We start from the raw sequence: 56,581 nt of genomic DNA, 5'->3' as shown, positions 1-56,581 counted from the left end.
TAGCGGTCGTGGTCGCTGCCGGGGTGGCGCTCCTCCATCTCGACGGGGCGGTTGCCGTACCGGATGGCGGGGACGACGGCGAGCGGCTCGTCCCAGGCCGGGCTGTCGTCCATGCCCGACTCCCAGGGGTGCACGATCGCGGCCAGGCCCGCGCCGCCGAGGTCGCGGGTGGCGGCGAGGTAGTCGTGCTGGGCGGCGATCGCCGGGTACGCCGCCCGGACGAACGCGGCGTCGCCGGTGTGCCGGTAGAGCCACCACAGCGCCAGCCCGTGCAGGGGCGGCGCGGTGAGCCCCGAGGTGAGCACGCCGGGCGCGGCGTCGTGCTCCTGGGAGCGCCAGACGGAGGGCCCGGGAAAGTACGCCTCGCGGGTGTGGAACACGATGTGCGGCACCATGCCGGTCGCCCACTGCCCGCGCAGCAGGCTGAGCAGCTCGTCGCGGGCGCGGTCCGGCCGGTATCTGGCCAGACCGATCACGATGAACGCGGAGTCCCAGCTCCACTGGTGGGGATAGAGCCCCGGCGCGGGCACGGTGCCGGTGCCCGTCCAGTTCGCCTCGAGCACGCCCAGGGCCTCGCGCCCGAGCGCGGCGTCGTCGACTGCCGGCCGCGCCTCCATCATCCAACTATGACCGCGGAAGCCCGCCGACGCTATGTCCTCTTGAGCACCTTCGACAGGAAGGCGACGCCGAAGAGGACGGCGGCGATGAGGAGCGCCCACTTGAGCAGGGTGAAGACGAAGCCCACGAGGGGGCCGAGCAGCAGGAGCGCGGCGACGACGGCCGCGATGATCAGAAGTACACGTCCCATGGCTGAAACGCTAAGAGATCGTTAAGTCAATTGCAGGCGACATGGGGTTAGATCAGGGACAAGTCAGGGGTCCCCCTAGCTAAACGAACTAAAGCCGTCGAACCCGCCGTTGTGGCGGTATAAACGGGGCATCGGGGGGCCTCCTCACGGGGAGCGTGATGAGCCTGGGACCACCAATGAGCCGCGAGGGCGCCGATCATGCCCTGCGTGCCCGCGCGGACGAACGCGACCGCATCTCCGGCGACCTGCTCGACCTCGAATCCCACACCACCTACCGGCTGCTCAAGGACGCGTCGTTACGCGGCGCCACCGAGCGGCGCTGGGCCGCGGCGCGGGAGTCGCTGGCCGGTCTGTGGTCCCTGTACGACGCCTACCGCGCGGTGCTGCGCGAGGCGGAGCAGGTCAGGGCGAGCCGCGGCCGGCTGGGAACGGACCAGCTCGCGCGCCTCACCGAGCTGCTGGCGGGCGAGTCGGTGGTGCTGCGCGCGGCGGCCAAGCCGGTCGAGCGGCGCTCGCTGCGTCCCGAGGCCGACGAGCGGCTGACGCTCGACGCGACCGTGAGCCGGATGGACGCCGCCTTCCAGGAGGTCACGGGCGCGCTCAACGACATCGACGCGGTGTGGAACGCGTTACTCCCCCGGCTCGACGAGGCCGCCGCGGACCTGCGCCGGGTCAGGGAGCTGGCCCGCGAGCTGGGCGAGAGCGCGGACCCCGAGACGGTGTTCGCCGCCGAGGAGGCGGAGCTGGCGCGGCTGCGGGCGGCGGCCGTCGAGGACCCGCTGGGCTCCGCCGCCGGGCCTGAGCTCGACCGGGTGGCGGGCCTGCTGGCCGCCGGCCGGGCGGAGCACGAGCAGGCGATCGTGGTCAAGGCCGAGTACGCCGTGCGCCGCGAGACCCTGGTGGCCGCGCTCGACCACGTACGCGCGGCGGAGAGCGAGGAGCGGCTGGCCCACGGCGCGGTCGTCGTGAAGATCGCCCTGCCGCCGCAGGCGCAGCCGCGCAGCAGGGTCGAGGCGCTGGCGGCTGAGCTGGCCGCGCTGGACGTCTCGGCCGACCCCTGGGTGCTGCGAGCCAAGCGGCTGACGGCCCTGGAGAGCGACGTCCGTGCCGCCGAGGAGCGGGCGCGGACCACTGCCAAGGCCCTGTACGGCCTGGTGGGCCGGCGTGACGAGCTGCGCGGGCGGCTCGGCGCGTGCCAGGCGATGGCCGTACGGAAGGGGCTGGCCGAGGACCCCGCGGCGGCACAGCGGTACGAGCGGGCGCGCGCCCTGCTCTGGAGCGCCCCGTGCGATCTCACGAGGGCGGCCGCGGCCGTCGACGACTACCAGCGCGCGATCCACGGAGGTAAGTGATGAGCCGCTGCGCGCAGCCCGGCTGCACTGGAACGATCGAGGAGGGCTACTGCGACCTCTGCGGCACCGCGGAGAGCCCGTCTCCCATTCCCGCCGGCCCCGCGTCCGTCCCCTTACAGACCAGGCCGGTGAGCAGGTCGGTCAGCTCGCCGTCGAGCAGCGGCAGGTCGCGGGCGGGCGTGCTGGCCACGATCGCGGACCTGCCGTCGATCCCCTACCGCGACCCCGCGACGGCGGTGATGGCCGACCCGCAGGTGCCGGAGGAGAAGCGGTATTGCGCGAACCCGGCGTGCGGCAAGCCGGTGGGCCGCTCCCGCGAGGGACGTCCAGGGCTGACCGACGGATTCTGCCCGCACTGCCGCACGCAGTTCTCCTTCACCCCGAAGCTGGCCAAGGGCGACCTGGTGGCGGGCCAGTACCGCGTGCTGGGCTGCCTGGCGCACGGCGGGCTCGGCTGGATCTACCTCGCCTCCGACGAGAACCTGGACGGCCGCTGGGTGGTGCTCAAGGGCCTGCTCAACACCATGGACGCGGAGGCGCTGGCGGCGGCGGAGGCCGAGCGGAAGTTCCTCACCACGGTCGACCACCCGAACATCGTCAAGATCTTCAACTTCCAGCGCTCGGCCGGCCTCGGCTACATCGTCATGGAGTACGTCGGCGGCCAGTCCCTGCACGAGTTGCGCCGCCAGGGGCCGCTGCCGCTGCGCGAGGTCCTCATGTACGGCAGGGAGATCCTGCACGCGTTCGGCTACCTGCACGAGCAGGGATTGGTCTACTGCGACCTGAAGCCGGCGAACGTGATCAGGGCCGGCAAGCGGCTCAAGCTCATCGACCTGGGCGCGGTGCAGCCGTTCGGCTCGCCGGTGGGCTCGTCGTGGGTGACGCCCGGCTACCACGCGCCCGAGCTGGAGTCTCGGCCGTCGTCGGTGGCCTCCGACCTCTACACGGTGGCGCGGACGCTGGCGGTGCTGGCGATCTCGGGGTTCAGCCCGGCGTCGGGCGGCGTGCCGAACTCGCTGCCCGAGGACTGCGGGCATCCGTCGTTCACCCGGCTGCTGCGGCGGGCGACGGCGGCGGATCCGGCGGCCAGGTTCCAGAGCGCGTGGGAGATGGAGGAGCAGCTCGTCGGCGTGCTGCGGGAGGTCAGCGCGCTGGAGGACGGGGTGCCGTACCCGGCGCCTTCCACGCTGTTCGGGCCTGAGCGCACGGCGGTCGGCACGGCGCTGTCGGAGTCGGATGAGCGGGTGTTCGGGCCGCTCGACCCGGTGGCGGCCACGGCGGCGCTGCCGGTGCCGCTGACGGACCCCGGCGACCCGGCGGCGGGCGCGCTGGCCGGCCTGCTCGGCAGCGAGGGGCCTGAGCTGATCGCGCAGCTCGCCGGCATGCCGCAGACGCCGGAGACGAAGCTGATGCGGGTGCGGCTGCTGGCCGAGGAAGCGTCCGCCGAGGCCCCCGCGGCGCTGGACGAGCTGGAGCGCGAACTGCCCGGCGACTGGCGGGTCACCTGGTACCGCGGGGTGCTGGCGCTGGCCGCCGGCCAGGCGGACCTGGCGGTGGCGTGCTTCGACGCGTGCCTGTCCGCGCTGCCCGGCGAGCTCGCGCCGAAACTGGCGCTGGCCTTCGCGCTGGAGTGCGCGGGCCGGCCGGCGGCCACCTGGTACGACGTCGTCTGGCGCACCGACCGCGCCTACGTCAGCGCGGCCTTCGGGCTGGCCAGGTCGGGCCGGATGGAGGTGCTGGACGAGGTGCCCGCGACGTCGGTCTACCGGGTGGCGGCCCAGGTGGCGCTGGCGGCCTCGGTCGTACGGCGGCCGGACCTGACCGGGCTGCAGCCCTCCGATCTGGTGGCCGCGGTCGATCGGGTGAGCAACCAGAAGGGCCTGGACGCGCGGCACCGCGACGTGCTCACCGCCGAGCTGCTGGGCGGCGCGCTGGCCTGGCTGGAGACCGATCCGCCGGCACCGCCGAAGGACATGCAACTCGGCGGGGCGCCGTTCACCGCGCAGGGGCTGCGCAGGCGGCTGGAGTCGATCTACCGCAGGCTGGCCGTGCAGGCCGACTCCCGGCAGGAGCGGCACGCGTTCATCGACCTGGCCAACTCCGTGCGGCCGAGGACGTGGTGGTGATGGGCGTGATGTGTCCGGTCTGCGAGCGGCCCGTGGTGGCCGGTGACACGTACTGCGAGGCGTGCGGGCATCCGCTGGGCGCGCCCGCCTGCGCGGCGTGCGGGGCGGCGGCGGTGGACGCCGACGGCTACTGCGAGCGGTGCGGGGTGCGCCAGCCGACCGGCCGCGACCACGCCGAGCTGGTGCTGCCCGGCGGCGCGGCGGCGGTGACCGACCGGGGGCTGCGGCGGGCCCGCAACGAGGACGCGATGGCGCTGCGCGAAGCCGGCGCTTCGATCGTGAGCGTGGTGTGCGACGGCGTCGGCAGCTCGCCCAGGGCCGACGAGGCGTCCGCGGTGGCCGTCGAGACCGCGGCGGCGGCCCTGGCCAGGGGGCTGCAGGACGAGGAGGCGTTCGCGCTGGCCGGCCGGGCGGTGACCAAGCTCGCGACCTCGCTGGACGACGCCCCGGCCTGTACGTACGTCTCGGTCGTGGCCGAGCCCGGCGGCAGGGTGCGGCTGGCGTGGGCCGGGGACACGCGGGCGTACCTGCTGCCCGGCGGCGAGCTGCTGACCGAGGACGACGTGGTGCCGACCGGCGAGATCACCGCCTGGCTCGGAGCCGACGCCGACACGGCGGCGCCGCACGTGCGCACGTTCACCCTCCAGGGCACCCCCCAGGGGCCCGGCCTGCTGCTGGTGTGCAGCGACGGCCTGTGGCGCTATCTGGACGGCTACGCCTTCCCCACGTCCGGCACCCCGGTCGAGATGGCGCGCGAGATGCTGCGCCACGCGCTCGACTCCGGCGGCCAGGACAACGTGACCATTGTCGTGATCCCCCTAGGAGACCCCCATGAGTGACCAGCCGGCCTTCACGCTGACCATCGACCAGAACAAGTACCTGTCCCTTGACGGCCGCGAGGTGCACGCGATCCTGACCGTCGGGGCGACCGGCACGGCGACCGTGCAGACGTCGGCGACGGAGGCGGCCGAGGTCATCATCGTGGACACGTCGGGTTCGATGAGCGGCAGCAAGATCCGCGAGGCCAGGATGGCGGCGGTGACGGCGGTGCAGACGCTGCGCGACGGGGTGCACTTCGCCGTGGTGTCCGGGACGAACCGGGCCAAGGTCGTCTATCCCCCGTCCGGTGACCACCTGGCCATGGCGAGCCCGGCGACCAGGGCCGAGGCGGAGCGGGCCATCGCCCGGCTGAGCGCCCACGGCGGCACCGCGATCGGCGAGTGGATCAAGCTGGCCGGTCACCTGCTGACCGCGCACCCCTCGGCGATCAAGCACGCGCTGCTGATGACCGACGGGCAGAACAACCAGAGCGACGACACGTTCGCCGACGTGCTGGCGGCGTGGAGCGGCAAGTTCGTGGTCGACAGCCTGGGCGTCGGCGACGACTGGGTGCCCGCCGAGCTGCGCAAGGTGGCCGAGGCGATGCTGGGCACCTTCGACTTCGTGCGCAACCAGGGGGACCTGCCGGAGTACTTCCGCAGGCTCACGCAGACCTCGATGAGCAAGACCGTGCCCGACCTGGCGCTGCGCGTGTGGGTGCCGCAGGCGGCGCGGCTGAAGTTCGTCAAACAGGTCTCGCCCACGCTGCTCGACCTGACCGGCAAGCGCACCGACGTCAACCCGCTGACCGGCGACTACCCGACCGGCTCGTGGGGGCGGGAGGAGCGCGAGTACCACATCTGCGTCGAGGTGCCGCAGGGCCAGGTCGGCCAGGAGATCAGGGCGGGCTGGGTCAAGCTGGTACGCCCCGACACGCAGGAGGTCGTGGCCAGCGGCAACGTGCTGGCGCAGTGGACGGACGACCTGGCGCAGTCCACCCGCATCAACGGCAAGGTCGCCCACTACACCGGCCAGGCCGAGCTGCATGACCTGATCCAGGACGGGCTGAGCGCCCGCGCGATGGGCGACACCGACACCGCCACCGCGCGGCTGGCCAAGGCGCACCGGCTGGCCGCCGAGTCGGGCCGCGAGGACACCGCCCGGCTGCTGGAGAAGGTGGTGGAGGTCGATCCGGCCACCGGCACCGCGCGGCTGCGGCGGGCCGTGGACAAGGCGGACGAGATCGAGCTGGACACCGGGTCGGTGCGGACGAGCCGGCTGCGCAAGGAAGGAAGCTGATGGCGACCTGCCCGCAGGGGCACCCGTCGGGGGCCGACGACTACTGCGACGTCTGCGGCATCCAGATGGCAGGACCGGCCCGGCCGGCGTCCCGACCGGCCCCTCAGCCGCAACCCCAGCCCCAGCCCTCGTCCCAGCCCCCGTCCCAGCCCCCGTCCCAGCCTCCGTCCCAGCCTGCTGAGGGCTGCCCGATCTGCCGGACGCCGCGTGCCGGGCAGTTCTGCGAGGTGTGCGGCCACGACTTCACCGGCGCCGCGCCCGCCGCCGCGCCGGTGACCGGGGTCAGGTGGGAGGCCGTGACCGCCGCCGACCGCACGTACTACGAGAAGGTGGTCGCCGAGGGCGGGCCTGACGCCGCCGCGATGGCGTTCCCGCCGTACTGTCCCGAGCGCTCGTTCCCGCTGCACGGCGAGCAGGTACGCATCGGGCGGCGCAGCCGCGCCAGGAATCTCGTGCCCGAGATCGACCTGACCGGGCCGCCCGAGGACCCCGGCGTCTCCCACCTGCACGCGGTGCTGCTGGCGCAGCCCGACGGCTCGTGGCTGCTGGTGGACCCGGGCTCGTCCAACGGCACCCAGGTCAACGGCCGCACGCTCCAGGTCAACGTGCCGACCAGGATCGGTCCCGGCGACCGGATCCACCTGGGCGCGTGGACGGTGATCACCATCAGGGAGGGCACGCCATGACGATGACGCAGGCCCCGCCGGGCGCGCTCGCGCCGGTCACCGTGTCGAAGCCCGTACGGCGGCGCAGCGTGCCCGGCCGCATCCGCGTCATCTCCGGCGTCACGGTCGCCTCGCTGGCGCTGCTGTTCGTCGCGCTCGCCGTCGGCAGCTCCACCGCCCGCGAGGGCCTGCGGGTGATCGGCCGCGACGCCGGCCCGCAGGTCGTCGCCACCGCCGGGCTCTACCTGGCGCTCAGCGACATGGACGCGCAGGTCGCGAACGTGCTGGTGATGGGCAAGGAGTATCCCGAACAACGCCGGGCGGCGCTGGCCCGCTACGACGCGCGGCGGGCCGAGGCGGGGCAGGCGCTGCTGAAGGCGTTCGAGCTGTCGGGCGACAACGCGGCCGAGCGCACCACCGTGCAGTCGGTGCTGGACGGGCTCGGCCGCTACGAGCGGCTCGCCGGGCAGGCGCTGCTGCTCGACCAGCAGGCCGGGCACGCTCCAGGGGCGCCGCCCGAGAACGTGGTGCGGACCTACCGGCAGGCCACCGACCTCATGCGGCAGGTGCTGCTGCCGCAGGCGTACAACCTGACCTTGGAGAGCGGCACGATCGTGCGCGCCACCTACGACGACAAGGCCGTCATGGTGCCGCTCCTGCGCGTCGCGGTCGTGGTGGCCGGGCTGGTCGCGCTGGGCTGCCTGATCTGGATGCAGGTGTTCCTTGCGCGGCGCTTCCGCCGGGTGTTCGGTCCCGCGCTCGTGGTGGCGACCGTGACGACCGCGGTGGCGCTGGGGTTCGGGGTGCACGTGCTCGGCCAGGACGAGCAGGCGCTGCGGACCGCCAAGTCGGCCGGGTTCGACTCGGTGCTGACGCTCGCCAAGGCGCGCGCGATCAGCAACAGCATGCAGGGCGACCAGAGCCGCTTCCTGCTGGACAAGGAGCGGGCCGACACCTACGAGCACACGTATCTGGACAAGTCGCTGACCGTCCTCTACTACGACGTCGGCAACCTGACCGGCTACCACAGCGAGCTGCGCAGCGGCTCGAAGGACTTCCTCGGCCTGCTGGGGCCCGAGCTGGTCGGCTCCCAGGGGTCGGCGGTCTTCGCGGCGTACCGGGCCTTCCAGGCGCAGGACGACAGGTTCCGCACGCTGGCCCGGCACGCCACGCCCAGCGAGGCCGTCGAGGCCCGCATCGGGCCCGTCACGGACGCGTTCAACGCCTACGACAAGGCGCTGCTCGGCCTGGCAGAGACCCATCAGAAGGTGTTCAGGCAGACCATCGCGGCGGGCGAGGGCGCGCTCGACAACCTGTGGCGGCTGCTCCCCTACGCCATCGGCGCGATCGGGCTGCTGGTGATCGCCGGGGTGTGGCCACGACTCAAGGAGTACCGGTGAAGCGGGCGCTCGCGGTGGTGCTGCTCCTGGCCGCGGTGGCGGTCACGGGCTGCGGGATGAACGGGCAGGAGTCGATCCTCGACAAGGACAAGCTGGTCATCGGGGTGCGCTCCGACCTGCCGTCGGTCGGGTTCAAGACGTCGGAAGGCGGATACGACGGCTTCGACGTGGACGTGGCCCGCTACGTCGCGGGCAAGCTGGGCAAGGAGTTCTCCTTCGTCGGCGTGCTGGCCGCCGACCGGGAGAAGGTGCTGCGCAGCGGGCGGGCCGACATGGTGCTGGCCACGTTCACGATCGACCAGGACCGCAAGCAGCGGGTGCTGTTCGCCGGGCCGTACCACATCTCCTACCAGGACATCCTGAGCAGGAAGGACGAGCGGATCGCGAACGTGCGCGACCTCGAGGGCCGGCGCATCTGCGAGGTGCAGGGCTCGAACGCGGCCCAGCGGGTCGTGACCGAGCGCGGCGTGGCCGCGCGGGTCGTGCCGGTACGCGACTACGCGCAGTGCCTGACGGCGCTCAAGGGCGGCCAGGTGGACGCGGTCACCACCAATGACGTGATTCTCGCCGGGCTGGCCGAGCAGGACGGCTCGGGGCTGCGGCTGAACAACGCGCAGTTCAACGAGCAGCGCACCGGAGTGGGCCTGCCGAAGGGCGACGTGCCGGGCTGCGAGGCGGTCAACCGGGCGATCACCGCGATGTACCAGGACGGGACCGCCGCGAAGCTGCTGAAGAAGTGGTTCGGCAAGTCCGGGCTCCAGCTGGGCACGGTGGCGGTGCCGCAGTTCGAGGGCTGCTCCTGAGCAGGGGAAAGGGGACGGCCGTGGCCGTCCCCTTTGACCCGTGATCAATCCAGGTAATCCCGCAGCATCTGCGCGCGCGTCGGGTGGCGGAGCTTGGCCAGCGTCTTCGACTCGATCTGGCGGATGCGCTCCCGCGTGACGCCGAACTCCCTGCCCACCTCCTCCAGCGTGCGCGGATGGCCGTCGGCCAGGCCGAAGCGGAGCTGGATGATGCGCTGCTCCCGGTCGGAGAGCGTGGCCAGGATGTCGTCGAGCTGGTCCTGCAGCATGATGAAGGCCGCGGCCTCCATCGGCACGACCGCGTCGGCGTCCTCGATGAAGTCACCGAGGTCGGAGTCCTCCTCGCCGATCGGCGACTGCAGCGACACGGGCTCCTGGGCGATGCGCTGGATCTCGACCACCCGGTCGACCGGGAGGTCCATCTCCTTGGCGATCTCCTCGGGGATCGGCTCGCGGCCGAGATCCTGGTGGAGCTGCCGCTGCACCCTGACGAGCTTGTTGATGGTCTCCACCATGTGCACGGGGATGCGGATGGTCCGCGCCTGGTCGGCGATGGCCCGCGTGATCGCCTGGCGAATCCACCAGGTGGCGTAGGTGGAGAACTTGTAACCCTTGGTGTAGTCGAACTTCTCGACCGCCCGGATGAGGCCGAGGTTTCCCTCCTGGATCAGGTCCAGGAACAACATGCCGCGGCCCACGTACCGCTTGGCGATGGACACCACGAGCCTGAGGTTGGCTTCGATGAGCCGCTGTTTGGCCCGCGTGCCCTGCCAGACGAGCTCCCTGAACTCAGGGAAGGCCAGACGCGAGACCCCGTTGGCCAGCTTGTCCTCGGCGAACAGACCGGCTTCGATCGACTTGGCGAGCTCCACCTCCTCCTCAGCGGTCAGCAGGGGCACCCGGCCGATCTCCCTCAGGTAGATACGGACGAGATCGCTGGTCGGCGCCCGCTTGCCTACGTCCTCCTCATCGGCGCGGGTGGATTCCTCGTCGCCCTGCGGCTCGAGGACCTCCACGCCGTTCTCGGCGAGCATGCGTACGACGCGTTCCAGCGCGTCGGACGGCAACTCGGATCGGTCAAGCGCGGCTGCGACGTCATCGACGGTTACGCTCCCGCGCTCCCTTCCCTTCGCGACGAGGTCCGCCACCTGATCTACGGATGGCGGTCCACTTGGCAGCACCGATGCACCCACGAAGGACAGTCTGCAGTATTGGTTCCATCAAATGGCAGACCCATTTTTGTCACCGAAGGTAAGGCCCTCGTCTTTGCCGAATTGAGATCGCTATATGGTTTGGCCCGAGTTTGATCAGGAAAGTAAAGTCAATTACGCGGTCTGGAATCTCGCGCCCGGCGTCGCCGTCTGGCCGGACGCATCTCTTTCGCTGCCTTCGTCACGTTGTCCATCTGCTTTATCCGGCATTGGACCGCGCCACATTCCCTGGTCAACCACCCTGTTTCAACGTGTTGATCGCAGCCGAACTGTTACCTGAGCGAGCCGGGCTCAGCCGCCCGCGAGGCGGTCGCGCAGCACCCGGCGCTGCTGCTCCAGCGCCACCAGCTCGCCGAACAGCTTGTTGTACTCCTGCTGCTCCTCGACCGGGTTGAGCCGCTGGATGCGGGACTTGACCTGGGCGATCGCCCGATCGACCGGCATCGCCTCGGCCGCGGCCATGATGTCGTTGGCGTAGCGCTGCTCGGCGTGGGCGTCGGCGTGGATGGGCTCGACCGCGAACCTGGTCACCAGCGCGCGCGTGCTCTCCTCGTGGGCCTGCTCCATCAGCCGGTCGACCCACTCGCGCCCGCCGTGACCGGCCGAGACGACCCCGCCCGCGGCCACGACGACCTGGTGCAGCGCCGAATGCTCAGGCGTGGTGAACGCCTGCGCGTCGAGCGCGTCGAAGCGCGGCCCGAGCAGCGCGGGCCGCTGCACGGCGAGCTTGAGCAGCTCGCCCTCGACCCGGATGCTCGGATCGACCGGAGCCGCCTGGGGGGCGCGCTGACGGCGGCCCTGCTGGGCGCCGGAGACCTCGGAGATGCGCTGCATGACGAACCGCTCGTCCATGAACCCGAGCCAGCGGTCGAGGTCGATGGCGTAGCGCTTGCGCAGCCCCGGGTCCTTGATGCCGGCCACGATGGGCGCCGCGGCGTCGAGCGCGGCGATCTTGCCTTCGTTGCTGCGCAGGTCGTAGCGGGAGATCGTGCTCCTGATCGCGAACTGGAACAGCGGCTCGCGGCTCGCGATCAGGTCGCGCACGGCCGCGTCGCCCTGCTTGACGCGCAGGTCGCACGGGTCGAGCCCGTCGCCCTGCACGGCGACGTAGGTCTGCGTGACGAACTTCTGCTCGTCGGCGAACGCCCGCAGCGCCGCCTTCTGGCCCGCCGCGTCGCCGTCGAAGGTGAAGATGACCTCGCCGCGGAACTCGGCCTGGTCGAGCAGGAAACGCCGCAGGATCTTGATGTGCTCCTCGCCGAACGAGGTGCCGCAGGTGGCCACGGCGGTGGGCACGCCGGCGAGATGGCAGGCCATCACGTCGGTGTAGCCCTCGACGATCACGGCCTGCGCGCGCTTGGAGATCTCGCGCTTCGCAAGATCGATTCCATAAAGGACCTGGCTCTTCTTGTAAAGCGGCGAGTCAGGCGTATTCAGATATTTCGGCCCGTCATCGGAATCAAGCAACTTCCGCGCGCCGAATCCGATCACATCGCCGGTGGCGTCCCTGATCGGCCAGATCAGCCGGCCCCTGAACCGGTCGATGGGGCCGCGCCTGCCCTCTCTGGACAGGCCGCCCTTGACCAGCTCGTCGACGGTGAAGCCGCGCCCGAGGAGGTGGCGGGTCAGCGCCTCCCACTCGGCCGGCGCGTAGCCCACCCCGAACGTCTCGGCGTCGGCCCGCTCGAACCCGCGCTCTGACAGGAAGCGCCGCCCTGGCGCCGCGTCGGGGCTCATGAGCTTGTCGGCGTAGAACTCGGCCGCCGCCTTGTGCGCCTCGATCAGCCTGGCCCGCTCGCCGTGGTCGCGGCGCGGGGCGTAGCCGCCCTGCTCGTATTGGAGCTGGATGCCGGCCCGCTGGGCGAGCCGCTCGACCGCCTCGCTGAAGGAGAGGTGCTCGATCTTCTCGACGAACGTGATCACGTCGCCGCCCTCGGAGCAGCCGAAGCAGAAGAACATGCCGCGCTCGGGGGTGACGTTGAACGACGGCGTCTTCTCGTCGTGGAACGGGCACAGCCCCTTGAGGTTGCCGCCTCCGGCGTTGCGCAACTGGATGTGCTCGCCGATCACATCGGCGATGGGGGAACGCTCGCGCACGAGCGCGATGTCGACGTCACGGATCCGGCCAGCCACGCCGGTGAGTCTATGCCGCCCCACCGACGGTTCGGCTCACCGCGGGTGTCCCGGCATGGGTGCACGGCATGGATACACGACATGGGAAACGGGGAGGTAGCGGAGGGTATCCGCGCGGCTGCTAAAGGAGGAAAGCGGCAATGCGGGGGCTCCCGGTCGGCTACAAAGGTAAAGGTTGTCGGTGGAAACGGTGACACGGGTGGAGAACATGCGATCGGGGCATATCGGACGATGGGCGGCCGTCACGGGCGCCGTGCTGCTGACCGGCGCCTGCAGCCAGGCCGGCCTGGCGGGAGTCGGCGCGAACCGGCCGGTCGCACCCGCACCCCTGTCCGCCACCGGGCCCGCGTCGGGCCCCGCGGGCGGCGGCGCGGCCGAGCCGACGCCGACCCCCTCACCCTCGCTCTCGCCTGGCCAGGCGGCCGGGAAGCCCGAGGGCGACGACCCGGTCAAGGTGCCGCCGCCGAAGCTGTCGAAGTACACCTACACCTTCCCGGTGAAGGGCTGTAAGACCACCTACCAGCGCAAGCTGCTGGTGCTGCCCAAGACGACGATCTGGGCCAAGCAGGGCTGCTCGTTCGTGGCGCCCGTGGACGGCGTCGTGGACGAGGTGAACACCTCCGACACGTGGTCGCCCGCCACGGACGCGGGAGCGGCGCGCGAGGGCAGGTTCGTCACCATCATCGGCGCCGACGGCGTGCGCTACCTCGGCGGCCACCTCGACTCCGTCGCCGGCGGGATCAAACCCGGCACGAAGGTCAAGGGCGGCCAGGTGCTGGGGAAAGTGGGCAGGTCGGGCAACGCCCGCGACACCGGCTCGAACCTGTACTTCGCGATCTCGTGGAAGACCGGCCCCGCCTACTGGTGGGTGCGCAGGGGCATGGTCGAGCCGTGGGACTATCTCGACGCCTGGCGCAAGGGCAACCGCACGCTCTCGCCGCGCGAGGAGACCATGAAGCTGCGCGGCAAGCTGGGCGAGACCCCGCGCTGCACCGTGCAGTGTCTCGGCAAGGTGGCGCCGGCGCAGACGACCAGCAGCACCCCGAAGCCGACCAAGAAGCCCAAGCCGCGCAGGACGACCAGCGAGGAGGACGTCGTCACGCTCAACCCGACGATAGCTCCTTTGCGTCCACAGTGACCCCCGACCTGATCAGCTCCTGGATGTCGTCCACGACGTCCCAGACGTTGACGTTCATGCCGGCGATCACCCGGCCCTCGCGCAGCCAGTACGCGATGAACTCCAGCCCGTCGGGGTCGCCCCGGTAGACGATCTCGTCGTGGCCCGAGACGTCGCCGGAGAACTCCATGCCCAGCTCGTACTGGTCGGTGTAGAAGTACGGGACGCGGTCGTGGACGACCTCATGGCCGAGCATCGACCTGGCCGCCGCGGGGCCGCCGTGCAGGGCGTTGGCCCAGTGCTCGACGCGGATGTGGCGGCCGTACAGCGGGTGGTAGGACTCGGCGACGTCGCCGGCCGCGTAGATGTCGGGGTGCGAGGTGCGCAGCGCCGCGTCCGTACGGATGCCCTGCCCGACGTCGAGCCCGGCGTCGCGGGCCAGCCAGACCTCCGGGGCGGCGCCGATGCCGGCCACGACGAGGTCGGCGGTGAGCCGCTCGCCCGAGCTGAGCCGCACGCCGGTCTCGGTGACCTCCGCGGCGGCGGTGCCGAAGCGCATGTCGACGCCCTTGCTGACGTGCAGGCGGGCGAACAGCTCGCCCAGCTCGTGGCCGAGCGCCCGGTTGAGCGCGGTCGGCTCGGGCTCGACGACGGTGACCTCGCAGCCGGCCGCCCGCGCCGCCGCGGCGGTCTCCAGGCCGATCCAGGACGCGCCGACGACCAGCACGGACGCGCCCTCGGCGAAGCGCCGCCTGAGCGCCTCGCTGTCCTCGGCCGTACGCAGGTAGTAGGCGGGGCCCGGCAGCCGCCTGGGGACGGCTCCGGTGGCGATCAGCAGCTTGTCGTAGGGCTGCCTGGAGCCGTCGGCCAGGCGTACGACGTGGTGGCCCGGCTCGATGCGGGTGGCCCGCAGGCCGAGCCGCAGGTCCACGTCGTTGTCGGCGTACCAGGCCGGCTCGTGGACGAAGATGCTCTCCCGCTCGCTCCCGCCCCGCAGGTAGTCCTTGGACAGCGGCGGTCGTTCGTAGGGGCGTTCGGCCTCGGCGCCGATCAGCACGATCTCGCCGTCGAAGCCCTCCTCGCGCAGCGTCTGCGCGGCCTTGGCCCCGGCGAGCCCGGCGCCGACGATCACAAATGTGGCCATGGGCGAAGTATCCGCCCGGCGCGGTCTCCGGAAAAGCGGATCGCGCCAGGCGCCCGCCCGCGTCCCGGATCAGCGGGAGAGCCTGCGGTGCCAGGCGACGGCCGAGGTGTCGGTGAGCGAGGCGATCTGGTCGATCACCACCCGGACGCGGGCGGCGTCGTCGGCCGCCTCCCGGTACGCGGGACGGAAGGCGGGCTCCAGCGTCTCCGGCGCCCCCAGCGTGATCAGGGAGGCCAGCTCGGTGATGAGGTCGCGCTGCCTGGCCTGCTTGGCGTGGTGGTCCTCCGTGGTCATCACGTAGTGCGCGGTGACGCCCTTGAGCAGCGCGCACTCCAGCCGGGTGGCGCGCGGGACGACGAGGTCGGCGCGGTGGCGGGAGCCGTACACCTCCTTGGTGGCGGCCTGCGCCGAGCGGCAGAAGCGGCCGATGAGGCCGCTGGTGAGCGCCTTCAGCCCGGCCAGGTCGGCGAGGGTGGCCGCGAAGTGGCGCGGCCACAGCGGGTCGTCGATCAGCCGGGCGAAGACCTCCTCCAGCTCGCCGAGGTCGGCGCCGGGGGCGTACCAGGTGCGGGTGGTCTCGCAGACGTTCGCGCGCTCGATCGGCGACCGCAGGGCCTCGGGCGTGACGTGGCCCGAGGCGAGGGCGTCCTCCAGGTCGTGCACGGAGTAGGCGACGTCGTCGGCCCAGTCCATGATCTGCGCCTCGAAGCTCACCCGGCCCTCGGGCGCGCCCTCCCTGATCCACGCGAAGACCGGCAGGTCGTCGTCGTAGACGCCGAACTTGGGCGAGACGTCGCAGGTCCACGGGTACTTGATGGAGGCGTCGAGCGCGGCGCGGGTGAGGTTGAGCCCGGCGCTGCGGCCGTCCTCGGTGAGCACCTTGGCCTCCAGCCTGGTGAGCAGGCGCAGGCTCTGCGCGTTGCCCTCGAAGCCTCCGCAGGAGGCCGACAGCGCGTTGAGCGCCACCTCGCCGTTGTGCCCGAACGGCGGATGCCCCAGGTCGTGCGCCAGGCAGGCGGTCTCCACCAGGTCGGGATCGACGCCGAGCGTGGCGCCCATCTCCCGGCCCACCTGGGCGCATTCGAGCGAGTGGGTCAGGCGGGTACGCGGAATGTGCTGGCCGCCGCCCGGTGTCTCCCCCGGGCCCACGACCTGCGTCTTCGCGGCCAGCCTGCGCAGGGCGGCGCTGTGCAGCACGCGTGCTCTGTCACGCTCGAACGCGGAACGTTCGGGATTGCCGGGTGGTTCCGGAACCCAACGCTCCTGATCGTGCTCGTCGTAGTACGGCATCTGTGCGGTGATTTTATCCAGTTTCGTCTCTCCGCTAGTGTCAAGCCTCGCGAGAACCCCTTCCCCGGGAGCCCTCCCCCATGACGACAGCATTCCGAGCGGTGTTGGCCTTCACCCTGCTCGCCGGCTTCTACGTGCTGGTCGGCCTCATTCTGGCAGCCGCGGTCTTCTTCGACGTGCTGCTCGTGGTGGACTTCCACGCCAACCTGGTCAAGTTCGCGGTCGTGTTCACGCTGGCCGCGGGCGCGCTCGTCCGTGCGCTGGTGATGGTCAGCAGGCGCGGCGACAGCGAGCAGCCCGGCGTGGCGGTCGGCCGCGAGCACGAGCCGGTGTTGTGGCAGACGGTGGAGGAGCTGGCCCAGCGCGTCCGTACGGCGCCGCCCGACGAGATCAGGCTGGTGCCCGAGGTGAACGCGGCGGTGTCGGAGGACACCAAGTTCCTCGGCATGAAGGCGACCAGGCGGCGGATGTTCATCGGCCTGCCGCTGCTGCAGACGCTCACGGTCGACGAGCTGCGCGCGGTGCTCGGCCACGAGCTCGGCCACTACAGCGGCGCGCACACCCGGCTGGGCGCGCCGGTCTACCGCGGGCGGGTCTCGCTCATCGCGACCGTCCAAGGGCTGCGCAACCACCCGTTCGTGCAGCGCCTGTTCACCTGGTACGCCAAGCTCTACCTGCGCATCTCCCAGGCCGTCTCGCGCCGGCAGGAGCTGGAGGCCGACCAGTTCGCGGTGGCGATCGGCGGCCGGCAGGCCATGGCGGGCGCGCTGCGCAAGATCCACTCGACGGCGGCGGGCTGGGACCTGTACGTCAACAACTACCTCGTGCTGACCGGCGCGGGCGGCGCCAGGCCCGCGACCGTGTTCGGTGGCTTCCACGCGCTGATGAGCGACCCCGACCGGCAGTCGCAGCTCGCCAAGCTCGCCGAGCAGCCCGAGGAGGTCTCGCCCTACGACTCCCACCCGAGCCTGTCCGAGCGCCTCGCGGCCATCGAGCACCTGCCCGAGCCGCAGCAGGTGCCCGACCCGCGCTCGGCGCTGACGCTGCTCATCGACGCCAACGTGGCGGTGCAGGCCGTAGAGCAGTCGATGTGGAGTCAGGAGGCGCTGGCGACGCTGCGTCCCGTGCCATGGGAGGACCTGGTCGCCCACGGCATGTACGCCGGCCGCAACGCCGACGCCCTGCACGACCTGGCGGTGGCGGGCCAGCAGGTGATGGGGGCCTCGCGGCCGTACCTCGACGCGGCCTTCGAGGCGATCGCGCGGGGCCGGCAGGCGGAGCTGGAGGCGAAGCTGCTCGAGCAGGGCTGGAACCCGTCCCCGACGCTGCTGTCGGGCGTGCTGGGGCAGGCGCTGGAGGCGGTGCTGATCCAGCTCGGCGAGGCCAAGTGGACGCTGTCGTGGTCGGGGCCCGCGCGGCTATTGTTCGACGACGGCGAGGAGGTGGCGCTGACCGAGTACGCCGCCCAGGTCGCGGCCAACCCGGCGGCCGTCGCGGGGCTGCGGCAGTGGCTCGGCGACCACGGGATGCGCCACGACTACGTGCCGCTCGACGTGCCCAGCCCCGCCGCCCTGCACTGACGAGGACGCTCGCGCACAGGGAGAACGCGGACGAAAACATCGGCGATCCCTTGCCAGGTTGCGATCCGTGGCCTTACGGTCACCGTTAGCATACGGACGGCCTGGAGGAGGCCATGTGAGCAGGCAGGACGGCGGGGCCAGGGCGATGCTTCCGCACATCGCCTGGCGGCTGGAGGAGATGCTCGCGGCCATCGCCGAGCGCAGGCCGCGCGCGACGGGCGCGATCGAGCAGGCGCTGCGCAAGGTGCCGCGCCACTGGTTCGTGCCCTCGCGCGGGCTCGTGCTCGAAGACGACGGCGCGCGGCCGATCGACCGCGACGACGATCCCACGGCCTGGTGGGACGCCGTCTACTCCGGGCGGCCGATCGCCACGCCGAGCAGCCGCGACCCGAGCTCCTACCGCTGCGTGGTGCTCGCGCCGAGCTGCGTCGTCGATCTGCTTGAGCTGCTCGATCCGCGTCCCGGGCAGCGGATTCTGGAGGTGGGCACGGGCAGCGGGTGGATCACCGCGCTGCTGTGCCGGCTGACGGGCGAGTCGGGCAGCGTGACGTCGGTCGAAGGTGACGCGACGGTGGCCGAGGAGACGTGGCGGAACCTGGTGGCGGCCGGGGTGCGTCCTCACCTGATCGTCGGTGACACGGCGCGGGGGTGCCCCGAGCGGGCGCCGTACGACCGGGTGCTCGCTCCGGCCGTCATGCCCGACACGTGGGTGGCGCAGGCGCGGCCGGGCGCGGTGATCGTCGGCGGGAACGACCGGGCGGCGATGCGGCTGGTGGTCCCTTCGGACGACTGACATTACCGGGGAGTCCGACGTTAAGCGTTGAAGGACATGGCGTCTTCCTGGGTTCTTGTTGGCCAGGTCTTGACTTAATTCTCATGGACTCCATGATTAGTTGCGCAAGCCCGAGACCCCCGGCATGCCTAGGGAGCCCCATGCCCCAGCTCGCACGCACCCTCGCCCTCCCGCTCCTCCTCTGCGCGTCCTTACTCACCGCACCCCCGGCCCTGGCCATCGGTGGGGCCACCGGTAAGGCGGCCACGGTGACGTACGCGCAGAGCGGCGCCGACGTCGCCAACCCCGAGCGCGGCTTCTACCACCACACCGGCGACTGCGACAAGAACGACTTCGACGCCGGCACCCTGCGGAGCTACCGCACGAACGAGAACATCTCGCTCGTCATGTGCGTCTTCTACCTCGCCGAGTTCACCGGCGGCCCGCTCAGCCAGGCCGCGCTGGCCCAGCTCCAGCAGCAGTTCGACACCGTACGGCAGGCCGGGCTGAAGATGATCCTGCGCTTCGCCTACACCGCCTCGGAGGACGGCGCCGACGCGCCGAAGGACCGTGTGCTGGCCCACCTCGACCAGCTCGCCCCCTACCTGCGGGCCAACCAGGACGTCATCTACGTCATGCAGGCCGGCTTCATCGGCGCCTGGGGCGAGTGGTACTACACCCAGAACTTCGGCAACGCCGGGAACGTCACCGCCGCCGACTGGGCCAACCGCAAGGCCGTCGTCGACAAGCTGCTGAGCGTCCTGCCCTCGACGCGGATGGTGCAGCTGCGCACCCCCACGTTCAAGCGCACCCTCTACTCCACCACGCCGGTCACCCCCGGGCAGGCGCACGGGGGCTCCGCCGTGGCACGGATCGGGCACCACAACGACTGCTTCCTCGCCAGCCCCGACGACTACGGCACCTATGAGGACGCCGCGGTCGAGTATCCGTACCTCTCCGCCGACACCGCCCACGTCGCCATGGGCGGCGAGACCTGCAACCCCAACCCGCCGCGCTCCGACTGCCCCACCGCCCAGGACGAGCTGGCGCGCTTCCACTGGTCGTACCTGAACGCCGACTACCACACCGGCGTGCTCGGGAGCTGGAGCACCGGCGGCTGCCGGGCCGCGGTCAGCCGCAGCCTCGGCTACCGCCTCTCGCTCGTCTCCGGCACCTACCCGGGCACGGCCACCCGCGGCGGGCGGCTCCCCGTCCGCATCACGGTCAGGAACGACGGGTACGCCGCCCCCGTCAACCCACGCGGCCTGCAGCTGGTGCTGCGCGACACCGCCACCTCCGCCGTCACCCGCATCCCGCTGTCCGCCGACCCGCGCAAGTGGCAGGCGGGCGGGACGACGACCGTCGCGCAGACGGTCACGCTGCCCGCGTCCTTGCCGGCCGGCAACTACGCGTTGCTGCTCGGCCTGCCCGATCCCTTGCGGCCTTCGCGGGCCGAGTACGCGATCCGGCTGGCCAACGACGGCACGTGGGAGGCCACGACCGGCCTCAACAACCTCCTGCACACGGTCACCGTGCGCTGAGGCCCTCCTGTGACGGGGAGGGCGGCGCGTTTATTCGGTTGACCGGGCGTCCGAGAGGCCAGGACGATGACCGGGTGCAGATCGAGTACGTGCGGCTCTTCCCCGATGACACCGAGGCGCTGGTCGCCTTCCTGATGGCCGACCCCTGGCCGTTCCACGCCGGGGTGCAGGATCCCGAGGCGATCAGGAAGCGGGTCGCCGACGGGGTCTACGACGACGATGACAACCGTACGTTCTGGCAGATCGCCGACGGGGAGCGGGCCGGGCTGGTCAGGCTGACCGACCTCAGCGACCCGACGCCCATGTTCGACCTGCGGATCCTGCCCCGCTTCCGGGGGCGCGGGCTGGGCAAGGACGCGGTGCGCTGGCTCACGGCTTATCTGTTCGACGCCTTCCCGCAGATCCAGCGGGTCGAGGGGCAGACGCGGGGCGACAACGTGACGATGCGGGCCGTCTTCCGCGCGTGCGGCTACGTCAAGGAGGCCCACTACCGCGAGGCGTGGCCGGCGCCCGACGGGTCGGCCCACGACTCGATCGCCTACGCGATCCTGCGCCGCGACTGGGTCTCCGGCACGGTGACCCCGCTCGTCTGGGACGACGAGCCCGTACGACGCTGACCCGCTCGTCTGAGACGACGACGAGCCGGCCGACCCGCTTTTGACGCCGCCCGGAGGCCCATGCGGGCCTTCGGGCGGCGCGCGTTTCAGTCCATGTCGATGTCGTCGAGCAGCCTGAGCAGCCGTGACAGGACGTGCAGGCAGGTCTCGATCTCCGCTTCCGTGAGGTCGCCGCCCGCCTGGCGGAGCACCGTACGCTCGCGCTCGATCACCGCCTCGATGGCGGCCCGCCCCTCCTCCGTCAGCCGGATCAGCGACGAACGCTTGTGCGCCGGATTGGGCGCGGTCTCGACCAGGCCCCGCGCGGCGGCGTCGTTCGTCATGCGCTGGACGAACTGGCGGCTCAGCGCCTGCTCCCTGCCCATCTGCGGCACGGTCATGGGGCCGTGCTCGCGCAGCATGTTGAGCACCGCCCGCACCCCGACCGACAGGCCCTCGATGGGCGCGTCCTGCTCCACCTTGCGCTGGGCGCGCCGGTAGAGGGGGCCCACCAGGTCGAAGACCTCGGTGAGACGGTCGGTCGGTGGCGTTCCTCGTGTCTCGCTCACTCCTCCATGATGACACCTGAGTTGTCATTCTCGCGCCAACATGACACCTTGGTTGTCATGAAGGATCTGTTCTGGACCGAGAACGGCACCGGCAAGCCCGTCGTCCTGCTGCACGGCGGCTTCCTCGACCACACGATGTGGAACGACCAGATTCCGGTGCTCTCCGAGAGCTACCGGGTCATCGCGTACGACGCCCGCGGCCACGGCCGCTCCGCCAACGCCACGGGGCCGTACCGGCTCACCGACGACCTCGCCGCCCTGCTGCGGCACCTCGGCACCGGGCCCGCCGTGCTGGTGGGAGTCTCCATGGGGGCGGGACTCGCGGTGGACACGGCCTTGGAGCACCCTGAGCTGGTCAGCGCCCTGGTGGTGACGGGGGCGGGAACGAGCGAGCCGTACTTCGAGGACCCGTGGACCCGGCAGGCCATGACCGCCTGGCACGCCGCGATGGCCGCCGGCGACCTGGAAGGCTCGATCGAGGGCTTCCTGACGGTCAGCCTGGGCCCGTACCGCGACCTCACGGAACTGGACCCCGAGGTGCCACGACGCCTGCGAGCGATGGCGCGAGCCACGATGAGCAAGCACACGGCAGACGAACCCAACCACGTCACACCGGTGAAGGACACCTGGCACCGCATAAGGGAGATCGAGATCCCGGTGCTGGCCGTCCACGGCGCCGCCGACTCCCCCGACCACATGGCGATGGCGGAACGCCTCGCCACCACGGTCGTGAACGGCAGCTCAGTGACCATCGACGGCGCCGCCCACTACCCGAACATAGAACGCCCAGACGCCTACAACAAGGTCTTGGAGGACTTCCTCAACTCCCTCTGAGACGCTCACCGGGCGCGACGGTGCGGCTTCTTGGGCGGGGGAGGGCGTAGGAGCCCTTCCACAGCGCTCTCCGACGGCCGTCTTCTCTCGGTCCTCTCCGAACAAGGGGACCGGTGCCGGCGGCCGCCCCGGGGAGTGCGGGCGCCGGCGCCGGTGGCTTCAGCGGGTGTCGGATTCGTTTTCTGCCAGGGCGGCGCGACCGGCTTCCAATCTGGCGACCGGGATGCGGAACGGGGAGCAGGAGACGTAGTCCAAGCCCGCATCGTGGCAGAAGTGGACCGAGTCCGGGTCACCGCCGTGTTCGCCGCAGATGCCGAGGTGGAGGTCGGGGCGGGCGGCGCGGCCCTCGGCCACCGCGATCTCGATGAGGCGCCCGACGCCCTCCCTGTCGATGCTCTCGAACGGCGAGACGCCGAAGATGCCGAGGTCGAGGTAGCGGTGGAAGAACGAGGATTCCACGTCGTCGCGGGAGAAGCCCCACGCCATCTGGGTCAGATCGTTGGTGCCGAAGGAGAAGAACTCGGCGGCCTCGGCGATCCGGCCCGCGGTGAGCGCCGCCCTCGGCACCTCGATCATGGTGCCGATCAGCGCCTCGACGCCGGTCTCCGCGAGGATCTTGACGGCCTCCTCGCGTACGGACTCCAGTTCCTGCACCGCCGCCACCAGCGGGATCATGATCTCAGGACGCGCGCCGGGCACCTCGGCGGCGGCCTGGGCGATGGCCTTGACCTGCATCGCGAACAGCCCTGGGATGACCAGGCCGAGCCGCACGCCGCGCAGCCCCAGCATCGGGTTCTGCTCGTGCAGGCGCTTGACGGCGCTCAGCAGCCGCCGGTCCTTGTCGGTGGCCTCCTGGGTGGCGGCCTTGATCGACAGTTCCACCAGGTCGGGCAGGAACTCGTGCAGCGGCGGGTCGATGAGCCGGATCGTCACGGGCACGCCGTCCATCGCCTGGAAGATGCCGATGAAGTCGGACTTCTGCAGCGGCTCCAGGGCGTCCAGCGCGGCCTGACGCTCCTCGTCGGTGGTGGCGAGCACCAGATCCTCCACGAGCTGCCGCCGCTCCCCGAGGAACATGTGCTCCGTACGGCAGAGCCCGATGCCCTGCGCGCCGAAGCGGCGGGCGCGGGCGGCGTCGTCGGGGGTGTCGGCGTTGGCGCGCACCCCGAGCCGGCGGGCGCCGTCGGCGTGCCGCATGATCCGGTCCACGGCCTTGACCAGGTCGTCGGCGGGCTCGGCGGCGCCTTCGAAGTACTCGACCACGACCGACGGCACGACCGGCACCTCACCCAGGAAGACCTCGCCGGTGCGGCCGTCGATGGAGATGACGTCGCCCTCGGAGACCTCGACGCCGCCGGGCGCGATGAAGCGCCGCTCGGCGGGGAGCACCTCCAGCTCCTCGGCCCCGCACACGCAGGTCTTGCCCATGCCGCGGGCGACGACGGCGGCGTGCGAGGTCTTGCCGCCGCGGCTGGTCAGGATGCCCCTGGCGGCGATCATGCCGGCCAGGTCGTCGGGGTTGGTCTCGCGGCGGACGAGGATGACGTCCTCGCCCTGCTCGGCCAGCTCGACCGCGCGCTCGGAGGAGAAGACGGCCTTGCCGACGGCGGCGCCCGGTGAGGCGTTCATGCCCTTGGCGATCTTCTTCTTCTCGGCGCCGCCGTCGAAGCGGGGGAACATGAGCTGCGCGAGCTGGTCGCCGGTGACCCGGGTGACGGCCTCGTCCATGGTGATCAGGCCCTGGTCGACGAGCTGCGTGGCGATGCAGAACGCCGCCGCGGCGGTGCGCTTGCCGACCCGTGTCTGGAGCATCCACAGCTTGCCGCGCTCGATGGTGAACTCGATGTCACAGAGGTCGCGGTAGTGGTTCTCCAGCGTCTCCATGATGGCGAGCAGCTCGCGGTAGGAGCTCGGGTCGATGCGTTCGAGGTCCTGCAGCGGGATGGTGTTGCGGATGCCGGCGACGACGTCCTCGCCCTGGGCGTTCTGCAGGTAGTCGCCGTAGATGCCCTGCTGGCCCGAGCCGGGGTCGCGGGTGAAGGCGACGCCGGTGCCGGAGTCGTCGCCGTAGTTGCCGAAGACCATGGCCATGATGTTGACGGCGGTGCCGAGATCGGCGGGGATGCGTTCCTGGCGGCGGTAGAGGATGGCGCGCGGCGCGTTCCACGAGTCGAAGACGGCCATGACGGCCAGGCGCATCTGCTCGCGCGGGTCGGCGGGGAAGTCCGCGCCGGTCTGCTCGCGCACGATCCCCTTGTACGCCTCCACCAGCTGCTGCAGCTCGCCCGCGTCCAGGTCGGTGTCCTGGCGCCGCCCCTTCAGCCGGTCGAGCGCGCCCTCGAACAGGTCGCCGTCGATGCCCAGCACGGTCTTGCCGAACATCTGGATGAGCCTGCGGTAGGAGTCCCACGCGAAGCGGTCGTTGCCGCCCGCCTGCTTGGCGAGGCCGTGCACCGACTCGTCGTTGAGGCCGATGTTGAGCACCGTCTCCATCATCCCGGGCATGGAGAACTTCGCCCCTGAACGTACGCTCACCAGCAGCGGGTCGTCGGCCTGGCCGAGCTTCCTGCCCATCGTCGACTCCAGCGCCGCGAGGTGCCCGGCGACCTCCTGCTCCAGCCCGTCCGGCAGGGAGCCTTCCGCCAGGTAGTGGCGGCACGCGTCGGTGGTGATCGTGAATCCAGGGGGAACCGGCAGCCCGAGGTTCGTCATTTCGGCGAGGTTCGCGCCCTTACCGCCGAGAAGATCTTTGAGATTCCTGTTGCCCTCGGTGAAATCGTAAACGTACTTGGCCACCACAGCTCCAATCGAACGCCTCTGAACCGGACTCTACCGGTGAAATTGATGATGAAACTGCACCACTCCGTTAAGTCGATGTTTGTGCTGGTGAACACGGTACGACAGGTCTAATCCAATTTTAAGACCCATAGTCGGAAAATTGGATTAGACCAATTGGTTTACACCAATTCTTGAGAAAGGCGGGCAGCCGGTGAAGAATCACGTCACACCCCCACCAGCAGGCCCCCATGGCCACTCCCACCAGGCCGGGAAAAGGGCAAGGCCCGGCCCGCCGGCCGGGTTCGTGCTGCCCGTGCCGGCCTTCCTCCTCACCCGCGCGGTGTGCCGGCGGCGCTCAGGGGGTTGATCTCCGGTGGCGCGTCGCCGGCGCCTTCGCGGGGCGGCAGCCAGAGCACGAACGTGGCGCCCTGGCCGAGCCTGGAGAACACCGCCACCCTGCCCCCGTGCGACTCCACGATCTGCCGCACGATGGCCAGGCCCAGGCCCGTGTGGCGGTCGCGGCGGCTGGCCTCGCCGCGCCAGAACCGGTCGAACACCCGCGCCTGGTCCGCCTCGCGCAGCCCGGGGCCGTCGTCGCGGACCGCCGCCCACAACCAGCCGCCCGCGCGGCCGGCCGCCACCTTGATCGTGCCGCCCGGGGGCGAGAGGCGGACGGCGTTCGACAGCAGATTCGCCACCGAGCGGCGCAGCGCGTCGGCGTCGCCGATCATCTCCAGGCCCGTCCCGAGCTCCCTGACGATCGTCACGTCGCGGGCGGCGGCCGGGGCCGCGTACTCCTCGCACGCCTCCCCCGCCACCCAGGCCAGGTCGACCTCCGTGTCCGCGAACGCCGTGCCCTGCCGCCGCGCCGTCGCCAGCAGGTCCTCCACCAGCGTCGTCATCCGGGTCGTCGCGCGGTCCACGATGGCGACCGCCCGCGCCCGCTCCTCCTCGCTGGCGTCGGGGGCGGCAAGGACGGCGTCCACGTTCGCCCTGATGATGGTCAGCGGGTTGCGCAGCTCGTGCGAGGCGTCGTCGATGAGCTGCCGCTGCGCGCTGAACGCCTCCTCCAGCCGGTCGAGCATCGTGTCGATGGTGTCGGCCAGGTCCTTCAGCTCGTCGCGCGGGCCGTCCAGCTTGATGCGCCGCTTGAGGTCGGTGGCCTGGATCTCCTCCGTCGTACGCGTGATCGACCGCACCGGCCGCAGCACCCGGCCCGACAGCACCCAGCCGATGCCGAGGCTGGAGACGTACAGGCCGGCCAGGGTGAGCAGCGAGTAGTTGCGCAGCGCCGCCATCGTCTCGACGTTGACCGCGTTCTCGACCTCCTCCACGAACACCACCTCGCGCCTGCCGAGGTACTGGTTGCCGCTGTAGGTCTTCGCGAACTCCGTCGAGACAGGGCGCTGCTCGGTCGTCTTCGACACGGCGAAGTAGATGCCGCCGAGCACCAGCGTGGCCAGCACGAACAGCAGGCCCGAGTAGAGCACCGTGAGCCTGAAGCGGATGGTGTGGATCATGACGCCGGCTCCTTGAGCCGGTAGCCCCGGCTGATCACGGTCTCGATCAGGCCGTCCTCCTGGAGCTTGCGGCGCAGGTTGCCGACCGTGACCCGCACGGTGTTGGTGAACGGGTCGGCGTGCTCGTCCCAGACGTGTTCGAGCAGCTCCTCCGTGGAGACGACGTGGCCCGGGCGGGTCATCAGGTAGTGCAGCACGCCGTACTCCTTCGGCGTGAGCGCCAGCGCGCGGCCGTCCAGCGACACCTCCAGCCTGGCCGTGTCGATGCGCAGGCCGCCCACCTCCAGCACCGCCGTGCCGCCCGTCGCGTCCCTGCGCAGCAGCGCGCGCACCCTGGCCAGCAGCTCGGGGAACGCGAACGGCTTGACCAGGTAGTCGTCGGCGCCCTCGTCGAGGCCCCGCACCCGGTCGTCCAGGCGGTCGCGGGCGGTCACCATGATGATCCGCACGCCCTGGCCCGCCGCGCGTACCGACCGGCACAGCTGGAAGCCGTCGCCGCCAGGCAGGTTGAGGTCGAGCAGCACCAGGTCGTAGGTGTTGACCTGCAGCTTCTCGTGCGCGGCCGGGGCGTCGAAGGCGACGTCCACCGCGTACCCGGCCCGGACCAGGCCGACGCGCATGGCGTCGACCAGGTCCTCTTCGTCCTCCACCACCAGCAGTCGCATGTCTTGCACCCTAATTTCGGATGATGCGTTCGGCGATGGGCGCCGCCCTGTCGATCGGGATGGCGAAGCCGATGCCGATGTTGCCGCCGCCCCGGCTCGCGGCGATCGCCGTGTTCACCCCGACGACCTCGCCCTGGGCGTTCACCAGGGGGCCGCCCGAGTTGCCGGGGTTGATCGAGGCGTCGGTCTGCACCGCCGTACGGCGGGAGTCGCCGAGGCGTACCTCGCGGTCGAGCGCGCTGACGATGCCGGACGTGACCGTGCCCGACAGGCCCAGCGGCGACCCGATCGCCAGCACCTGGTCACCCACCGCCAGCTCGGACGACCGGCCCAGCGTGGCCGGCGTCAGCTCGGCGGGATGGTCCACCTCCAGGACGGCCAGGTCCTCGCCCCCGTCCGCCCCGGCCACCCGCGCGGTGAGCCGGGTCCCGTCGGCGAGCACCACCGTCACCTGCGTACTGCCCGCGACCACGTGCGCGTTGGTGAGGATGTGCCCCTGGCCGTCCACCACGAACCCGGACCCTCCTGAGGTCCCCGTCTCGATGGACACCACGCTCGGCAGCACCCGCGCCGCCGTCGCGCTGAGCCCGGTGAGCGGCGCGGAGGGGGCAGGCGCCACCCGGGGCAGCGCCGCCGGCGCAGCGGGTTGCTCACTCATCCGCGCCCCCGCGAGGCCCCCCGCCACCCCACCCGCCATCCCGGCCACGGCCCCGGCGACGACGGCGACCAACGCCGCCGCCGCCAGCACCCGCCCCCGGGAGAGGCCGCCTCCAGACGGCCCACCCGCCGTCCCGGGCGAGCCCCCTGCGGGCAGCGCGCCATGGGAGGCCGTGCCGCCGGATACCGAACCGGCCGGCGACGCGCCTCCCCCCGAGGCGCGGTGTCTGGACGGGGGCGGCGCGGAGCTGAGGAGGTGCCCCGCCCCCAGCCCCGCCGGCGGCCCTGCCCCCAGCCCGGCCCCCAGCCCGGCCCCCAGCCCGGCCTGCGGACCAGCCCCCGCATCCGGCCCTGCCCCTGCGCCCGGCACGGGCCCTGCCCCTGCGCCCGGCGCGGGCCCTCCCCCCGGTCCGCCTCTCGCGTCGGTGGGCCCTGAGGCGGTGCTTCCTGCCTCGCCGGGTCCTGTGCCGGCGGGAGGCGGGGTGGTGAAGGAGGGGCCCTTGGGAGTGCCGAGGCCTCTCATGGGAGCCTCGAGAACCAGAGCATCGACGTCACCGCCGCCATCAGGCCGAAGATCAGGCCCGCTGCCACGAACCACTGCCAGACCTCCTGACGTTCGGTGCGGTAGCCGACCGAGGTGCCGATGTCCTCGTAGACGGCCTGCAGCTCGTCACCGCTCGCGGCCTCGTAGAAGCCGCCCCCGGCGGACTCGGCGAGGCTCCGCAGGGCGGGCCCGTCCACGGGGACCGGCACGTCGCGGCCGGACAGGCTGATGACGCCGTCCGCGGTGCCGTACGCGATGGTGGTGACGGGGACGCCACGGGACGACGCCTCGGTGGCGGCGTCGCTGACCGTGCGGCCGGTGGTGCTGGAGCCGTCCGACAGCAGCACGATGTGCGCGGGCGGCGCCTCCTCCTCGGTGTCGAGCGCCGCGATGGCCTCCAGCGAGGTGAAGACGGCCTCGCCGATGGCGGTGCCCGAGTCGGTGCCGAGGCGCTCCAGCGCGTACAGGACGGCCTGCCGGTCGGTGGTGGGCGGCACGGCGACGGAGGCCGAGCCGGAGAACGACACCAGCCCGAGGTTGAAGCGTTCCGGCAGCCCCCGGACGAACTGGGTGGCCGCCGCCTTGGCCGCCTCGAACCGGTTGGGCGCGACGTCGGTGGCCCCCATGGACGCGGACACGTCGAACGCCACCATGATCGTCGCCCGTTCCCTGGGCACCCGCACCTCGGCGGTCGGCCGGGCGAAGCCGATGACGAGCAGCGCGAACATGAGCAGCAGCGCCGCCGCAGGGACGTGCCTGCGCCAGCCGGGCCGGCGCGGCGCGACCTTGTCGAGCAGGTCGTAGTTGGCGAAGCGGACGGCGTAGGAGGTGCGGCTGCGCAGCGCCATGACGACGTACGTGACCGCGAGCAGCGCCACCGGGACGAGCAGCAGCAGCCAGAGGGGCGCGATGAGGCTCATGCCGCCCCACCTCCTGTGGGGGCTCCCATGGGGGCGGAGCCGTGCCGGGTGGGGCTCGCGGCGAGCGAGGCCATCCTGCGCTGCCGCATGACGTGCTGGACGAGGTCGCGCACCCAGTCCCGGTCGGTACGCAGCCGCAGATGCGCGGCCCCGGCCCGGCGCAGCGCACCGGAGACGGCGTCCCGCTGCGCGAGCGCGGCCTCGGCGTACCTGCGGCGCAGCCGCGCGCTGCCGGTGGCGACCTCGCGCCGCCGCCCCGACTCGGGGTCGATCAGCGTGAGGATGCCGACGTCCGGCAGGGTCAGCTCGCGCGGGTCGATCACCTCCACGGCCAGCACCTGGTGGCGGGCGGTGAGGCAGCGCAGCGGCGGCTCCCAGGTCTCCGTCGTGTCGAGGAAGTCCGACACGACGACGACCAGCCCGCGCCGCCTGGTGACCCGGCCGAGCTGCTCGGCCGCGACGCCGAGCAGCGGCTCGGCCACGCCCGGCGCGGTGCGCGGCAGCGCGAACGCCGCCTGCAGCAGCGCCATCAGGTGCGGCCTGCCCGTCCTGGCGGGCAGCGTCCTGACCCCGCCGCCGTGCAGAAGGTGCACGCCGATGCGGTTGCCGGTGCGCTGGGTGAGGAAGCCGATCGCCGCCAGGGCCGACAGCGCGAGCTCGCGCTTCTCCATGGCGACGGTGCCGAAGTCCATGCTGGCGGTGGCGTCGAGCAGCGCCCAGATCTCCAGCTCGCGGTCCGCGACCAGGTCACGGACGTGGGGCTCGTTCGTGCGCGCGGTGACGTTCCAGTCCATGCGCCGCACGTCGTCGCCCGGCCGGTACGCCCGCGACTCCGCCGGCTCGCTGCCAGGACCGGGCACCAGTCCCAGATGCTCGCCTTGGAGCAGCCCATCGAGTCTCCTCGTGATCGTCAGCTCGAGCCTGCGCAGGGCGGGCTCGGCCATCAGGTACGGCTTCATGCGGCGTCCGTCCGCTGCTGGGGAGCGATGACCGGCAGCGGCACGGCGGCCAGCACCCGGTCCACGACCTGGCGGGGCATGACCCCGTCGGCCAGCGCGTCGAAGGAGAGCACGAGCCGGTGGGCCATGACGTCGTGCGCGAGGTCGCGTACGTCCTCGGGCAGCACGTAGTCGCGCCCGCGCAGCAGGGCGAGCCCGCGGCCGGCGGCCAGCAGGCCGAGCGTGGCCCTGGGGCTGGCGCCGAAGGCGAGGTGCCGGCCCACGTCGGGGATGCCGTACCGGTCGGGGTCGCGGGTGGCGTAGACGAGGCGGACGGCGTACTCGGCGACCGCGTGGTGCACGAAGACCTCCTGGGCCCTGCGCTGCAGCGCGACGACCTCCTCAGGGCCGAGGACGCTCTGGGGCGCGGGCGGGTCCACGCTCATGCGGTAGACGATCGCCAGCTCCTCCGATTCGCTGGGATAGTCCACGTCGATCTTCATGAGGAAGCGGTCGCGCTGCGCCTCGGGCAGGTGATAGACGCCCTCGGACTCGATGGGGTTCTGGGTGGCCAGCACCAGGAAGGGCCGGGGCACCTCGTACGTGGTGCCGCCGATGCTGACCTGGTGCTCGGCCATGATCTCCAGCAGCGCCGACTGCACCTTGGCGGGCGCCCGGTTGATCTCGTCGGCGAGCAGCAGGTTGACCATGACGGGCCCGAGCTCGACGTCGAAGGTCTCGCTGGAGGGCCGGTAGATCCTGGTGCCGACGATGTCGGCGGGCACCAGGTCGGGGGTGAACTGGATGCGCGCGAACGTGCCCCCGACGACCGTGGCCGTCGTCTCGGCGGCCAGCGTCTTGGCGATGCCCGGCACGCCTTCGAGCAGGCAGTGCCCCTTGGCGAGGACGGCGACGAGCAGCCGCTCGACCATGTGGTCCTGGCCGACGATGACGCGCTTGATCTCGAACAGGGCGCGTTCGAGGAGAGTGGGGTCGGTCATGGCTGCACGCTTCCGCGCAGGCAGTCGTCCACGACGACGCGCAGCTCCAGGGCGGACGGTTCGGGGTCGGCGAACGCGGCGCCGCCCGTCATCATCAGCGCGGCGGCGGCGAGCAAGACAAGAGCGAAACGTGGTGTACGCATGAGTTCCTCGTCCCTCGGATCGGCCGTGATCGGCTTAGGACGAATGTCATCAAGTCACCGCGAAAACCAGCGTAACCGTCGCCTTTATACGATTTTTCGGTGGAAAACCGCAGGTCAGGAGGCCCATGGACAGCGCGAAGGGCCGCCCGCCGAACGGCGAGCGGCCCTGTCGAGACCTCGTGGATCAGTCGTTGAGGTGCTGGCGCAGGTAGGACTCGACCCCGTCGATGGAGATGCGCTCCTGGCGCATCGAGTCGCGCTCGCGGATCGTCACCGCGTTGTCCTCGAGGGTGTCGAAGTCGACCGTGATGCAGAACGGCGTGCCGATCTCGTCCTGGCGGCGGTAGCGGCGGCCGATCGCGCCCGCGTCGTCGAACTCGACGTTCCAGCGGCGGCGCAGCTGCGCGGCGAGGTCGCGGGCCTTCGGCGACAGGTCGGCGTTGCGCGACAGCGGCAGCACCGCGGCCTTGACCGGCGCGAGCCGGTGGTCGAGCCGCATGACCGTGCGCTTCTCCATGACGCCCTTGGCGTTGGGCGCCTCGTCCTCGCTGTAGGCGTCGAGCAGGAACGTCAGCGTGGCTCGGTCGACGCCCGCCGCCGGCTCGATGACGTAGGGGACGTAGCGCTCGCCGCTGTCCTGTTCGAAGAAGCTGAGGTCGACGCCGGAGGCCTTGGCGTGGGCCGACAGGTCGAAGTCGGTGCGGTTGGCGATGCCCTCCAGCTCACCCCACTCCGAGCCGGCGAAGTTGAAGCGGTATTCGACGTCGACCGTGCGCTTGGAGTAATGGGACAGCTTTTCCTGCGGGTGCTCGTAGAGGCGCAGGTTGTCCTTGTTGATGCCCAGATCGGAGTACCAGCGGAAGCGCTCGTCGATCCAGTATTGGTGCCACTCCTCGTCGGTGCCGGGCTTGACGAAGAACTCCATCTCCATCTGCTCGAACTCGCGGGTGCGGAAGATGAAGTTGCCTGGCGTGATCTCGTTGCGGAACGACTTGCCGATCTGGCCGATGCCGAACGGGATCTTCTTGCGCGCCGACTGCTGCACGTTGAGGTAGTTGATGAAGATGCCCTGCGCGGTCTCGGGCCGCAGCCAGGCCAGGCCCGACTCGTCCTCGACCGGGCCGAGGAAGGTCTTGAGCAGGCCGCTGAACTGCCGGGGCTCGGTGAAGGTGCCCTTGTTGCCGCAGTTGGGGCAGGTGATGTCGGCCAGGCCGCCCTCGGGCTCCTTGCCGTTCTTCTCCTCGTAGGCCTCGAGGAGGTGGTCGGCGCGGAAGCGCTTGTGGCAGGACAGGCACTCGGTCAGCGGGTCGGTGAAGGTGTCGACGTGGCCGCTCGCGCGCCACACCTCGGGCGCCAGGATGACCGAGGAGTCGAGGCCCACCACGTCGTCGCGGGACTGGACCATCGACAGCCACCACTGCCGCTTGACGTTGTTCTTCAGCTCGACGCCCAGTGGACCGTAGTCCCACGACGCGCGCAGTCCGCCGTAGATCTCGCTCGACGGGTAGACGAGCCCGCGGCGCTTGGCGAGGCTGACGATGGTGTCCATGACGTCGGTGCGTCGTGCCATTTTGGTTGGTTCTCTTTCCGGCTGGAGGTCGGCGAGGGAAATTTCGATGAGCTCCCAGCTTAGGGCACGGTCGGCCGCCCTCGCGCGCGTGTAATCGCTACGTCCCGTCCGGGGTGTCACGGGCCTCATGAGCGTCGTGGGCGTCCTGGGTGTAGACGTCCTCGAACGCGCTGGGTTCGTTGAGCATGAGGATCATCAGCGGATACATCACCATCTTGGCGGCCGACAGCGCCCTGCGGTAGAAGCCGGCGCCCTCCCATTCCGTGACCAGCGCCCACAGGTTGGGCTCGTCGACCGAGCGGGCCAGCCGGCCGCGCTGGTAGCCCGGCTGCTGTGCGAAGGTGTCGAGAATGGTGTGGCCCTGCTTGACGAAGTCCTGCGACTGGGACTCTGGAACGGTGTATCGGATCACGGCGAGCACCCGACCAGCCTAGAGGCGCGGGCCCCACGAGTCGCGCGAACTCCCGTAGGCTTCGCGGCGTGGCCCCTGAGAAGAGGCGCGCGGACAAGCGCGACGACGTCACCGGCGGCAAGCGCCCGCTCCCGCCGGGCGAGCAGTTCTTCACGCCGGGTGCGACCGGCCTGCGCAAGGCGGTGGAGCAGCGCAGCGCGGTGCCGATGGCCTGGCTGTTCACGCAGGTGCCCCGGTGGGTGGTGCCGGCGCTGATGGTGCTCCTGCTGCTGGCCGGCTTCGCGGTGACCAACCCGCTGGGCGGCCTGGCGGTGCTGCCGGTGATCGCGTTCATCGGCTGGCTGGCCTACCTGTCGTGGCCGTCGCTGGGCGCCGGCGGGAAGCTGTTGCGGGTCGCCATGCTGACGTTCCTCGTCCTGCTTACGGCGACCCGCTTCGGCGCCTTCTAGCCCTCCCCTGGCAGCAGCGTGTAGCCGGGGAAGTTGCCGGGCAGGCGCTCGCCGTCCTGGCCGCTCGTGGCGGCGCGGACGAGCAGCTCACCGCCGACGAACGCGCCGCGCCACGACGCGCCGAGCCCGCCGAACAGCTCGTCGCGGTCCCCGCGCGAGCGCGGCCGGTTGTGACCGACCTTGAACGCGCGCACCTCGGGGGCCAGCCGCCGGAACGTCGCCTCCTCCTCGCACGACAGCGTGGCGACCAGGGCGCCGTTGCTGGCGTTCATCGCGGCCAGCAGCTCGGCCTCGGTGTCGACCAGCACCATCGTGTCCACAGGGCCGAACGGCTCGGCGTGGTGCAGCGGTGAGGAGGGCGGCGGGTTGAGCAGGGCCGTCGGCGCGAAGTACGCCGAAATATCCTGCCCCGGCAGGAAATGTCCGTCATCGAGCGATGCCCGGTGGACCGGGACCCCTCCCCTGGCCACCGCCTCGTCCACCTGATCGGCCAGTTCCTTGGCCTTCGAGGCGTTGATCAGCGGCCCGAAGTCCAGCTCGGGCAGCGGGTCATCGGCATCGGCCACGGCCAGCGGATGGCCGAAGCGCAGCGACCCCACCGCCTCCAGGTAGGCGGCCAGGAACTCGTGGAAGAGCGAGCGCTGCACGACGAAGCGCGGGTAGGCGGTGCAGCGCTGCTTGCCGTAGTCGAAAGAGGCGCGGATCTGCCTCGTGAGCAGGTCCCAGTCGCCGTACTCCCACACGCCCCAGCAGTTGAGCCCCTCCTGCTCCAGCACGTGCCGCCGGCCGAGACCCCTGAGCCCGGCCAGCGAGGTCGCCACCTTCGCCCCGGCGTCCCTGCCGCCGACGAACGACACGCACCCCAGCGATGTCGAGCCGACCAGCACCGGCGACAGCTCCGCCCCTCCCCCGCTGACCAGCGTGAACGGCAGCCCCTCCCGCACGGCCAGCGCGCAGGCCAGGGTGAGGCAGCACAGGCCGCCGTCGGTGGGCGTCTTGGCGATCACCGCGTTGCCGGCCAGCGCCTGCACGAGCATGGCGTGCATGAGCACGCTCATCGGGTAGTTCCAGCTCGCGATGTTGCTGACCGGGCCAGGCAGCGGGGTGCGCCCGTCCACCATGCGGTCGATCTCCTCGACGTACCAGCGCACGCCGTCCAGGCAGCGGTCCACGTCGGCGCAGGCCGTCTTCCACGGCTTGCCGATCTCCCAGACCAGCAGCAGGGCGAGCAGGTCGCGGTGGGCGGCCATCGACTCGACGGCCGCCGACACCATCGCCTTGCGCTCGGCGAGCGGCGTGTGCCGCCAGCGCCGGTGCTCCTCGACCGCGCCCGCCACCGCCCGGCCGGCGCCCGCCCTGTCGAGTCTGGGCAGCCCCGCGATGGCGGTGCCGTCGAGGGGCGAGAAGCCGGGCACCGGCCGCCCGTCGCGGTGCCAGATGCCGCCCCAGTGGTTCAGCACGCGATCGTCGTGGAAGGCCTCAGGGGCGGCGGAGCAGCACCGCTCGTACGCCTCCCGCCATGACGTGCCCGGCTTGAGCCGCATGTCCATCCCTCCCTAGTCCGACCAGTCGGCGGTGATGAGCTCGGGCAGCGGCTCGAACTCCTTGATCGCTTCGAGCGAGGGCCCCATGGCGGCGTTCGCCTCGCGTTCCACCATCACCTCCACCAGCACCGGCAGCCGCTCGCGCGCCGCCTCGGCGCTCGCCCAGGCCAGTGCGTCGCGGATGTCGCCGGGCAGCTCCACGCGGCGCGCCGGGCAGCCGAACGCCTCCATCGCCTTGACATGGTCGATGCCGCCCTCCCCATAGTGCAGATCGACGGCGTAGTTCATCCCGTACGGCAGCTCCGCCTGCCTGATGAGCCCGAGGTACTCGTTGTTGATCATGACGATGACGAACGGCACCCGGTACTGCGCCGCCACCGCCACCTCCTCCATGAGGAACTGGAAGGAGTAGTCGCCCACCACGGCCACGACCTGCCGCTCGGGATGGGCGAGCTTGACGCCCATGGCGGCGGGCACCTCCCAGCCGAGCGGCCCCGCCTGCCCGCAGACCAGGTAGCGGCGCGGCAGGTACGTCGTCTGGAACTGGCCCGACCAGATCTGGTAGAGCCCGATCGCGGTGACGAACGTGGTGTCGCGCGGGAAGTACTCGTTGATCTCCCTGAACACCCTGGGCGGCTTGATCGGCACCTCGTCGAAGTCGTCCCTGCGGGTCAGGGTGCCGCGCAGCTCGCCGACCCTGCGCACCCACGTGGACGGCTCGCGCGGCGCTCCGCGGCGGCGCGCCTCGTCGCGTAACGCGGCGAGCACCGGCCTGGCGTGCCCGACGACGCCGAGATCGGGCTCGAAGACCCGGCCGATCTGCAGCGGGTCGATGTCCACGTGCACGAACGTGCGCCCGCGCCGGTAGACGTCGAGGTCGCCGGTGTGCCGGTCGCCGAAGCGGGCGCCGACGGCCAGCACCAGGTCGCTCTCCAGGAACGCGGCGTTGCCCCACCGCGTCTGCGTCTGGATGCCGGCCATCCCGGCGAACAGCGGGTGGTCCTCGGGGAAGGCGCCCTTGCCCATGAGCGTCACCTGCACCGGCACCTGGAGGTGCTCGGCCAGCGCGCGCAGCTCGTCGCACGCCTCGGCGATGATCACGCCACCGCCGGCCAGGATGATCGGCCGCCTGGCCTCCTCGACGAGGTCCATCGCCGCGCGCACGGACCGCGGCAGCGGCTCGGGCACGGGGACGGGCAGCGGCGCGTCCAGCTCGCGGTCGTACAGGCAGGTGCCGCGCTGCACGTCGATCGGCAGGTCGATGAGCACGGGCCCGGGCCGTCCCGAGCGGGCGATCCTGAACGCCTCCCTGAACACCCACGGCGCCTGCGCGGGCTCCTTGAGCTGCACCGCCCACTTGGTCACCGGCTTGGCGATCTCCACGATGTCGACCGCCTGGAACGCCTCCTGGTGCAGCTTGGAGCTGACCGCCTGGCCGGTGACGCAGATCATCGGGATCGAGTCGGCCAGCGCCGTGTAGAGGCCGGTGATCATGTTGGTCCCGGCCGGGCCCGACGTGCCGATGCAGACGCCGACGTTGCCGGTCACCCGCGCCCAGCCGTCGGCCGCGTGGGTGCCGCCCTCCTCGTGCCGTACGGTGACGTGCCGGATCGAGCTGTGCTGGAGCGCGGCGTACAGCGGCAGGATGGCCGCGCCGGGAATGCCGAAGACCGTGTCCACGCCCTCCGATTCCAGCACCGCGACCACGGCCTCCATGCAGGGCATTCGCTTCATCAGATACCTCCGTGGAAACCCCCGCCTTCAGGCGGGGGAGGAATCGGACCCCTGCGGAGCAGGACAGGGGTGGCCGATTCGCCGTCAGGTGAACCGGCGTATCGAACACACACGCGACTGTTAGCTGATCGTTCGGTAGCGTGTGAGGTGTGGCGCAGATCGTGAAGCGGGCCTGCAAGTACCGCTTCCACCCGGCCCCCGAGCAAGCCTCCGAGCTTGCCCGGACGTTCGGCTGCGTCCGCCTCGTCTACAACAAGGCACTCGAGGAGCGCACCCGCGCCTACCGCCTGCAAGGCCGCCGCGTCTCCTACGTGGAGTCCTCTGCGCGCCTGACGGAGTGAAAGCGCAGCGGCGAGTACGACTTCTTGTTCGAGGTGTCGTCGGTCCCTCTTCAGCAGGCGTTGCGGCATCTTCAGGCGGCGTTCCCCCGCAAGAAGTCCCGGGCGTCGGTGGAGTACACGCGTTCGGCGTTCCGCTGGCGTGAGGGCACTTTGACGCTGGCGAAGATGGACACGCCGCTGGCCATTGTGTGGTCGCGTCGGCTGCCGGAGGGTGCGCAGCCGTCCACGGTCACCGTGTCCCGCGACGGCGCGGGACGCTGGTTCGTGTCCCTGCTGGTCGAGGAGAAGATCAGCCCGCTCCCGCCCGCCGGGCGGAGCGTCGGGGTGGACGCCGGCATCACCGCGCTGGCGACACTCTCGACCGGCGAGAGGATCGTCAACCCGCGTCACGAACGCGCCGACCGGCGCAGGCTGGCCAAGGCTCAGCGCGCCCTGGCCCGTAAGGAGAAGGGGTCGAACAACCGGGCCAAGGCCAGAGTGAAGGTCGCCAGGGTGTACGCCCGGATCGCCGATCGCAGAAGGGATCACCTGCACAAGGTCACGACACGGCTTGTTCGCGAGAATCAAGTGGTGGAAGACCTGACCGTCCGCACCATGGTCAAGAACCGCCGCCTGGCTCGCGCCATCTCCGATGTGTCCTGGCGGGAGTTCCGCTCCATGCTGGAGTACAAGGCGCAGTGGTACGGGCGAACCGTGGTGGCGGTCGACCGCTGGTTCCCCTCCTCCAAGCTGTGCTCGCAGTGCGGGACCCTGCGGAAGAAGATGCCGCTGAACGTCCGGGAATGGATGTGTGCCTGCGGCACGGTCCACGACCGCGACGTCAACGCGGCCAGGAACGTGCTCGCCGCCGGGCTGGCGGAGAGCTGAAACGCCTGTGGAGCGGGTGTAAGACCTCAACGAGAGTCCTCTCAGGCAGGCGACCGGCTGTGAAGCAGGAAGGCCCACGGGCGACCGTGGGAATCCCCTCGTTGACGAGGGGGAGGATGTCAAGCGTTCAGCCTTTCGATCACCTTGAGCAGGGCGGAGTGGTCGAGCGAGCCGTGCCCCTGGGCCCTGGCCGCCGCGACGAGCTGGGCGACCTGCCCGGTGAGCGGCAGGCTGACCCCGGCGGTACGGGCCGCGGCGAGGGCGATGCCCATGTCCTTGTGGTGCAGGTCGATGCGGAAGCCGGGGGCGAACTCGCGCTTGACCATGGTGTGCCGCTTGAGGTCGAGGATCCGCGAGCCGGCCAGGCCGCCCGCGAGCACGTCGAGCCCGGCCGCGGGGTCGACGCCCGACGCCTCCAGCAGCACGATCGCCTCGGACACGAGGCCGTAGATGCCGCCCACGACGAGCTGGTTGGCCGCCTTGACGGTCTGTCCCGCCCCTGCCGGGCCCACGTGCACGATGGTCGTGCCGAGGCGCTCCAGGACCGGCCTGGCCGCCTCCACGTCCTCGGGGGCGCCGCCGACCATGATCGACAGGGTGCCGTCCACGGCGCCGCGCTCGCCGCCGCTGACGGGGGCGTCCACCGCCCGTACGCCGACGGCCGCCGCCTTCCTCGCCACCTCGCGGGAGGTCTCGGGCTTGATCGTGCTCATGTCGACGTAGAGCAGGTTCGGCCTGCCGTACTCGATGACGAGCGGCGCGACCTCCTCCACCTGCGGCGAGTCGGGCAGCATGGTGACCACGACGTCGGCGCCCGCCACCGCGTCCACCACGCCCGACGCGACCTTGCCGCCCAGTTCCGCAAGCCGCCGCATCCGCTCGGCGCTGACGTCGTAGCCGGTCACCGCGAATCCGGCCTTGAGGAGGTTGGCCGCCATCGGGCTGCCCATGATCCCCAGGCCGATGAAGCCGATGTTCATCAGATACCTCCGTGGAAACCCCTGCCTTCAGGCGGGGAAGGAATCGGACCCCTGCGGAGCAGGACAGGGGCAGCCGATTCGCCGTCAGGCGAACCGGCGTATCGAACATTGACGCTGGCCAAGATGGACACGCCGCTGGCCATGGCGTCGTCGCGTCCGCTGCCGGAGGGTGCGCAGCCGTCCACGGTCACCGTCTCCCGCGACAGCGCGGGACGCTGGTTCGTGTCCCTCCTGGTCGAGGAGAAGATCAGCCAGCTCCCGCCTGCCGGGCGGAGCGTCGGTGTGGACGCCGGCATCACCGCACCGGCGACACTCTCGACCGGCGAGAAGATCGTCAATCCCAGGCATGAGCGTGCCGGCCGCCGCAGGCTGGCCAGAGCGCAGCGTGCCCTGGCGCGCACGGTCAAGGGCGGTGCGAACCGGGCCAAGGCCCGGCTGAAGGTGGCCCGTGTTCATGCCCGTATCACCGACCGGCGTACCGATTTCTGCACAAGCTCACCACTCGTCTCGTCCGTGAGAACCAAACGGTCGCGATCGAGGACCTCACCGTTCGCACCATGGTGAAGAACCACAGCCTGGTTCGCGCCATCTCCGACGCCTCGTGGCGCCAGATGCGCGGCATGCTGGAGTGCAAGGCCCGGTGGTACGGGCGGGAGTTGCTGGTCGTGGACCGGTGGTTGCCCTCCTCGAAGCTGTGCTCGGTGTGCGGGGCCTTGCAGGAGAAGATGCCGCTGAACGTGCGGGAGTGGATGTGCGCCTGCGGCGCGACCCATGACCGGGACGTCAACGCGGCCAGGAACGTGCTCGCCGCCGGGCCGGCGGAGAGCTGAAACGCCTGTGGAGCGGGTGTAAGACCTCAACGAGAGTCCTCTCGGACGGGCGATCGGCTGCGAAGCAGGAAGCCTCACGGGCAACCGTGGGACTCCCCCTCGTTGACGAGGGGAGGATGTCAAGCTCGCCTCCAGTCGAACGCGCCCGGCCCCTCGTGCCGGTGCTCGTGCCGGTACTCCAGGCCGACGTGCCCGCGGTAGCCCGCCGCCGCCAGCCGCGCGAAGATCTCCCCGTACGGCATCCTCCCGCTGCCCGGCGCTCCCCTGCCGGGGTCGTCGGCGATCTGCACGTGCCCGAACCTGTCCGCGTGCCGGTCGATGAGCGCGAGCACGTCCTCGCCCATCCTGTGCAGGTGGTAGAGGTCGGCGAGGAAGGCCACGTTCGCCCGGTCCACCTGCTCGATGAGCTCGAAGGCGGCCTGTGACGAGGTGATCGGGTAGCGCGGGTTCTCGTGGCCGTTGAGCGCCTCGACCACGACGGTCGCGCCGATCCCGGCCGCCGCGTCGGCCGCCCTGCGCAGGTTGACCACGGCCAGGTCCCTGTCGGTGCCGGGGCCGTTGCCGTACAACGCGTTGAGCACCGTGCAGCCCAGCTCGCCGGCCAGGCGGACGGCGGGGTCGATGTTCGCCTGGAAGCGGGCCGAGCCGTCCGGCCTGGCCAGCAGGCCGCGCTCGCCCGCCGCCATGTCGCCGGCGTCGAAGTTGAGTCCCACCAGGCGCACGCCCGCGTCCTCGATGGCCTGCCGCAGCGCGGCCAGCTCGGCGCCGCTCGGGTCCGGCCCGCCGAACGGCCACCACAGCTCGACCGCGTCGAACCCGGCCTTGGCCGCCGCGGCCGGGCGCTCCAGCAGCGGCAGGTCGGTGAACAGGATCGACAGGTTGACGTCGAAGACCAGGCCCTCGGGAACGCGGGTCACGAGGCGGCCGCCCTGGACAGGGCCGAGCGCAGCAGGCGGGCGGTCTCCGACGGCGTCTTCCCCACTCGTACGCCGACCGCCTCCAGCGCCTCCTTCTTGGCCTGCGCCGTCCCCGACGACCCGGACACGATCGCGCCCGCGTGCCCCATCGTCTTGCCCTCCGGCGCGGTGAACCCGGCCACGTACGCGACGACGGGCTTGGTGACGTTGGCCGCGATGTAGGCGGCGGCCCGCTCCTCCGCGTCGCCGCCGATCTCACCGATCATGACGATGGCGTCGGTGCCCGGGTCGTCCTGGAACGCCTGGAGGCAGTCGATGTGCGTGGTGCCGACGACCGGGTCGCCGCCGATGCCGACGGCGGTGGAGAAGCCGAGGTCGCGCAGCTCGTACATGAGCTGGTAGGTCAGCGTGCCCGACTTGGAGACCAGCCCGATGCGGCCGGAGGAGGTGATGTCGGCGGGGATGATCCCGGCCGACGACTGCCCGGGGCTGATGAGCCCGGGGCAGTTGGGCCCGATGATCCTGGTACGCCCGCGCGCCAGCGCGCGGAACCGGACCGCGTCGTGCACCGGCACGCCCTCGGTGATGACCACGCAGAGCGGCACGCCCGCCTCGACCGCCTCCTCCACGGCGCCGGCGGTGAAGCGCGGCGGCACGAAGACGACCGACACGTCCGCCCCGGTCTCGGCGACGGCCTCGGCGACCGAGCCGAACACCGGCACCGTCCGCTCGCCGAAGTCCACCGCGCTGCCGCCCTTGCCGGGGGTCACGCCGGCCACCACGTCGGTCCCCGCGGCGAGCATGCGGGCCGTGTGCCTGCGGCCCTCCGCGCCGGTCATGCCCTGCACGAGCACCCGGCTGTCCTTGGTCAGAAAGATCGCCATTACGCACCTGCCGCGAGTCTGGCCGCCATCTCGGCGGCGCCGTCCATGGTGGAGACCTGGCGGACCGCCGGGTGCCGGGCGTCGCTGAGTATGCGCCGGCCCACCTCGGCGTTGTTGCCGTCCAGCCGTACGACGATGGGCCTGCCCTGGCCGCGCTCGCCGAGGAGTTCGAGTGCGGTGACGATGCCGTTGGCCACCGCGTCGCAGGCCGTGATGCCGCCGAAGACGTTGACCAGCACCGACCGTACGTCGGGGTCGGCCAGGATGATCTCCAGCCCGTCGGCCATGACCTGGGCGGAGGCGCCGCCGCCGATGTCGAGGAAGTTGGCCGGGTCCGCGCCCGCGCCCGCCACCACGTCGAGGGTGCTCATGACGAGCCCCGCGCCGTTGCCGATCACGCCGACCGTGCCGTCCAGCTTCACGTAGTTGAGCCCCTTGGCCCTGGCGCGGGCCTCCAGACTGTCGGACTGCTCGGCGTACCGCTCCCTGTCGTGCCGGAAGGCGGCGTTGTCGTCGAGCGTGACCTTGCCGTCGAGCGCCATGACGCGCTGGTCGGTGGTGCAGATCAGCGGATTCACCTCGACGAGCAGGGCGTCCTCCGCGACCAGCACGTGCCACAGTTTCTCCAGCACCTCGGCGGTCTGCTCGGGCAGGCCCGCCTTGGCCGCCAGTTGCCGCGCGGTGTCGGCGTCCACCCCTGTCGCCGGGTCGATCGGCAGTTTCACGATGGCGTCGGGGTCGCGGGCCGCCAGTTCCTCGATCTCCATGCCGCCCTGCGCCGACACCATGGCCAGGAACGCCCCTTCGGCACGGTCCACCAGGAAGGCCGCGTAATACTCCTCGAACGGCACGGTCGCGGCTTCCACCAGCACCCGGTGCGCCGTGTGTCCCTTGATGTCCATGCCGATCACGCGCTCGGCCTCCGCCTGGGCCGCGGCCGGCCCCGCCGCCGGTCTGATGCCGCCCGCCTTGCCGCGTCCACCGGTCTTCACCTGGGCCTTGATGACAACGGGCGTGTCCAGCTCGGCCGCGATCGCGCGGGCCTCGGCCGGGGTGGCCGCGACCCGGCCCGCGGGGACCGGGATCCCGTGACGCCCGAAGAGCTCCTTCGCCTGGTACTCGTACAGGTCCATTCGAGCCTCCTTTGTAGACGGTATACCGTATGGAGTATTCCTCGTCTAGGGTCTCGACAGGCACCTGTCTTCTGGATATTCCATACAGTATGGAGAATGCAATTAAGGACTGGCGGGGGCGTTCGTACCTCCCCGGGCCCGTCCCAGCAGACCGCGTCCGCATGTTCCGGCTGGCCCTGGCCTCGATGGCGGTGATCAGCCCGCTCCAGTACGGCTACGCCGCCCTGCACACGAGCCAGGCGGGCGGCCTGACGCTGCTCGCCGTCTGGATCGCCTGCCAGGCCGCGGGCGCGCTGCCCGCGCTCCACCTCGTACGCCGCCGGCGCCTCGGCGTGCGGACGTGCCTGGCCGCCGGAGCCGCGCTCACCGGCCTCGGCCTGGCCACCGCAGGGCTCACCTCAGGTCTGTCCCCTGCCGCACTCACCGGGTACGCCGTGCTCGGCGGCCTCGGCGCGGGCCTGGTGTACGGGGTCTGCGGCGAGGTCGTCTCCTCCTGGTACCCCGAGCGCCCCGCCGCCCGCGTCGGCCTCATCACCGGCGCCTTCGGCTACGGCGCCGTCCCCCTGCTGCTGTGGGCCGGCCTGTTCCCCGCCGCGACGGGATCTGCGTTCCTCGTCATGGCCGCGGTAGCGACGGCCGTGCTCGCCACCGCCGCCCGGCACCTGCGACTGCCCCCCGCCCTGTGGTGGCCGCTGGACGTGGACCCGCGCAGCCACGCGCTCGACGCGGCCCGCCTGCGCACGGCGCCGGAGGCGGTCAAGCAGTTCGGCATCGCGCAGGCGCTGCGCACCCGCGCGCTGCCGGCGCTCGCGCTGATGCTGGTCTGCGCGGGCGCGGTGTCGGTGCTCGACGTGATCGTGGTCGCGGGCACCGGCGCGTGGGGCGCGGTGGCCCTGCTCGTCGCGCTGAACGGCGCGGGCAGGTCGGTCGCCATGCGCGCGTCGGAGCTGTACGGCCGCCGGCGGGTGCTGGCCGCCGTCTTCGGCGCGCTCGCGCTCGGCCAGGTGCTGCTCGCGGTCGCCGTGCAGAACGCGCACGAGCGGCCCGGCGGCACGCTGCTGCTGTGGCTCGGCGCGGTCGCGGCGGGGCTCGGCGGCGGCGCGTTCTACCCGCTGCTGGCCAGCCTCGTCCGCGAACTGTTCGGCGCCGAGCGGGCCACCGAGATCCACGCCGTGGTCTACAGCGCCAAGGCCGTGGCCGGCGCGGTGGCGGCCGGGCTGGCGTTCGTCGCGCTGACCGCTCCTGGCGCCGCGCTGCTGGCCGCCGCCGCCCTGGCGGCGCTGCCCGCGCTGGCGACCCCCCGCCTGCGCATCCCCGGCCTGCCCGCCACCATTCCCCTGTGACCGTCCCACTGTGACGCACTGTGATGAGACTCACGGACGAGCGGAACCCCAGGACGGTATGCTGTAGGCAGTCGACCAAAAACCGATATTCAGCCCTGGAGACGTGATCATGTTGCTGTCGGATCAGGCCGGTCAGACGGCGGCCCCCAAGATCCCCCGTCCCGCGACGCTCCGCGAAAGCGTCATCGAGGCTATCCAAGAGCTCATCGTCTCCGGGCAGCTCAAGCCGGGCCAGCACCTCGTCGAGAGCGAGCTGGCCGAGCTGCTCGGCGTCTCCAGGCAGCCGGTCCGCGAGGCGTTGCAGCAGCTCAGCGGTGAGGGCTGGGTCGATCTCTTTCCCGGTCAGGGCGCGTTCGTGCACGTCCCGACCGTGGAGGAGGCCGACCAGCTGCTCGCCGTGCGCACGCTGCTGGAGACCGAGTCCGCGCGCCTGGCCGCCAAGCAGGCCGGCGAGGAGGGCGTCAAGCGGCTGCGCGCCCTGTGCGCCCGCGGCATCGCCGCGGTGCAGTCCGACGACGTCGACGGCGCCGTGGCCACCAACTCCGAGCTGCACGCGCTGGTGACCGACCTGTCGGGCAACAAGGTGCTCGCCGAGCTGGCCGCCCAGGTGGCCAGGCGGGTGCGGTGGTACCACACGCCGGTCGCCCGCCAGCGCGGCATGGCCTCGTGGGAGGAGCACGCCGCCCTCATCGACGCCATCGAGTCCGGCGACGAGCGGCGCGCGGCCAAGATCATGCGCGAGCACACCGAGCACACCCGCGCCTCCTACCTGGAGCAGCGCGAGAACGAGCCGGCCGAGCCCGCGCCCAAGCCGGTACGCCGCCGCCGCACCCGCCAGGCCGGCTGACCGGCTGACCGACCCCCCTCACCGGCACGCCGGCCGATCCCCCTCCAGGGTCGGCCGGGCGGCCGAGTCATGCCGTCACGCCCTCCTGCCTGCGCGAACAGTCAGGGTTGACGTGACGTTCACACAAGCCCACATGCTCCGAAACACCTCGGGTAGAGGATGGAGCCACACCGGACGGAGGTGCACGACCATGAAAGCGTTCTTCCGCTTTCTCCTTGGTGATCCGCTGGGCCAGGCGGCGGACGGACGAGCCATCGGCGTCGGCCTGAGCGCGGCGCTGAAGAAGCACTACTCCGCGGACGACGCCGACCGCCATGTGCGCGAGTGGAGCAAGGACATCGACGTCCGCAAGAGTCCCCGCCCGTAAGCAGGACGCACAACAGCCGGACCCGCGACAGGGGGGCGGCCACCCTCGAACAGCAGCCTCCGCCCCCGCGCGTTCAGCGCTCCGCCGCCGGCTCCGGCTCCCCCTCCTTCTCAGCGGCTTTCTCAGTGGCCTTCTCCGCCTTGGCGTCGCGTGCCGACTTGATCAGGCTGAGCACCGTCGTCACGGCGAGCGTGCCGACGATGACCCCGAGAGACACCAGGATCGGGATCTCCGGCGCCCACGACACGCCGTCGTGGTGCAGCGCCTCGAGGATCAGCTTGACGCCGATGAAGGCCAGCACCACCGACAGGCCCTTGCTGAGGTAGACCAGCCGGTCCAGCAGCCCGCCGATCAGGAAGAACAGCTGGCGCAGCCCCATGAGGGCGAAGGCGTTGGCGGTGAAGACCAGGTAGGGCTCCTTCGTCAGCCCGAAGATGGCCGGGATGGAGTCCAGCGCGAACAGCAGGTCGGTGGTCCCGATGGCGACCATCACGATCAGCATCGGGGTGACCATCCTGCGGCCGTGGTGCACGGTCAGGCGGGCGCCGTGGTAGGTGTCCGTGGTCGGGAGCACCCGGCGCACCGTGCGCAGCGCTATGTTCTCGGAGAACTCCGCGTCCTCCTCCTCGTGCCCGATGAGCTTCCACGCGGTGTAGACGAGGAAGGCGCCGAAGACGTAGAAGAGCCAGTCGAAGCGCGCCACCGCCTCCGCGCCGGCCGCGATGAAGCCGCCCCGCAGGAGCAGCGCCAGCACGATGCCGATGAGCAACACCTTCTGGCGGTACTCCCGAGGCACCCGGAACCTGCTCATGATCAGCAGGAAGACGAAGAGGTTGTCCACGCTGAGCGAGTACTCGGTGATCCACCCGGCGAAGAACTCCCCGCCGTGCGCCGGGCCCGACAGCACGAGCAGGCCAACCCCGAAGGCCACCGCCATGCAGACGTAGAGGCTCACCCAGCCCACGCACTCCTTGAACGAGGGCTCGTGGGGGTTGCGGGCGACGAGGTAGAAGTCGACAGCGAGCACGACACAGAAGCCGCCTATCGTGGCCAACCAGATCCACATGGGCAGATTCACCTACGTGCTCCCTTCCTCGCCTGCATCATCTGGGCGTAGCGGACGTACTGCTCCAGCAGCTCACTGGCGACGGGATTGCCGCCAGCCACCCGCACCAGCCAGTGCGGCATGAGCCGCTCGTGCATCCACAGGAACCCGATCGCGAAGCCGAGGCTGATCATCGCCTGGTACGCCAGGAACAGCGGCACCCCGTCGGCCATGCCGATCCCGGCCACGCTCTCCTGGAGCAGCCGCGAGAGGGGGAAGGCCGCCATCCAGTAGAGGCCGACGGGCCCGAACGTGCCCGGCCGGAACACGCCGTGGCCGAGGAGCACGCCGTACATGCCGCCGAAGAGGGCGAGCGGTGCGGCGAGCGCCAGGGCCGACAGCGCGGCCATCCCGATGGGCTGCCCCGCGAGCAGGGTCAGCCCACCGGCCATGGCACCGGCGACGGCTCCGATCGACGCCCCTGGCAGGGCGAGTTCGAAACTGTGCCGTCCGATCATCAGCCCACGACCACGCCGTAGGCGAACAGGCTGTAGAAGAGCATGCCCAGGTAGAACACCGCACCGAAGCCGATGATGGCGTTCGACCACCACTTGGGCCTGATCGGTTTGGGCAGCATGCGGTTGTTCACCAGGAGCAGGGTCACGCAGTACGCGCCCATGGCGAACGTGGACAGGAACGCCAGCGTGTCCAGGATCCCGCTGGGACCGTCGGCCGGGCCGAACAGCAGGATCAGGATGCCGAAGAGGATCACGCCCCAGAGGAAGATGCCGTACAGGCGGGACATGCCCACCTTCTTCGCGCCGGGGATGAAGTTGTAGGTCATGTCGGCCTGGCCGCGCGAGAACGAGTCGAACAGGCCCAGCGTCGCGTTGAGGCCGATCAGGGCGATGAACCCGAGGAACACGACCCCGAGCACCGAACTGCCCGCCGAGGAGACGGCGTTCGACATCGCGGTCAGCGCCACCTCCCGGTCGTCGCCCTGAATCGCCGTACGCACGGCGGGGTCGATCCGCACCGCGGACTGGGCGATCACCGTGAAGGAGATGGTGACCAGCATGGTGATGCCCCAGAACAGCAGCAGCGCGTCGAAGGTGACCCAGCGCCGCCAGCCCTTCCACTTGGCCATCTCGGCCGGGTCGGAGGTGTCGAACATGTACCCGCGGGTCGGCCGCTCCTCCTCGGAGGAGGCGTGCCGCAGCCCGACCACCTTCGGCTGGTGCACGCCCATGCCGGCGCCGGAGTCACGCAGGTGCAGCGTGTACCACATCTGCTGCATGCCCGACGGACCGGCGAAGGCGCAGGCGCCGACGATGACGGGGAACCAGGCGGCCGTCATGGCCTCCGCCGGCAGGTAGCCGAAGGAGAACATGCCGCTGATCGTGGTGACCACGTCACCCCAGGAGCCGACCATGGCGGCGACCACGGCGGTGCCGACCACGAGCGCCCCGATGAGCAGGGAGAGCACGTTCTCCAGCAGGTTGTAGATCACCTTGGCCAGGGTGAAGACCACGCCGACGAGGATCAACCCGGCGATCGCGGTCACCATCCAGGGTATTCCGGTGATCTCCTCGAACGCCGCCGCGCCCGCGGACAGGTGGCCGGGCCAGATGTAGACGGCGATCGCCACCACGAAGAAGAACCACATCAGCGGCTTGAACACCCTGGCCGCGCCGGAGAAGATGCTCTCCCCCGTGGCCATGGCGTAGCGGGCCATCTCCAGCATCACCACGGCCTGCAGGGTGACGCCGATCAGGAACAGCCACCTGATCTCGGGCCCGAACAGCAGCACCAGCCGGGGCCACATGTACGACTCGCCCATGCCCACGCCGAGCGCGACGAGGAACACCGTCGGCCCGATGAGGTGCACCGAGGGAGGCGCGTCGGGGAGCTTCCTGATGGGCATCGGCTCGAGCCGGCCCGCTTTCCATACTCGTTCGTCCTCGACCGGCGGCGTGGCCGTCGCCGGTGGTGTGTTCGATGTGTCCACCTACGGACCTCCTGGGGGGTTGTTGCCTTCCTCTGCGCCCCGAATTGCCCCCTCGCCTGGTGCTGCTGTGGCTCGGCTCTTAGCCCAGCAGCCCGGCCGCCCTGGCCCAGCGGTACTTCGCACCGAGGACCGCCACGGGCTTTTCCGTCGTGTACGGGTACGCGACCACGCCGTGCTCGAACAGGTACTCGCTGGCCTCCTCAACCTCGGTGTCGCCGGCCAGTGACGCCACGACCGGCTTGGTGTTGCCCTTCGCCCGCTCCTCGGCCACCACACGGGCGATGAGCTCGGCGAAGACCATCGGCGGCGTCACGATCGTGTGCCAGTAGCCGAGGACCAGCGCGTGGATGCGCTCGTCGCTCAGGCCGAGGCGGACCGTGTTCTCGTAGGTCGAGGGTGGTTCGCCGCCGGTGATGTCGATGGGGTTGCCCGCCGCTCCGAACGGCGGGATGTAGGCGCGGAACGCCGCGTCCAGGTCGTCGGGGATGTCCATGAGGGTCAGCCCGGCGTCCACGATGGCGTCGGACAGCAGCACGCCGGAGCCGCCCGCGCCGGTGATGATGACGACGTTCTCGCCTTTGGGGGCGGGCAGGATGGGCAGCGCGCGGGCGTACTCCAGCATGTCGTTCAGCCCGGGGGCGCGCACCACGCCGGCCTGGCGCAGGATGTCGTCGTAGACCTTGTCGTCGCCGGCCAGCGCGCCGGTGTGGGAGCCCGCGGCCCGCGCGCCCATGGCCGTGCGCCCGGCCTTGAGCACGATGACCGGCTTCTCCTTGACCACGCGGCGGGCGGCGTCGACGAAGCCGCGCCCGTCCTTGAGGTCTTCGAGGTGCATGGCGACGGCCTTGGTGTTGTCGTCCTGCTCGAAGAAGGTCAGCAGGTCGTCCTCGTCCACGTCGGCCTTGTTGCCGACGCCGACGATGGCGGACACGCCCATCTTGGTGGTGCGGCTGAAGCCCAGGATGGCCATGCCGATGCCGCCGCTCTGCGAGGTCAGCGCCACGCTGCCGCGCACGTCGTACGGCGTGCAGAAGGTCGCGCAGAGGTTCTCGGGCGTGTAGTAGTAGCCGTAGATGTTGGGGCCGAGCATGCGCACGCCGTGCCTGCGGGCGATCTCGACGATCTCCTTCTGTCCCTCGACGTTGCCGGTCTCGGCGAACCCCGACGGGATCATCACCGCGCCGGCCACGCCCTTCGCGCCGACCTCCTCCAGCGCCGGCGCCACGAACTTGGCCGGGATGGCGAAGACGGCCACGTCCACCTCGCCCGGCACGTCTCCGACGCTCTTGTACGCCTTGAGCCCCATGATCTCGTCGGCCTTGGGGTTGATCGGGTAGATCTGCCCCTGGTAGCCGCCGTTGATGAGGTTGCGCATGACCGAGTTGCCGATCTTGCCGGTCTCGGCGGAGGCGCCGATGACGGCGACCGAGCGCGGCTTGAAGATGCGGTTCATCTGCCGCAGGATCTCCTCGCGCGGCAGCCGCTCGACCTCGGGGGCGGGCTGGCCGATGATGATCCGCACGTCGGCGGCCACGGCGCCGTTGGCGTCGGCGAAGACGGGGTTGAGGTCCACCTCGACGATCTCGGGGATGTCGGTGACCAGCCGGCCGACGCGTTCGATGAGCGCCGCCAGCGCCTGGCGGTTGGCGGGCTCCGCGCCGCGGGCGCCCTTGAGCACATCCGCCGCTCTGATGTCGTCCAGCATCTTCAGCGCATCATCACCCGAAACCGGGGCAAGCCGGAAGGTCACGTCCTTAAGTACCTCGACCAGCACGCCGCCGAGGCCGAAGGCGACGACCTTGCCGAAGGTGGGGTCGGTGACCGCGCCGACGATGACCTCGTGGCCGCCGCCCACCAGCTGCTGCACCTGGATGCCGTCGATCGTCGCGTCTGGGTCGTAGGCGCGGGCGTTGGCCAGGATCGTGGCGTAGCCCTCGCGTACCTCGTCGGCGTTCTTCAGGCCGACCAGCACGCCGCCGGCGTCCGTCTTGTGCAGGATGTCGGGCGAGACGATCTTCAGCACGACCGGGAACCCGATCTCCCCGGCCAGCCTGACGGCCTCGTCGGCCGAGGTGGCCAGGCCCTCGCCGGGGGTGGCGATGCCGTACGCCTGGCACAGCTCGCGGCCCTCAGGAGCCGTCAGGGCCGTACGCCCCTCGGCCAGCGCCTTGTCGATGACGTCCCTGGCAGGCACTAGATGACTCCGTTCGTCTTGAGTTCGGCCAGTTCCTCGGCGCTCACGCCGATCTGGCCGTAGATCTCCTGGTTGTGCTCGCCGAGCAGCGGCGGCGTGCGGACGTCCACCGGCGAGTCGGACAGCTGCAGCGGGCTGCCCACCGTCACGAACTCGCCGCGCTCCGGATGGTCGACGGTGACGACGATGCCCTCCTCGCGCAGGCTCTGGTCCTCCACCAGCTCCCTGGTGGACAGGATCGGCCCGCAGGGGATGTTCTCGGCGTTGAGCCGGTCGAGCACCGTCCACTTGTCGTGGCGGATCGTCCACTCCTCGATGAGCTGGAACATCTTGTCCAGCTTCGGCAGCCGGGCCTCGGGCGTCGCCCACTCGGGGTCGTCGGCCAGCTCGGGACGGCCGATGATGCCGGTGATCGGCTTCCAGCCGACCGGCTGGACGATGACGTAGATGTAGTCGTTCGGGCCGCCGGGCGCGCAGCGCACCGCCCAGCCGGGCTGGCCGCCGCCGCTGGCGTTGCCCGAGCGCGGCACCTCGTCGCCGAACGTCTTGTTCGGGTACTCGCGCAGCGGCCCGTGCGCCAGGCGCTGCTGGTCGCGCAGCTTCACGCGGCACAGGTTCAGCACGGCGTGCTGCATGGCCACCTGCACGCGCTGGCCGCGCCCGGTCTGGGTGCGCTGGTAGAGGGCGGCCAGGATGCCGGCCACCGCGTGGATGCCGGTGCCCGAGTCGCCGATCTGGGCGCCGGTGGCCAGCGGCGGGCCCTCCTCGAAGCCCGTCGTGCTCATCGAGCCGCCCATCGCCTGGGCGATCACCTCGTACGCCTTGAACTTGGCGTACCTGCCCTGGCCGAAGCCCTTGATCGAGGCGTAGATGAGGCGGGGGTTGAGCTCCTGCAGACGCTCCCAGGAGAAGCCCATGCGGTCCACCGCCCCTGGACCGAAGTTCTCCACCAGGATGTCGGCACTCTTCACCAGCTCGGTGAAGATCTCCTTGCCGCGCTCGCTCTTCATGTTGAGGGTGATGCTGCGCTTGTTGCAGTTGAGCATCGTGAAGTACAGGCTGTCGACCCCGGGCACGTCGCGGAGCTGCTGCCGGGTGATGTCGCCGGCCGGGGCCTCCAGCTTGACCACGTCGGCGCCCAGCCACGCGAGCAGCTGGGTGGCCGACGGGCCGGACTGGACATGGGTCATGTCGAGGACGCGGACACCTTCGAGAGCCTTCATCTGCACCGTGATTCCCCTACTTGTACATGGTCTGGTTCATGGTTCCTGGGGCGTACACCTCTGGGTCGACCCAGACGTTGATCAGCGAGGGCTTGCCGGACTCGCGGGCCCGCTCCAGCGCCGGGCGGATCTCGGCGGGGTCGCGGACCTCCTCGCCGTAGCCGCCGAGCAGCTTGGCGAACTCGCCGTAGCGGATGTCTCCCAGCGTGTTGCCGACGCGGGCGCGGTCCTGGCCGTACTTGGCGGCCTGGCCGTACCTGATCTGGTTCATCGAGGAGTTGTTGCCGATGACGCCGATGAACGGCAGGTCGAAGCGGACCATGGTCTCGAAGTCCCAGCCGGTGAGGCTGAAGGCGCCGTCGCCGAACAGGCACAGCACCTCCTTGTCGCGGCGGGCCTGCTTGGCGGCCATCGCGAAGGCCATGCCGACGCCGAGCGTGCCGAGCGGGCCGGGGTCCATCCAGTGGCCCGGCGACTTGGGCTGCACGACCTGGCCGGAGAAGGTGACGATGTCGCCGCCGTCGCCGATGTAGATCGAGTCCTCGGTGAGGAACTCGTTGATCTCGTGGACCAGGCGGTAGGGGTCGATCGGCTGGGCGCCGGACAGCTGGCGGGGCAGCCGCTTCTCGTACGCCTGGGTCTCGACGTTGCGCAGCTCGTCCAGCCACTCCTTGCGGCGGGCCGCGCTGTTCTCCACCCGGCCGCTCGCGGCCTGCGCCACCGCCGACAGGACGAGCCCGGCGTCGCCGACGATGCCGAGGTCGATGTCGCGGTTCTTGCCGACCGTGCGGTAGTCGAGGTCGATCTGCACGACCTTGGCCGTCGGGGACAGGCGCTTGCCGTAGCCCATGCGGAAGTCGAACGGGGTGCCGACGATGATGATCAGGTCGGCCTCGGTGAAGGCGTAGCGGCGGCTGAGCTGGAAGTGGTGCGGGTCGCCGGGCGGCAGCGTGCCGCGGCCCGAGCCGTTCATGTACGCGGGGACGTTCAGCGTCCGTACGAAGTCGATGGCCGCGTCGGTGGCCCGGCAGGTCCAGACCTGGCTGCCGAGCAGGATGCACGGCTTCTCGGCGTGGGCGAGCATGTCGGCCAGCTGCTCGATGGCCTCGGGGTCGCCCTGCTGGCGGGTGGAGGCGCGGTAGTGGCCGGCCTTGGGGATGCGTGCCTTCTCGACCGGCACCTTCGCGTCGAGCACGTCGCGCGGGATCTCCAGGAACGACGGCCCTGGAGCGCCGTGGTAGCACTCGCGGAAGGCCATGGAGACGATGTCGGCCACCCGCTCGGTGCTCGGCACCGTGGCCGCGAACTTGGTGATCGGGGTCATCATGTCGACGTGCGGGAGGTCCTGCAGGGAGCCCATCTTGTGCTGGCTCAGCGCACCCTGGCCGCCGATGAGCAACATCGGGCTCTCCGCGCGGAAGGCGTTGGCCACGCCGGTCACCGCATCGGTCGTGCCCGGCCCCGCGGTGACGACCGCGCAGCCCGGCTTGCCGGTGATGCGGGCGTAACCGTCGGCGGCGTGCGCGGCCACCTGCTCGTGGCGTACGTCGATGACCTCGATGCCCTCATCGACGCAGCCGTCGTAGATATCGATGATGTGGCCGCCGCAGAGCGTGTAGATCACGTCCACGCCTTCGGCTTTGAGTGCCTTGGCTACGAGATGACCACCGGAGATCGTTTCCGACATCATGCACCCTTCCTGGCGAACGAGCTCGCTGTCTTCCGCATACTGCATACCGTATGAACGCAATGGTTACTCTCTCCGGAAGGGCGTGTCTAGGCCCCTACGGCAACTCGATCAGCTCGACCTGCTCACCGGACCACCCCGGCGGCACCACGGCCAGCGCGTCCGCCAGGGCCGCGCCCCACAACGATCCCGGCCGGTCATGACCCACGGGGACCGCGCCGCGGCCCGACCGCCGGACCGGCACCAGGCGGGTGTCGCGCGGGTGCGGGCGCACCTCGCCCGACAACGCGCTCGTCTCCCGCGCGGCGGGCACGCCGGACAGCTCGCGCAGGATCGGGGCCAGCAGCGTCAGCGCGGCGGCGAGGGCCGCGAACGGGTTCCCGGGCAGGCCCACCACGAGCCTTCCGTCCGTCAGGCGGGCCAGCGCCTGGGGGTGCCCTGGACGTACGGCGACCCCGTCCACCAGCACGTCGGCGCCCAGCTCCGCCAGCACCGCCCGCAGGTGATCGGCGGGGCCCTTGGACGACGCCCCGCACACCACGACCACGTCCTCGCGGCACTCCGGCCACCCGCTCGGCGCGTCCGCGCCCGCCGGCGATCCCCCGCCGGCCCCATGCGCCGCCCACCCGGCCAGGGCGGCGCGGAGGGCGGCAGGGCCGTCGGGGAGGCGGGTGGTGGTGGTGACGCGGCCGCCGGCCCACTCCACGAGGCCGGGCAGGAACGGGCCGATCGCGTCGCGGACCCGGCCAGGCGCGGGCAGGCCGGCGTCCACGACCTCGTCGCCGGTGACCAGCACCGCGACGCGCGGCCGTGGACGCACCTCCAGCACGTCGTGGCCCAGCGCGGCGGCCAGGCCGAGCGTCACCGGCGTCACCACCGTCCCCGTGCCCAGCACGACCGCGCCCTCGGCGATGTCCTCGCCCCTGCGCCTGATGTGCCTGCCGGGCACGACGACGCCACCGATGACGCCGCCCACGGACCCGCCGAGGGGGCCGCCCGCGCCGCCCGCGTGCAGGTCACCGGCCGGGCCGCCCCCGGGCACGTCGCCGTCCGCGTGCTCGTACGGCAGGACCGCCTCGGCGCCCGCCGGCACCGGGGCGCCGGTGGCGATCTCTACGGCCTCGCCCGCCCGCAGCGCACCCCCGTACGGCGCTCCCCCGGCCAGCACCCGGGCCACCACCCGCCAGGGCCCGGAACCCGCGACGGCGTACCCGTCCATCGCCGAGACGTCCACGCCCGGCACCGCCACCAGCGCGCGCAGCGGCGCCGCCAGCCGGCAGCCGAGCGCCTCCCGCAGCGGCACGGATGAGGGCTTCGAAGGGCAGGCCGCGCCCGCCGCGAGGGCCCGGGCGGCGGGCCATGAGATCGCTTCCACCACTGGTCCATGCCACAAAACGGTCACAGGCACACTCCTTGACCCTCGTTTTTCCATACTGTATACCGAATGCACGGTGGGAGGGCGATCCCACCGCGAGCACGGGGCCCCGTAACTTACGGCCGGGTCGCCTTCGAGCGACTGCCGCAGCTACGGGGCTCCGTGCTTACAATCCGACGCAAGAACGGAGCGCAACATGAAGGTCGCTGTTCTTGGCGCCGGCGCCATCGGCGCGTACGTGGGGGCCGCCCTCCACAGGGCGGGAGTCGAGGTGCACCTCATCGCGAGAGGCGCGCACCTCGAGGCGATACGCCGTGCCGGTGTGCGGGTGCTCACCCCCAGGGGCGACTTCACCGCCCATCCCCATGCCACCGACGACCCCGCCGAGGTCGGCCCGGTGGACCACGTCTTCCTGGGCCTCAAGGCGAACAGCTACGCCGCCGCCGGCCCCATGATCCGGCCGCTCCTGCACGAGACGACCAGCATCATCGCCGCGCAGAACGGCATCCCGTGGTGGTACTTCCACGGGCTCAAGGGCCCGTACGAGGGCTACCGCATCGAGAGCGTCGATCCCGGCGGCGCGGTGACGGCCGCGCTGCCCCTGCACCGCGCCATCGGCTGCGTGGTCTACGCCGCGACGGAGATCGAGGAGCCCGGCGTGATCCGCCACCTGGAGGGCACCCGCTTCTCCATCGGCGAGCCCGACGGCCGGCTGTCGGAGCGCTGCCTCGCCTTCAGCGGGGCCGCCGTCGAGGGCGGGCTGAAGTGCCCGGTCGAGCGCGACCTGCGCAGGGACGTGTGGATCAAGCTGATGGGCAACATCGCCTTCAACCCGATCAGCGCGCTGGCCCGCGCGACGATGGCCGGCATCTGCCGCCACGACGGCGCCAGGGAGCTGGTCGTCGCCATGATGCGGGAGACCGTGGAGGTGGCCCGCCGGGTGGGCTGCGATCCGGGGATCTCGATCGAGCGCCGCCTGCGCGGGGCGGAGAAGGCGGGCGAGCACAAGACGTCCACGCTCCAGGACCTGGAGAAGGGCAAGCCGCTGGAGCTCGACGTGCTGCTCGCGGCGGTGGTCGAGCTGGCCGATCTGACCGGGGCGGAGGTGCCGACGCTGAGGGCGATCCACGCGGTGAGCGACCTGCTGAACGCGAACCTTGTCCGTGCGGTATAGCCCGGAATACCGTAGATTGTATACTGAATGGAGGGATCATGAGCTATGACCGCCTGACCCATCCACTGGTACGCGAGAACGGCGTGCTGCGCAAGGCGTCGTGGGAGGAGGCGCTGGAGCGAGCCGCGGAGGGCTTCCGCCGCAACATAGAACGACACGGGCCCGACAGCTTCGCGATGCTGTCGTGCGCCCGCTCCACCAACGAGATGAACTACGTCGGGCAGAAGTTCACCCGGGTGGTCGTCGGGACCAACAACGTGGACTCCTGCAACCGCACCTGCCACGCCCCCAGCGTGGCCGGCCTGTCGGCGGTGTTCGGCAGCGGTGGCGGCACCTCCTCCTACCAGGAGGTGGAGGACACCGACGTGATAGTGATGTGGGGTTCTGCGGCCAGAAACGCCCACCCCATCTTCTTCCAGCACGTGCTCAAGG

Annotated in this window: 49 protein-coding genes and 2 pseudogenes (2 of these 51 cut by a window edge); 21 read left to right on the top strand and 30 right to left on the bottom strand. The window is 71.1% G+C overall.

What is annotated here, in order from left to right; all coding sequences use genetic code 11:
• Both AB0K12_RS11155 and AB0K12_RS11150 read right to left on the bottom strand, forming a co-directional pair.
• On the bottom strand, positions 1-620 hold the 5' portion of the coding sequence (locus AB0K12_RS11155; protein ID WP_364558331.1) for a hypothetical protein. 658 nt of this gene lie to the left of the window's left edge; 620 of the gene's 1,278 nt are visible here — the first part of the coding sequence; it begins with the start codon at positions 618-620; the stop codon falls past the left edge of the window.
• 29 nt (positions 621-649) lie between these two features.
• Positions 650-808: a hypothetical protein gene (locus AB0K12_RS11150; protein ID WP_364558328.1), complete on the bottom strand. Its 159-nt coding sequence runs from the start codon at positions 806-808 to the stop codon at positions 650-652.
• Positions 809-984: 176 nt separating this feature from the next.
• Between AB0K12_RS11150 and AB0K12_RS11145 the strand changes: the two genes are divergently transcribed.
• Genes AB0K12_RS11145 through AB0K12_RS11115 form a run of 7 tightly spaced genes read left to right on the top strand, consistent with a single transcriptional unit; the run spans position 985 to position 9,272 of the window.
• Positions 985-2,160 (top strand): hypothetical protein, encoded by a 1,176-nt coding sequence (locus AB0K12_RS11145; RefSeq protein ID WP_364558325.1) that lies wholly within the window; start codon positions 985-987, stop codon positions 2,158-2,160.
• Complete coding sequence (locus AB0K12_RS11140) at positions 2,160-4,286, top strand: tetratricopeptide repeat protein (protein WP_364558322.1); 2,127 nt, start codon at positions 2,160-2,162, stop codon at positions 4,284-4,286. The genes AB0K12_RS11145 and AB0K12_RS11140 overlap by 1 nt, the downstream gene beginning before the upstream one ends.
• Positions 4,286-5,125, top strand: a complete 840-nt coding sequence (locus AB0K12_RS11135) for a protein phosphatase 2C domain-containing protein (RefSeq protein WP_364558319.1) — start codon at positions 4,286-4,288, stop codon at positions 5,123-5,125. Before AB0K12_RS11140 ends, AB0K12_RS11135 begins: the two co-directional genes overlap by 1 nt.
• Positions 5,118-6,404, top strand: coding sequence for a VWA domain-containing protein (locus AB0K12_RS11130; protein WP_364558317.1), 1,287 nt, complete (start codon positions 5,118-5,120; stop codon positions 6,402-6,404). The genes AB0K12_RS11135 and AB0K12_RS11130 overlap by 8 nt, the downstream gene beginning before the upstream one ends.
• The gene (locus AB0K12_RS11125) at positions 6,404-7,090 is read left to right on the top strand and encodes an FHA domain-containing protein (RefSeq protein ID WP_364558314.1); all 687 of its coding nucleotides are present in this window, start codon (positions 6,404-6,406) and stop codon (positions 7,088-7,090) included. Before AB0K12_RS11130 ends, AB0K12_RS11125 begins: the two co-directional genes overlap by 1 nt.
• On the top strand, positions 7,087-8,469 hold the full coding sequence (locus AB0K12_RS11120) for a hypothetical protein (RefSeq protein ID WP_364558311.1): 1,383 nt from the start codon (positions 7,087-7,089) through the stop codon (positions 8,467-8,469). Before AB0K12_RS11125 ends, AB0K12_RS11120 begins: the two co-directional genes overlap by 4 nt.
• Positions 8,466-9,272 carry a transporter substrate-binding domain-containing protein gene (locus AB0K12_RS11115; protein ID WP_364558308.1) on the top strand — a complete coding sequence of 269 codons (807 nt, stop codon included), beginning with the start codon at positions 8,466-8,468 and terminating at the stop codon, positions 9,270-9,272. The genes AB0K12_RS11120 and AB0K12_RS11115 overlap by 4 nt, the downstream gene beginning before the upstream one ends.
• A gap of 44 nt (positions 9,273-9,316) precedes the next feature.
• On the opposite strand, the gene rpoD is transcribed toward AB0K12_RS11115, so the two are convergent.
• Entirely contained in the window at positions 9,317-10,453 is a 1,137-nt protein-coding gene (gene rpoD / locus AB0K12_RS11110; protein ID WP_043627522.1) for an RNA polymerase sigma factor RpoD, read from the bottom strand.
• Positions 10,454-10,774: 321 nt separating this feature from the next.
• Positions 10,775-12,616, bottom strand: coding sequence for a DNA primase (gene dnaG, locus AB0K12_RS11105; RefSeq protein WP_364558304.1), 1,842 nt, complete (start codon positions 12,614-12,616; stop codon positions 10,775-10,777).
• 208 nt (positions 12,617-12,824) lie between these two features.
• On the opposite strand from dnaG, the gene AB0K12_RS11100 reads away from it, so the two are divergent.
• A complete protein-coding gene (locus tag AB0K12_RS11100) occupies positions 12,825-13,754 on the top strand; it encodes a M23 family metallopeptidase (RefSeq protein WP_364558301.1) in 930 nt (309 codons plus the stop codon).
• Here the strand turns inward: AB0K12_RS11100 and AB0K12_RS11095 are convergent.
• Entirely contained in the window at positions 13,720-14,877 is a 1,158-nt protein-coding gene (locus tag AB0K12_RS11095) for an FAD-dependent oxidoreductase (protein WP_364558298.1), read from the bottom strand. The genes AB0K12_RS11100 and AB0K12_RS11095 overlap by 35 nt on opposite strands.
• A 69-nt stretch (positions 14,878-14,946) precedes the next feature.
• Complete coding sequence (locus AB0K12_RS11090; protein ID WP_364558296.1) at positions 14,947-16,167, bottom strand: deoxyguanosinetriphosphate triphosphohydrolase; 1,221 nt, start codon at positions 16,165-16,167, stop codon at positions 14,947-14,949.
• Positions 16,168-16,268: 101 nt separating this feature from the next.
• Here AB0K12_RS11090 and AB0K12_RS11085 point away from each other — a divergent pair, with 101 nt between their 5' ends.
• From AB0K12_RS11085 to AB0K12_RS11070, 4 genes are all read left to right on the top strand, one after another.
• Entirely contained in the window at positions 16,269-17,747 is a 1,479-nt protein-coding gene (locus AB0K12_RS11085; protein ID WP_364558292.1) for a M48 family metallopeptidase, read from the top strand.
• A 115-nt stretch (positions 17,748-17,862) separates the two neighbouring features.
• Entirely contained in the window at positions 17,863-18,540 is a 678-nt protein-coding gene (locus AB0K12_RS11080; RefSeq protein WP_364558289.1) for a hypothetical protein, read from the top strand.
• Positions 18,541-18,680: 140 nt separating this feature from the next.
• On the top strand, positions 18,681-20,060 hold the full coding sequence (locus AB0K12_RS11075; RefSeq protein WP_364558286.1) for a DUF4832 domain-containing protein: 1,380 nt from the start codon (positions 18,681-18,683) through the stop codon (positions 20,058-20,060).
• A gap of 74 nt (positions 20,061-20,134) precedes the next feature.
• A complete protein-coding gene (locus tag AB0K12_RS11070) occupies positions 20,135-20,677 on the top strand; it encodes a GNAT family protein (protein ID WP_364558283.1) in 543 nt (180 codons plus the stop codon).
• Between the two features lie 86 nt (positions 20,678-20,763).
• Here AB0K12_RS11070 and AB0K12_RS11065 read toward each other — a convergent pair whose 3' ends face one another.
• Positions 20,764-21,225, bottom strand: coding sequence for a MarR family transcriptional regulator (locus AB0K12_RS11065; protein ID WP_364558280.1), 462 nt, complete (start codon positions 21,223-21,225; stop codon positions 20,764-20,766).
• A gap of 57 nt (positions 21,226-21,282) precedes the next feature.
• Between AB0K12_RS11065 and AB0K12_RS11060 the strand changes: the two genes are divergently transcribed.
• Positions 21,283-22,059, top strand: a complete 777-nt coding sequence (locus tag AB0K12_RS11060) for an alpha/beta hydrolase (protein WP_364558278.1) — start codon at positions 21,283-21,285, stop codon at positions 22,057-22,059.
• A gap of 159 nt (positions 22,060-22,218) precedes the next feature.
• Here AB0K12_RS11060 and ppdK read toward each other — a convergent pair whose 3' ends face one another.
• The 10 genes from ppdK to AB0K12_RS11010 form a co-directional block, all read right to left on the bottom strand.
• The gene (gene ppdK, locus AB0K12_RS11055; protein WP_364558275.1) at positions 22,219-24,855 is read right to left on the bottom strand and encodes a pyruvate, phosphate dikinase; all 2,637 of its coding nucleotides are present in this window, start codon (positions 24,853-24,855) and stop codon (positions 22,219-22,221) included.
• Between the two features lie 311 nt (positions 24,856-25,166).
• Positions 25,167-26,357, bottom strand: a complete 1,191-nt coding sequence (locus AB0K12_RS11050; RefSeq protein ID WP_364558272.1) for a HAMP domain-containing sensor histidine kinase — start codon at positions 26,355-26,357, stop codon at positions 25,167-25,169.
• Positions 26,354-27,022, bottom strand: a complete 669-nt coding sequence (locus AB0K12_RS11045) for a response regulator transcription factor (protein WP_364377568.1) — start codon at positions 27,020-27,022, stop codon at positions 26,354-26,356. The genes AB0K12_RS11050 and AB0K12_RS11045 overlap by 4 nt, the downstream gene beginning before the upstream one ends.
• Positions 27,023-27,032: 10 nt before the next feature.
• Entirely contained in the window at positions 27,033-27,680 is a 648-nt protein-coding gene (locus AB0K12_RS11040) for a trypsin-like peptidase domain-containing protein (RefSeq protein WP_364558269.1), read from the bottom strand.
• A 518-nt stretch (positions 27,681-28,198) separates the two neighbouring features.
• Positions 28,199-29,143, bottom strand: coding sequence for a VWA domain-containing protein (locus AB0K12_RS11035; protein WP_364558266.1), 945 nt, complete (start codon positions 29,141-29,143; stop codon positions 28,199-28,201).
• The gene (locus AB0K12_RS11030; protein WP_364558264.1) at positions 29,140-30,102 is read right to left on the bottom strand and encodes a DUF58 domain-containing protein; all 963 of its coding nucleotides are present in this window, start codon (positions 30,100-30,102) and stop codon (positions 29,140-29,142) included. Before AB0K12_RS11030 ends, AB0K12_RS11035 begins: the two co-directional genes overlap by 4 nt.
• Positions 30,099-31,082 (bottom strand): MoxR family ATPase, encoded by a 984-nt coding sequence (locus tag AB0K12_RS11025; protein ID WP_364377574.1) that lies wholly within the window; start codon positions 31,080-31,082, stop codon positions 30,099-30,101. The genes AB0K12_RS11030 and AB0K12_RS11025 overlap by 4 nt, the downstream gene beginning before the upstream one ends.
• Positions 31,079-31,225, bottom strand: a complete 147-nt coding sequence (locus AB0K12_RS11020) for a hypothetical protein (RefSeq protein ID WP_364558261.1) — start codon at positions 31,223-31,225, stop codon at positions 31,079-31,081. Before AB0K12_RS11020 ends, AB0K12_RS11025 begins: the two co-directional genes overlap by 4 nt.
• A gap of 184 nt (positions 31,226-31,409) precedes the next feature.
• Positions 31,410-32,795 (bottom strand): glycine--tRNA ligase, encoded by a 1,386-nt coding sequence (locus tag AB0K12_RS11015; protein WP_355420493.1) that lies wholly within the window; start codon positions 32,793-32,795, stop codon positions 31,410-31,412.
• A 97-nt stretch (positions 32,796-32,892) separates the two neighbouring features.
• Positions 32,893-33,216 carry an antibiotic biosynthesis monooxygenase gene (locus AB0K12_RS11010; protein WP_364558258.1) on the bottom strand — a complete coding sequence of 108 codons (324 nt, stop codon included), beginning with the start codon at positions 33,214-33,216 and terminating at the stop codon, positions 32,893-32,895.
• Positions 33,217-33,275: 59 nt separating this feature from the next.
• Between AB0K12_RS11010 and AB0K12_RS11005 the strand changes: the two genes are divergently transcribed.
• Entirely contained in the window at positions 33,276-33,656 is a 381-nt protein-coding gene (locus tag AB0K12_RS11005) for a DUF6703 family protein (RefSeq protein WP_364558255.1), read from the top strand.
• On the opposite strand, the gene AB0K12_RS11000 is transcribed toward AB0K12_RS11005, so the two are convergent.
• Together AB0K12_RS11000 and gcl are read right to left on the bottom strand one after the other, a co-directional pair.
• On the bottom strand, positions 33,653-35,206 hold the full coding sequence (locus AB0K12_RS11000) for an aldehyde dehydrogenase family protein (RefSeq protein ID WP_364558253.1): 1,554 nt from the start codon (positions 35,204-35,206) through the stop codon (positions 33,653-33,655). The two genes, AB0K12_RS11005 and AB0K12_RS11000, sit on opposite strands and share 4 nt — an antisense overlap.
• Before the next feature lie 6 nt (positions 35,207-35,212).
• Positions 35,213-36,934, bottom strand: coding sequence for a glyoxylate carboligase (gene gcl, locus AB0K12_RS10995; protein WP_364558250.1), 1,722 nt, complete (start codon positions 36,932-36,934; stop codon positions 35,213-35,215).
• Between the two features lie 149 nt (positions 36,935-37,083).
• On the opposite strand from gcl, the pseudogene AB0K12_RS10990 reads away from it, so the two are divergent.
• Positions 37,084-38,228, top strand: a pseudogene (locus AB0K12_RS10990) (RNA-guided endonuclease TnpB family protein); the annotation flags it as partial.
• Positions 38,229-38,261: 33 nt separating this feature from the next.
• On the opposite strand, the gene AB0K12_RS10985 reads toward AB0K12_RS10990, so the two are convergent.
• Positions 38,262-39,122 carry a 2-hydroxy-3-oxopropionate reductase gene (locus tag AB0K12_RS10985; protein ID WP_364558247.1) on the bottom strand — a complete coding sequence of 287 codons (861 nt, stop codon included), beginning with the start codon at positions 39,120-39,122 and terminating at the stop codon, positions 38,262-38,264.
• Between the two features lie 108 nt (positions 39,123-39,230).
• On the opposite strand from AB0K12_RS10985, the pseudogene AB0K12_RS10980 reads away from it, so the two are divergent.
• A pseudogene (locus tag AB0K12_RS10980) lies at positions 39,231-39,949 on the top strand (RNA-guided endonuclease TnpB family protein); the annotation flags it as partial.
• Positions 39,950-40,071: 122 nt separating this feature from the next.
• Here the strand turns inward: AB0K12_RS10980 and AB0K12_RS10975 are convergent.
• The 3 genes from AB0K12_RS10975 to sucC are packed head-to-tail and all read right to left on the bottom strand — an operon-like array spanning position 40,072 to position 42,886.
• Positions 40,072-40,869 carry a TIM barrel protein gene (locus AB0K12_RS10975; RefSeq protein WP_364558244.1) on the bottom strand — a complete coding sequence of 266 codons (798 nt, stop codon included), beginning with the start codon at positions 40,867-40,869 and terminating at the stop codon, positions 40,072-40,074.
• Complete coding sequence (sucD, locus tag AB0K12_RS10970) at positions 40,866-41,753, bottom strand: succinate--CoA ligase subunit alpha (RefSeq protein WP_364377589.1); 888 nt, start codon at positions 41,751-41,753, stop codon at positions 40,866-40,868. Before sucD ends, AB0K12_RS10975 begins: the two co-directional genes overlap by 4 nt.
• On the bottom strand, positions 41,753-42,886 hold the full coding sequence (gene sucC, locus AB0K12_RS10965; protein ID WP_364558240.1) for an ADP-forming succinate--CoA ligase subunit beta: 1,134 nt from the start codon (positions 42,884-42,886) through the stop codon (positions 41,753-41,755). Before sucC ends, sucD begins: the two co-directional genes overlap by 1 nt.
• Positions 42,887-43,047: 161 nt before the next feature.
• On the opposite strand from sucC, the gene AB0K12_RS10960 reads away from it, so the two are divergent.
• The 3 genes from AB0K12_RS10960 (at position 43,048) to AB0K12_RS10950 (ending at position 45,443) form a co-directional block, all read left to right on the top strand.
• Positions 43,048-44,229: an MFS transporter gene (locus tag AB0K12_RS10960; RefSeq protein ID WP_364558237.1), complete on the top strand. Its 1,182-nt coding sequence runs from the start codon at positions 43,048-43,050 to the stop codon at positions 44,227-44,229.
• Positions 44,230-44,338: 109 nt separating this feature from the next.
• Complete coding sequence (locus tag AB0K12_RS10955; protein ID WP_364558234.1) at positions 44,339-45,076, top strand: GntR family transcriptional regulator; 738 nt, start codon at positions 44,339-44,341, stop codon at positions 45,074-45,076.
• A 190-nt stretch (positions 45,077-45,266) separates the two neighbouring features.
• Positions 45,267-45,443, top strand: coding sequence for a hypothetical protein (locus AB0K12_RS10950; RefSeq protein WP_364558232.1), 177 nt, complete (start codon positions 45,267-45,269; stop codon positions 45,441-45,443).
• A gap of 73 nt (positions 45,444-45,516) precedes the next feature.
• Here AB0K12_RS10950 and AB0K12_RS10945 read toward each other — a convergent pair whose 3' ends face one another.
• From AB0K12_RS10945 to AB0K12_RS10915, 7 genes are all read right to left on the bottom strand, one after another.
• Positions 45,517-46,521: a TerC family protein gene (locus AB0K12_RS10945; protein ID WP_364558229.1), complete on the bottom strand. Its 1,005-nt coding sequence runs from the start codon at positions 46,519-46,521 to the stop codon at positions 45,517-45,519.
• A complete protein-coding gene (locus AB0K12_RS10940; RefSeq protein ID WP_364558226.1) occupies positions 46,518-47,006 on the bottom strand; it encodes a hypothetical protein in 489 nt (162 codons plus the stop codon). Before AB0K12_RS10940 ends, AB0K12_RS10945 begins: the two co-directional genes overlap by 4 nt.
• On the bottom strand, positions 47,006-48,496 hold the full coding sequence (locus AB0K12_RS10935) for an Nramp family divalent metal transporter (RefSeq protein WP_364558223.1): 1,491 nt from the start codon (positions 48,494-48,496) through the stop codon (positions 47,006-47,008). The genes AB0K12_RS10940 and AB0K12_RS10935 overlap by 1 nt, the downstream gene beginning before the upstream one ends.
• A gap of 79 nt (positions 48,497-48,575) precedes the next feature.
• On the bottom strand, positions 48,576-50,690 hold the full coding sequence (locus AB0K12_RS10930; RefSeq protein ID WP_364558221.1) for an acetate--CoA ligase family protein: 2,115 nt from the start codon (positions 50,688-50,690) through the stop codon (positions 48,576-48,578).
• Positions 50,690-51,913, bottom strand: a complete 1,224-nt coding sequence (gene frc, locus AB0K12_RS10925; protein WP_364559817.1) for a formyl-CoA transferase — start codon at positions 51,911-51,913, stop codon at positions 50,690-50,692. The genes AB0K12_RS10930 and frc overlap by 1 nt, the downstream gene beginning before the upstream one ends.
• 16 nt (positions 51,914-51,929) lie before the next feature.
• Positions 51,930-53,603 (bottom strand): thiamine pyrophosphate-binding protein, encoded by a 1,674-nt coding sequence (locus AB0K12_RS10920; RefSeq protein WP_364558218.1) that lies wholly within the window; start codon positions 53,601-53,603, stop codon positions 51,930-51,932.
• Between the two features lie 94 nt (positions 53,604-53,697).
• Positions 53,698-54,978: a molybdopterin molybdotransferase MoeA gene (locus AB0K12_RS10915; RefSeq protein WP_364558215.1), complete on the bottom strand. Its 1,281-nt coding sequence runs from the start codon at positions 54,976-54,978 to the stop codon at positions 53,698-53,700.
• Between the two features lie 193 nt (positions 54,979-55,171).
• Between AB0K12_RS10915 and AB0K12_RS10910 the strand changes: the two genes are divergently transcribed.
• On the top strand, positions 55,172-56,149 hold the full coding sequence (locus AB0K12_RS10910) for a 2-dehydropantoate 2-reductase (RefSeq protein ID WP_364558212.1): 978 nt from the start codon (positions 55,172-55,174) through the stop codon (positions 56,147-56,149).
• A 38-nt stretch (positions 56,150-56,187) separates the two neighbouring features.
• A protein-coding gene (locus tag AB0K12_RS10905) for a molybdopterin-dependent oxidoreductase (protein WP_364558209.1) crosses the window boundary here: on the top strand, positions 56,188-56,581 show its start. Its footprint extends 1,508 nt past the window's final position; 394 of the gene's 1,902 nt are visible here — the first part of the coding sequence; the start codon lies at positions 56,188-56,190; its stop codon lies off the right edge, out of view.

This window comes from Nonomuraea sp. NPDC049419 (assembly GCF_040676995.1).
GTDB classification, from domain to species: domain Bacteria; phylum Actinomycetota; class Actinomycetes; order Streptosporangiales; family Streptosporangiaceae; genus Nonomuraea; species Nonomuraea salmonea.
This window is presented reverse-complemented; position numbering and strand designations above follow the sequence as displayed.

What these genes read in the sequence shown, in the direction of transcription:
- AB0K12_RS11040 (WP_364558269.1), bottom strand. Translation starts at nt 27,680, where the DNA reads ATGAGTGAGCAACCCGCTGCGCCGGCGGCGCTGCCCCGGGTGGCGCCT.
- AB0K12_RS10960 (WP_364558237.1), top strand. Translation starts at nt 43,048, where the DNA reads ATGTTCCGGCTGGCCCTGGCCTCGATGGCGGTGATCAGCCCGCTCCAG.
- AB0K12_RS11100 (WP_364558301.1), top strand. Translation starts at nt 12,825, where the DNA reads ATGCGATCGGGGCATATCGGACGATGGGCGGCCGTCACGGGCGCCGTG.
- AB0K12_RS11140 (WP_364558322.1), top strand. Translation starts at nt 2,160, where the DNA reads ATGAGCCGCTGCGCGCAGCCCGGCTGCACTGGAACGATCGAGGAGGGC.
- AB0K12_RS11050 (WP_364558272.1), bottom strand. Translation starts at nt 26,357, where the DNA reads ATGATCCACACCATCCGCTTCAGGCTCACGGTGCTCTACTCGGGCCTG.
- AB0K12_RS11150 (WP_364558328.1), bottom strand. Translation starts at nt 808, where the DNA reads ATGGGACGTGTACTTCTGATCATCGCGGCCGTCGTCGCCGCGCTCCTG.
- AB0K12_RS10985 (WP_364558247.1), bottom strand. Translation starts at nt 39,122, where the DNA reads ATGAACATCGGCTTCATCGGCCTGGGGATCATGGGCAGCCCGATGGCG.
- AB0K12_RS11045 (WP_364377568.1), bottom strand. Translation starts at nt 27,022, where the DNA reads ATGCGACTGCTGGTGGTGGAGGACGAAGAGGACCTGGTCGACGCCATG.
- AB0K12_RS11145 (WP_364558325.1), top strand. Translation starts at nt 985, where the DNA reads ATGAGCCGCGAGGGCGCCGATCATGCCCTGCGTGCCCGCGCGGACGAA.
- AB0K12_RS11015 (WP_355420493.1), bottom strand. Translation starts at nt 32,795, where the DNA reads ATGGCACGACGCACCGACGTCATGGACACCATCGTCAGCCTCGCCAAG.
- AB0K12_RS11120 (WP_364558311.1), top strand. Translation starts at nt 7,087, where the DNA reads ATGACGATGACGCAGGCCCCGCCGGGCGCGCTCGCGCCGGTCACCGTG.
- AB0K12_RS10940 (WP_364558226.1), bottom strand. Translation starts at nt 47,006, where the DNA reads ATGATCGGACGGCACAGTTTCGAACTCGCCCTGCCAGGGGCGTCGATC.
- AB0K12_RS10950 (WP_364558232.1), top strand. Translation starts at nt 45,267, where the DNA reads ATGAAAGCGTTCTTCCGCTTTCTCCTTGGTGATCCGCTGGGCCAGGCG.
- AB0K12_RS11130 (WP_364558317.1), top strand. Translation starts at nt 5,118, where the DNA reads ATGAGTGACCAGCCGGCCTTCACGCTGACCATCGACCAGAACAAGTAC.
- AB0K12_RS11125 (WP_364558314.1), top strand. Translation starts at nt 6,404, where the DNA reads ATGGCGACCTGCCCGCAGGGGCACCCGTCGGGGGCCGACGACTACTGC.
- AB0K12_RS11095 (WP_364558298.1), bottom strand. Translation starts at nt 14,877, where the DNA reads ATGGCCACATTTGTGATCGTCGGCGCCGGGCTCGCCGGGGCCAAGGCC.
- AB0K12_RS11135 (WP_364558319.1), top strand. Translation starts at nt 4,286, where the DNA reads ATGGGCGTGATGTGTCCGGTCTGCGAGCGGCCCGTGGTGGCCGGTGAC.
- sucD (WP_364377589.1), bottom strand. Translation starts at nt 41,753, where the DNA reads ATGGCGATCTTTCTGACCAAGGACAGCCGGGTGCTCGTGCAGGGCATG.
- frc (WP_364559817.1), bottom strand. Translation starts at nt 51,913, where the DNA reads ATGAAGGCTCTCGAAGGTGTCCGCGTCCTCGACATGACCCATGTCCAG.
- AB0K12_RS10920 (WP_364558218.1), bottom strand. Translation starts at nt 53,603, where the DNA reads ATGATGTCGGAAACGATCTCCGGTGGTCATCTCGTAGCCAAGGCACTC.
- AB0K12_RS11060 (WP_364558278.1), top strand. Translation starts at nt 21,283, where the DNA reads ATGAAGGATCTGTTCTGGACCGAGAACGGCACCGGCAAGCCCGTCGTC.
- gcl (WP_364558250.1), bottom strand. Translation starts at nt 36,934, where the DNA reads ATGAAGCGAATGCCCTGCATGGAGGCCGTGGTCGCGGTGCTGGAATCG.
- AB0K12_RS10955 (WP_364558234.1), top strand. Translation starts at nt 44,339, where the DNA reads ATGTTGCTGTCGGATCAGGCCGGTCAGACGGCGGCCCCCAAGATCCCC.
- sucC (WP_364558240.1), bottom strand. Translation starts at nt 42,886, where the DNA reads ATGGACCTGTACGAGTACCAGGCGAAGGAGCTCTTCGGGCGTCACGGG.
- AB0K12_RS11035 (WP_364558266.1), bottom strand. Translation starts at nt 29,143, where the DNA reads ATGAGCCTCATCGCGCCCCTCTGGCTGCTGCTGCTCGTCCCGGTGGCG.
- AB0K12_RS11030 (WP_364558264.1), bottom strand. Translation starts at nt 30,102, where the DNA reads ATGAAGCCGTACCTGATGGCCGAGCCCGCCCTGCGCAGGCTCGAGCTG.
- AB0K12_RS11090 (WP_364558296.1), bottom strand. Translation starts at nt 16,167, where the DNA reads ATGCCGTACTACGACGAGCACGATCAGGAGCGTTGGGTTCCGGAACCA.
- AB0K12_RS10910 (WP_364558212.1), top strand. Translation starts at nt 55,172, where the DNA reads ATGAAGGTCGCTGTTCTTGGCGCCGGCGCCATCGGCGCGTACGTGGGG.
- AB0K12_RS11025 (WP_364377574.1), bottom strand. Translation starts at nt 31,082, where the DNA reads ATGACCGACCCCACTCTCCTCGAACGCGCCCTGTTCGAGATCAAGCGC.
- AB0K12_RS11000 (WP_364558253.1), bottom strand. Translation starts at nt 35,206, where the DNA reads ATGGACATGCGGCTCAAGCCGGGCACGTCATGGCGGGAGGCGTACGAG.
- AB0K12_RS11020 (WP_364558261.1), bottom strand. Translation starts at nt 31,225, where the DNA reads ATGCGTACACCACGTTTCGCTCTTGTCTTGCTCGCCGCCGCCGCGCTG.
- AB0K12_RS11075 (WP_364558286.1), top strand. Translation starts at nt 18,681, where the DNA reads ATGCCCCAGCTCGCACGCACCCTCGCCCTCCCGCTCCTCCTCTGCGCG.